32 protein-coding genes, 1 tRNA gene and 3 pseudogenes are annotated in these 45,972 nt (G+C 37.5%); 17 read left to right on the forward strand and 19 right to left on the reverse strand.

Translation table 11 applies throughout. The features are described 5' to 3' along the window. Positions 1–303, reverse strand: a pseudogene (locus Q1W14_RS15015) (hypothetical protein); the annotation flags it as partial. Between the two features lie 431 nt (positions 304–734). Between Q1W14_RS15015 and Q1W14_RS15020 the strand changes: the two are divergent. The 3 genes from Q1W14_RS15020 (at position 735) to Q1W14_RS15030 (ending at position 3,045) form a co-directional block, all read left to right on the forward strand. After that, entirely contained in the window at positions 735–1,376 is a 642-nt protein-coding gene (locus Q1W14_RS15020; RefSeq protein WP_300702815.1) for an HU family DNA-binding protein, read from the forward strand. 27 nt (positions 1,377–1,403) lie between these two features. Then, on the forward strand, positions 1,404–2,120 hold the full coding sequence (locus Q1W14_RS15025; protein ID WP_300702816.1) for an SDR family NAD(P)-dependent oxidoreductase: 717 nt from the start codon (positions 1,404–1,406) through the stop codon (positions 2,118–2,120). 196 nt (positions 2,121–2,316) lie between these two features. Further along, complete coding sequence (locus Q1W14_RS15030) at positions 2,317–3,045, forward strand: nitroreductase family protein (protein ID WP_300702819.1); 729 nt, start codon at positions 2,317–2,319, stop codon at positions 3,043–3,045. Between the two features lie 31 nt (positions 3,046–3,076). Here the strand turns inward: Q1W14_RS15030 and Q1W14_RS15035 are convergent, their stop codons facing one another. The 3 genes and pseudogenes from Q1W14_RS15035 to Q1W14_RS15045 all read right to left on the reverse strand — a co-directional run bounded on the left by Q1W14_RS15035 (position 3,077) and on the right by Q1W14_RS15045 (position 4,700). After that, positions 3,077–3,685, reverse strand: coding sequence for a type 1 glutamine amidotransferase family protein (locus tag Q1W14_RS15035; protein WP_300702821.1), 609 nt, complete (start codon positions 3,683–3,685; stop codon positions 3,077–3,079). 68 nt (positions 3,686–3,753) lie between these two features. Then, positions 3,754–4,074, reverse strand: a pseudogene (locus tag Q1W14_RS15040) (LytTR family DNA-binding domain-containing protein); the annotation flags it as partial. Between the two features lie 11 nt (positions 4,075–4,085). Beyond that, the gene (locus Q1W14_RS15045) at positions 4,086–4,700 is read right to left on the reverse strand and encodes a DUF1062 domain-containing protein (RefSeq protein ID WP_300702824.1); all 615 of its coding nucleotides are present in this window, start codon (positions 4,698–4,700) and stop codon (positions 4,086–4,088) included. Between the two features lie 563 nt (positions 4,701–5,263). Here Q1W14_RS15045 and Q1W14_RS15050 point away from each other — a divergent pair. The 7 genes from Q1W14_RS15050 to Q1W14_RS15080 all read left to right on the forward strand — a co-directional run bounded on the left by Q1W14_RS15050 (position 5,264) and on the right by Q1W14_RS15080 (position 13,725). Then, entirely contained in the window at positions 5,264–5,773 is a 510-nt protein-coding gene (locus Q1W14_RS15050; protein ID WP_300702825.1) for a nitroreductase family protein, read from the forward strand. 12 nt (positions 5,774–5,785) lie between these two features. Further along, a complete protein-coding gene (locus Q1W14_RS15055; protein ID WP_300702827.1) occupies positions 5,786–6,382 on the forward strand; it encodes a sugar O-acetyltransferase in 597 nt (198 codons plus the stop codon). Positions 6,383–6,386: 4 nt separating this feature from the next. Further along, positions 6,387–7,025 (forward strand): HAD family hydrolase, encoded by a 639-nt coding sequence (locus Q1W14_RS15060; RefSeq protein WP_300702829.1) that lies wholly within the window; start codon positions 6,387–6,389, stop codon positions 7,023–7,025. Between the two features lie 174 nt (positions 7,026–7,199). Beyond that, positions 7,200–9,467: a bifunctional alpha,alpha-trehalose-phosphate synthase (UDP-forming)/trehalose-phosphatase gene (locus Q1W14_RS15065; RefSeq protein ID WP_300702832.1), complete on the forward strand. Its 2,268-nt coding sequence runs from the start codon at positions 7,200–7,202 to the stop codon at positions 9,465–9,467. Beyond that, positions 9,464–11,248 (forward strand): glycoside hydrolase family 15 protein, encoded by a 1,785-nt coding sequence (locus Q1W14_RS15070; RefSeq protein WP_300702833.1) that lies wholly within the window; start codon positions 9,464–9,466, stop codon positions 11,246–11,248. Before Q1W14_RS15065 ends, Q1W14_RS15070 begins: the two co-directional genes overlap by 4 nt. Positions 11,249–11,746: 498 nt before the next feature. Then, positions 11,747–12,685, forward strand: a complete 939-nt coding sequence (locus Q1W14_RS15075; protein WP_300702835.1) for a helix-turn-helix domain-containing GNAT family N-acetyltransferase — start codon at positions 11,747–11,749, stop codon at positions 12,683–12,685. Between the two features lie 86 nt (positions 12,686–12,771). Further along, positions 12,772–13,725 (forward strand): GNAT family N-acetyltransferase, encoded by a 954-nt coding sequence (locus Q1W14_RS15080; protein ID WP_300702836.1) that lies wholly within the window; start codon positions 12,772–12,774, stop codon positions 13,723–13,725. Between the two features lie 186 nt (positions 13,726–13,911). On the opposite strand, the gene Q1W14_RS15085 is transcribed toward Q1W14_RS15080, so the two are convergent. The 3 genes from Q1W14_RS15085 to Q1W14_RS15095 form a co-directional block, all read right to left on the reverse strand. Then, positions 13,912–13,984, reverse strand: a tRNA-Lys gene (locus Q1W14_RS15085). 104 nt (positions 13,985–14,088) lie between these two features. Further along, entirely contained in the window at positions 14,089–15,195 is a 1,107-nt protein-coding gene (locus Q1W14_RS15090; RefSeq protein WP_300702837.1) for an AI-2E family transporter, read from the reverse strand. 28 nt (positions 15,196–15,223) lie between these two features. Further along, the gene (locus Q1W14_RS15095; RefSeq protein WP_300702839.1) at positions 15,224–15,826 is read right to left on the reverse strand and encodes a thymidine kinase; all 603 of its coding nucleotides are present in this window, start codon (positions 15,824–15,826) and stop codon (positions 15,224–15,226) included. 109 nt (positions 15,827–15,935) lie between these two features. Between Q1W14_RS15095 and Q1W14_RS15100 the strand changes: the two genes are divergently transcribed. The 5 genes from Q1W14_RS15100 (at position 15,936) to Q1W14_RS15120 (ending at position 19,561) form a co-directional block, all read left to right on the forward strand. Then, positions 15,936–16,451 carry a hypothetical protein gene (locus tag Q1W14_RS15100; protein WP_300702869.1) on the forward strand — a complete coding sequence of 172 codons (516 nt, stop codon included), beginning with the start codon at positions 15,936–15,938 and terminating at the stop codon, positions 16,449–16,451. A 13-nt stretch (positions 16,452–16,464) separates the two neighbouring features. Further along, a complete protein-coding gene (gene rsmI, locus Q1W14_RS15105) occupies positions 16,465–17,139 on the forward strand; it encodes a 16S rRNA (cytidine(1402)-2'-O)-methyltransferase (RefSeq protein WP_300702841.1) in 675 nt (224 codons plus the stop codon). Between the two features lie 34 nt (positions 17,140–17,173). Further along, a complete protein-coding gene (locus Q1W14_RS15110) occupies positions 17,174–18,052 on the forward strand; it encodes a hypothetical protein (protein WP_300702843.1) in 879 nt (292 codons plus the stop codon). A gap of 110 nt (positions 18,053–18,162) precedes the next feature. Next, complete coding sequence (locus Q1W14_RS15115; protein WP_300702845.1) at positions 18,163–18,861, forward strand: YjjG family noncanonical pyrimidine nucleotidase; 699 nt, start codon at positions 18,163–18,165, stop codon at positions 18,859–18,861. Positions 18,862–18,913: 52 nt separating this feature from the next. Further along, entirely contained in the window at positions 18,914–19,561 is a 648-nt protein-coding gene (locus Q1W14_RS15120; RefSeq protein ID WP_300702847.1) for a MarC family protein, read from the forward strand. A gap of 62 nt (positions 19,562–19,623) precedes the next feature. On the opposite strand, the gene Q1W14_RS15125 is transcribed toward Q1W14_RS15120, so the two are convergent. The 4 genes and pseudogenes from Q1W14_RS15125 to Q1W14_RS15140 all read right to left on the reverse strand — a co-directional run. Beyond that, on the reverse strand, positions 19,624–20,127 hold the full coding sequence (locus Q1W14_RS15125; RefSeq protein WP_300702849.1) for a lipid-binding protein: 504 nt from the start codon (positions 20,125–20,127) through the stop codon (positions 19,624–19,626). A gap of 12 nt (positions 20,128–20,139) precedes the next feature. Further along, positions 20,140–20,823, reverse strand: a complete 684-nt coding sequence (locus Q1W14_RS15130) for an immunoglobulin-like domain-containing protein (protein WP_300702850.1) — start codon at positions 20,821–20,823, stop codon at positions 20,140–20,142. Between the two features lie 28 nt (positions 20,824–20,851). Further along, positions 20,852–22,330 (reverse strand): SusD/RagB family nutrient-binding outer membrane lipoprotein, encoded by a 1,479-nt coding sequence (locus Q1W14_RS15135; RefSeq protein ID WP_300702852.1) that lies wholly within the window; start codon positions 22,328–22,330, stop codon positions 20,852–20,854. Positions 22,331–22,343: 13 nt separating this feature from the next. Continuing rightward, positions 22,344–25,352 (reverse strand): annotated as a pseudogene (locus tag Q1W14_RS15140) (SusC/RagA family TonB-linked outer membrane protein); the annotation flags it as partial. Positions 25,353–25,900: 548 nt separating this feature from the next. Between Q1W14_RS15140 and Q1W14_RS15145 the strand changes: the two are divergent. Beyond that, the gene (locus tag Q1W14_RS15145) at positions 25,901–27,028 is read left to right on the forward strand and encodes an ATPase (RefSeq protein WP_300702855.1); all 1,128 of its coding nucleotides are present in this window, start codon (positions 25,901–25,903) and stop codon (positions 27,026–27,028) included. Positions 27,029–27,090: 62 nt separating this feature from the next. On the opposite strand, the gene Q1W14_RS15150 is transcribed toward Q1W14_RS15145, so the two are convergent. The 8 genes from Q1W14_RS15150 to Q1W14_RS15185 form a co-directional block, all read right to left on the reverse strand. Beyond that, on the reverse strand, positions 27,091–28,719 hold the full coding sequence (locus Q1W14_RS15150) for a RagB/SusD family nutrient uptake outer membrane protein (protein ID WP_300702857.1): 1,629 nt from the start codon (positions 28,717–28,719) through the stop codon (positions 27,091–27,093). Positions 28,720–28,750: 31 nt separating this feature from the next. Then, positions 28,751–31,768 carry a SusC/RagA family TonB-linked outer membrane protein gene (locus tag Q1W14_RS15155; RefSeq protein ID WP_300702871.1) on the reverse strand — a complete coding sequence of 1,006 codons (3,018 nt, stop codon included), beginning with the start codon at positions 31,766–31,768 and terminating at the stop codon, positions 28,751–28,753. Between the two features lie 708 nt (positions 31,769–32,476). Further along, positions 32,477–34,063, reverse strand: coding sequence for a SusD/RagB family nutrient-binding outer membrane lipoprotein (locus Q1W14_RS15160; RefSeq protein ID WP_300702859.1), 1,587 nt, complete (start codon positions 34,061–34,063; stop codon positions 32,477–32,479). Between the two features lie 13 nt (positions 34,064–34,076). After that, the gene (locus Q1W14_RS15165) at positions 34,077–37,067 is read right to left on the reverse strand and encodes a SusC/RagA family TonB-linked outer membrane protein (RefSeq protein ID WP_300702873.1); all 2,991 of its coding nucleotides are present in this window, start codon (positions 37,065–37,067) and stop codon (positions 34,077–34,079) included. Between the two features lie 553 nt (positions 37,068–37,620). Beyond that, the gene (locus Q1W14_RS15170; RefSeq protein ID WP_300702861.1) at positions 37,621–38,505 is read right to left on the reverse strand and encodes a hypothetical protein; all 885 of its coding nucleotides are present in this window, start codon (positions 38,503–38,505) and stop codon (positions 37,621–37,623) included. Positions 38,506–38,516: 11 nt separating this feature from the next. Continuing rightward, positions 38,517–40,193, reverse strand: coding sequence for a SusD/RagB family nutrient-binding outer membrane lipoprotein (locus tag Q1W14_RS15175; RefSeq protein WP_300702863.1), 1,677 nt, complete (start codon positions 40,191–40,193; stop codon positions 38,517–38,519). Between the two features lie 11 nt (positions 40,194–40,204). Beyond that, positions 40,205–43,195, reverse strand: coding sequence for a SusC/RagA family TonB-linked outer membrane protein (locus Q1W14_RS15180; RefSeq protein WP_366945767.1), 2,991 nt, complete (start codon positions 43,193–43,195; stop codon positions 40,205–40,207). Between the two features lie 818 nt (positions 43,196–44,013). Beyond that, positions 44,014–45,198 carry a site-specific integrase gene (locus tag Q1W14_RS15185; protein ID WP_300702865.1) on the reverse strand — a complete coding sequence of 395 codons (1,185 nt, stop codon included), beginning with the start codon at positions 45,196–45,198 and terminating at the stop codon, positions 44,014–44,016. A gap of 452 nt (positions 45,199–45,650) precedes the next feature. Here Q1W14_RS15185 and Q1W14_RS15190 point away from each other — a divergent pair. Beyond that, positions 45,651–45,972 (forward strand): carboxypeptidase-like regulatory domain-containing protein (locus tag Q1W14_RS15190; protein ID WP_300702867.1); only part of this gene is annotated, 322 nt, incomplete at its 3' end.

The raw sequence follows: 45,972 nt of genomic DNA on the forward strand, positions 1-45,972 counted from the left end.
TGCATTCTGGAAACCTTGTCCATCATTGCCTACGTAGTTTGCCAGTCCTGCCATTTGGAAACCTTTGGCGTCATTTAAGATTATGTTAGCCAGACCTCCCCAGGTAAACGCTTCTTCATTCTCTGAAATACCTGCTAATAAATTGATGGAAAATGTATTTGTATATTGATTCGAATACATCCCATTAGTACTGAGAGGAGGAAAGAAACTTAATTGAAATACTGATTTTTTCTCTGCGTTTGTTTGAGCTGATAATGTGCTATAAGCTGCTAACCATAGTAGTAATGCTAAAATCTTCTTCATCTTCTTATTTTTTTGTTAGTAATCCTTTTATTCTTATTTATTCTTGGTTATTGTGATTCCGTGCACAAAGATATACCAACTAGTTCTTTTCCTAAGAGTTTGTATACAAACCTACTTGTTTCTTATGACGAAATGGGTAGTTTCAGCGATTTTTCTCTATTCATCAGATATTAATAGATAACTTCCTCAATCCTTATCTAAAACTTGCTTTGCATAGAGATTAAACTTACCTTTGTTATAGAGAAAACTATAACCGAAACCTTTGATTATATAACCGAATCTTTTGGCTATATAATCAAAAGCTCTGATTATAAAATCAAAGCTTCTGATTAAAGTTTATATTATGGGTTAAGTAACTTTGATTCCTATGCAAAGCAACTTTTCTCTTAACGTCAAGCAGATTTTATATTAACATCAAATAAATCAGAAATATGGCATATTATGTAATGGAAGAAATGCCCGACATTCACAAGAAGGGCGAACGAGTGCTTTATCCTCGTTTTGCTATGATAGAGCAAATATCTACCGACCAACTGGCAAAGTTTGTGGCCGAAAGTAGTGGTTTCAATATGGGTGACATTGTAGGGATTGTGAAACAGATTGCTATCGAGATGGCACATCAGATGGCACAGGGACGCTCTGTGAAGCTTGATGATATCGGTACTTTCACACCTGCCCTGGCACTGCGTGACGGTAAAGAACGCGAAAAAGCCGGTGAAGACGCCGAACACCGTAATGCACAAAGCATCGTAGTAGGTAAAGTGAATTTCCGTGTAGATTTGGACATGGTGAGGCGTATCAACAGCCGTTGTCTGCTGGAACGTGCACCTTGGAAGACCCGCCGCTCTTCCCAACATTTCACTCCGGAACAACGACTGGCATTGGCTGTGAAGCATCTGGATACACATCCTTTTCTCACCGTCAGCGAATATCAAAGATTGACAGGGCTGCTTCGTACTACTGCCACCAATGAGTTGCGCCAATGGGCCGGCCAAACCGATTCAGGCATTGAAACTACCGGACGTGGGGTGCACCGGGTATATATCAAGAAGAATACCACTGTTACAGAATAGGAGCTATGGAACATAATTATATAAACTATGAACAAGATAATAATTGTTGGTGCTTCATCGGGGATGGGGAAAGAGTTGGCACGCTTATATGCTGATACGGATGCTAAGATAGGGTTGATAGGACGGAGAGAAGAAAAATTGAAAGAACTATCTCTTTCTAGTCCGGCGAAATATGTCTATAAGGTGTGTGATGTCGCTGATACGGAGCTTACTGCCCTTTGTATGAATGAGCTGGCCGATGAACTTGGCGGGTTAGACCTTGTCATCATCTCGGCAGGTATAGGCGAATTGAACAATGACTTGGATTATCGCCTGGAAGAGAGTACCATGTTGACGAATGTCCTTGGCTGGACACATCTCATGGACTGGGCTTACCTCTATTTTCGAAACCAGGGACATGGGCATCTGGTAAACATCTCTTCCGTTGGAGGAATTAGAGGAGATGGCATTGCACCCGCATACAATGCTTCTAAATCTTATCAGATTAATTATACGGAGGGTATTCGTAAAAAGATGGTAAAGCTTCGGCTTCCTCTGTTCATAACCGATGTTCGTCCCGGATTTGTAGATACTTCTATGGCAAAAGGCGACGGCTTGTTTTGGGTAGCCAGTGTTGAGAAAGCAAGCAAACAAATATTCCGGGCAATTCAGCAGAAAAGAAAGATTGTCTACGTTACTAAAAGGTGGAGGCTGATAGCGGGAGTCTTAAAGCTGTTACCTACTTCGATTTATTGCAAGATTTGAAACATATATTTCTGAATTAACACTAAGGGATATCCTTAAAAACAAAATTGTTGCCTAATAAGAGATTATGTTAAAAGTTAAGTTGATTAAGATACAATCAGCCCGTAGGAATGTTCTAATATTGAAGAATCAGACGTCTGTATCTCCGATGCAGTTCAGAGAATCATTTAAGTAGTTAAATTAAAACATTCAGTATATGAATTTAGAAAAAGTTCTCAATTATCGCCGCTCCGTGCGTGCGTATGATAAGGAAAAAACTATTGACCCGGAATGGGTAAAGCATTGTTTGGAACTGGCGACGTTGGCGCCCAATAGTTCGAATATGCAACTTTGGGAGTTCTATCACATCACCGATCCTCAATTGTTAGCGAAAGTTTCGCATGCTTGTCTCGATCAGAAAGCAACTTCTACAGCTTCGCAAGTGGTCGTTTTCGTAGTGCGGCGGGATGCCTACAGGAAACATGCGAGGTTTGTACTCGACTTTGAACGGGCAAACATTCAGCGCAATAGTCCCAAAGAACGGCAAGCGAAGCGTATCAAAGACCGGGAATTATACTACGGATTCTTGATGCCGTTTGTGTATGCACGGTTCTTGGGGTTGTTAGGACTATTCCGCAAATTGCTGGCAAATGTCATCAGTATTTTCCGACCGATGATGCTCGAAGTTTCCGAGAATGATATGCGTGTGGTTGCCCATAAATCCTGTGCTCTTGCTGCCCAAACGTTTATGATTGCGATGGCAAACGAAGGATATGATACTTGCCCTCTGGAAGGACTGGATAGCCGTCGGCTTAAGAGGGCATTGAAACTGCCTTATGGTGCGGAAATAAACATGGTGATACCTTGTGGAATACGGGATGGAAATAAAGGGATTTGGGGGGAACGGTGCAGGCTGCCGTTTGAGGAGGTCTATCGGACTCTATAAACTTTTGCCTGCCTGCCCGTGTGAATACTATTTATTCTACTTCCGGCGCTTCCCAAACTCCTGATTTATACATCCGGTAGCTTCTCTCTATCTTTTTCGGAGTATCAGCTTCCAAGGCATAGAGTATTTCACGACTGAATTCCAGAGCGGCAAATCCGTTGGCGGTTACTATATTTCCATCTCTTACTGCCGACTCATTGATATAATGGCATTCACCGGTATAATTTGTACCGGCGTATGCTTTCAGATACTCCAGTCCGTTACTGGTATGATTCACTTCATTCAGGAATCCATGTTTTCCGAGAAACACGGATGCGTTACAGATTCCTGCTACCAGTTTCTTGTTCTCGATAGCATCTTTTACCAACGGGACAATAAGTTTGGCTTCGGGGGTAAACCAACTCATACCACCGATTAGTACGATACCTGCATAGTCGGCAGGAATATCATTGATGCCATAGTCGGGCAATAGGTTGAAACCGCCGATAGATTTAACCGGCTTATTGGTTACCGATACTGTTTTCACGACATATTTGCACTCGCTTCCGGGCTCAACTCCGGCTTGCAGGTTTGGAGCAATATAGGCGCCTTCCCAATCGGCAAAATCATTGAGCAGGACAAATAGAATTTCTTTCTTCATAATCTATGGTTTTATCTTTTAAAGCATTTGCGTACAAAAATAGTAGAAAGCGTTTCACATCCATACTTTTACAACAAACTATTTTTCAGAAGTTCTTCAAAAAGGGCATCACGGTATGAATTACCAATTGCTATTTCATAACTTTTAATGAAAACGTCGTTATTGCTGAAAGAGTCGATGTGGTCTTTGTTTACAAGATACGATCTGTTTATCCGCAGAAATGTACTTTTAGGCAGCAAGTCGTGTATGCTTTTTACATTCATACGGGTTATTATATGCTGTCCGTTATCCATTTGGATGATTACATAATCTTTCAGTGCTTCTATAAAAAGAATATCTTTTAGGATTACCTTGAAATACCGTCTTTCGGATTTGACGAAAATATACTCTTCCATACTCTTTAGACTGTTTTATTGTATATGTGTTGTAACTTCTTTTTGTTTATCAGTACAATGTCTCCATTTTTGGCTTTGTGCTTCTTCAGAGGATAATTCTCAGGAGTAAAAATAGCTTCTGCGCTAATTATCTGCTCTAAGAGGTTGGCGGATAATCCTAAGCAAGACCGAATAACTGTGGATAATTTTAGCCCGAATTCATAAGGCATTTGAATTTTGAATGCTATAATTTCATGGTCTGCATCTAAAAGGCTATTTATCGAGATGTTGTCATGCTGTATTTCATATTCTACACTACTCCAATCAATCTCAACACTGTTCTTTCGTCCTATTTCAGCAGAAAAAGCGTATTTGTGGGCTGTGACTTCATCATTTTCGGAAAACTTAGAAAATAATTCTTTCTTCATCAGTTCAGGTTTTGTGCGTGAGAATATGGTTAAGTTATAGGTGCTGTCGCATTCTATACATCTATATATCAACCATACATCAATGTTTCTTTTTTGAGCATTCACTCTGAATTTATCGCTGCAATAAAACTTATTGCAACTACAGTGATTGCATTTTCGTTTTAAGGTCGGAGTATTTTTAACTTCGATTTTCCATATATATTCTGTTCTCATTATCTATACTGTGCTTATTGTTCTTTGAAGGATTTTAATAATATTCACAGCATTACAGTATGTGACAACTCAATAGCCGTCATAAACTACAATAGCAAATGCTTATGTCTCCTTAAGGGGACAATTCTGTGAATGAAAAAAATGTAATAAGAAACCTGTTCAAGTAGGGTTACCTGAACGAAAGAATTATTAACCTGCGGTTTATAAGGTTAATATTATGCCAGTATAAATTTAAGAATTGCTCTCAAAATGTGAATATTATGGTTACAGTGCACAAAGGTATTCTTTTTCTTTATATGCATTTGAAAATGTAGACGGATGATGCTTTTCGAAGGGCTGAATTGAGCTCTTTTGTATACGAACTTGTAATTAGCCTGAATTCGGATTCTTTTGTTTTATTTCTTAAGATACATCCTTCAAACTACTGGTGTAAGTTTTCTCTTTTCATATTTTTCAAGATAATCTTTGTAAAACGCAAATATACCGATAAAACGAAAAATAATACATGGCAATAGAACTGAAAAAGGTATAACTTTGCTCCGAACATTAAAATCAATAACATTATGGACTTTTTAGAACTTACTAAAAGACGTTTTTCAGCAAGGAGTTATAAATCGGATGCAGTAGAGCAAGAGAAACTGAATTATATAATAGAATGTGCCCGCTTTGCCCCTTCTGCTATTAATTATCAGCCGTGGCACTTTTTGATAGTAAAGAGTGAAGATCAGCGACTGAAAGTGCAACAATGCTATAATAGAGAATGGTTTGCCGAAGCTCCGGTTTACATCGTTGTATGTGTAGATAGTTCCGTGGCATGGGTACGTAAGTCTGATAACAAGAATCATGCGGATATTGATGCAGCTATTGCAACAGAGCACATTTGTTTGGCTGCAACTTCTCTTGGATTGGGTACTTGTTGGGTGTGTAATTTTGATTTGGACAGACTTAAGTCTAATTTTCAGTTACCTTCTGAAAAACATCCTGTTGCCATCATTTCATTAGGATATGTAAATGAATTGCCTAAACATTCTTCTACCAGAAAATCAGTGGATGAAATAGCTACAATCTACTAGAATATAGATACCATGAAAACTGAATTGGAAAAGTGCTTGGCTGGCGAATGGTATGATTGCCATGCTCCGGTTTTTCTTGAATTTAAGGAAAAAGCACATCATTTGTTGATGAAATATAATTCTTTGCCATACGAAAGAAAAGAAGATAAATGTGTAATACTTAAAGAACTTTTTGGCAGTATGGGGACCAAGGTATCTGTTGGGCATTCTTTTATTTGTGACTATGGCTGTAATATTCATATTGGTAATAATGTAACTGTAAATGTGCGGTGCACCTTCATTGATTGTAATAAAATTACTATTGGTAATAATGTGCTTATAGCTCCTGATGTGCGTATTTATACGGCTACCCATCCTGTTGATTTGGACGAACGCCTGACTCCTGTTGAAACAGCGGACGGTCTTGAATATATCCGTCATACCTATGCTCTCCCTGTGACAATAGAGGATGGATGTTGGATTGGTGGTGGAGTTGTTATTTTGCCCGGCGTGACTATTGGTAGGGGGAGTGTTATTGGTGCAGGAAGTGTAGTTACCAAGAATATTTCGGCTAATAGTCTGGCTGTTGGAAATCCTTGTAAGGTTGTGCGCAAAATAAATAGGAAGTAAAGCGATGATTAAATTAGTGGGTTTTGATTTGGACGGTACAATAGGAAATACTATCCCTTTGTGTATAAAGGCTATCAAGAGGGCTGTAGAACCATACATTATGGGTGAAGTATCCGATGCTGAAATAGAACAGACTTTTGGTCTGAATGAGGAAGGTATGATAAAACAACTTGTGGGTGATGAAAACTGGAAAGATGCGCTAAAAGACTTTTATGCCGTTTATAGTGAGATGCATGATATGTGTCCACAACCTTTTAGTGGGATTTTAGATTTAATAGAGGAGTTGAAATCAGAAGCTGTTTGCATTGTTCTGATTACGGGTAAAGGAGAACGAAGTTGTGATATAACTTTAAGGCAGTTTGGTTTGGAGAAAAGTTTCGACCGGATAATAACAGGGAATTCCCAAAGAAACACGAAATCTGATGCTATTAAAACTTTGTTACGTACCTATAAATTACAGCCTGGCGAAATGATTTATATAGGTGATACGGTTTCTGATATTGCAGCATGTAAAGAGGCTGGTATCTGTTGCTTATCCGCTGCATGGGCTAATTCTGATGAAATTATTCCTGATTTAGAGGAGATTAATCCAAACAGAGTGTGTTATTCTGTTCATTTATTAAGAGAATTCTTGATACATTGATAAGTGGTTCCAGTAATAGGAGAGTAGTGGAAATATGCGTTAAAATGAGCAAAATGAAAAAGAGTTTTTCATTTTGGAAGGGATGATATATGAATCAGTTTCTATAAATTGTTGATTATGAAAGTATAAACAATGTGTGATAGTCTTTGGTATATCCTTTGTCTTTCTACTAACATGAAACTTTATATTATATCAAACAGGCTACCCGTAAAAGCAGCTAACACTGATGGAACATTTGTTTTCTCACGTAGTGAGGGTGGTGTTGCTACTGGATTGGATTCTCTTCAGACTTCTTATGAGAAGCATTGGATAGGCTGGCCGGGATTATGCGTAAACAAGGACGAAGACAAACAGGAAATTACAGAGAAACTACAGGACATGAACTTTCATCCGGTTTTTCTGTCCGAGATGCATATTCAGAACTATTACGAAGGCTATAGTAACAGCACTATTTGGCCTCTATGTCACTATTTTTATGTATATACATTATATAAGAATAGTTTCTGGCAATCTTACCAACAAGTGAACCGGCTATTCTGTGATGAAATCTGCCGGATTATACGTCCTGGCGATAAAGTATGGATTCAAGATTATCAACTGATGTTACTTCCCGGTATGCTGAGAAAAGTATATCCTGACCTTTGTATAGGCTATTTTCATCACATCCCATTTCCTGACTATGAACTTTTCCGCATACTTCCCGAAGGAGCTGAAATACTGAAAGGTTTGCTAGGAGCGGATTTCATCTCATTTCATACCCACGACTATATGCGCCATTTTGTTGGTACTGTAGAACGAGTACTGCATGTCGAATTCAAACTGGACGAAGTGCAAATGGGAAACAGGGTTGTGAGAGTGGATGCATTGCCGATGGGTGTAAATTACGAACTATATCATAATGCCGCCCTAAAACCGGAAGTACAACAAGCCATCGAGAATACGCGGAAGTTATTCGGCAATCATAAACTGATTCTTTCTGTGGATAGATTGGATTATAGCAAAGGGATTCTTCACCGTTTGTATGGCTTTTCCACCTTTCTTGAGCATCATCCCGAATATCATGGAAAAGTGACCTTAGCAATGATTATTGTTCCTTCGCGTGACCAAGTGGGTAGTTATGCCGACCTCAAAGCAAAGATTGACGAAGAAATAGGTTCCATTAACGGACGATACTCCACTATAAACTGGACTCCGGTCTGTTATTTCTATCATGGCTTTTCACTGGAAGAACTCACCGCCATGTATTTTGTAGCCGATGTAGCATTAGTAACTCCGTTGCGCGACGGAATGAATCTGGTTGCTAAGGAATATATAGCTACCAAACGGGATAATCCCGGTGTACTCATTCTCAGTGAAATGGCTGGTGCAGCAGTCGAACTGACAGATGCCATTCAAATTAATCCGAATGATATCGAACAGATAGAAAAAGCTATCTGTCAAGCGCTTGAAATGCCTGTAGCCGAACAGGAAAACCGTCTACAACGTATGCAAAGTATCTTGTCTAAGCAGACTGTTAACAAATGGGCAGCCGACTTTGTGTGCGGATTGAACGGTACTTATCAAAAGAATGAAGAACTTCGGAAGAAACGCCTCGTAGCTGCTACTATTGCACAAATCAAACAAAAGTATGATCAGGCGAAACAGCGGCTTATACTTTTAGATTACGATGGAACATTGGCTGCCTTCACATCACGCCCGGAAGATGCTAAACCAACTCCTGAACTCCTTGCCCTGTTACAGCACTTGGCCAATGACTCTGCGAACCATGTTGTTATCAATAGTGGTCGGGACCAACTTACTTTGGAACAATGGTTGGGGGCACTTCCTATTTCGATGGCTGCTGAGCATGGGGCTTTTTATAAAGAGACTGGTGTCTGGCACAACAATATAAGGAAGATAGATTGGGGTACGGGTATAATGTCCATTCTACAACTGTTTGTAAGTAAGACCCCACGTTCACATTGGGAAATGAAAGAGACTGCTCTGGTATGGCACTATAGGGAAAGTGATACTTGGTTGGGCACTTTACGTGCACAGCAGTTGGTCAACGCATTGCTGTCTATCTGTACCAGGCAGAAACTGCAAATTATGCAAGGCAATAAGGTGGTTGAAATCAAGTCGCCGGAATACAATAAAGGGTCTGAGATAAACCGGTTGTTATCCGGGAAGTCGTACGATTTTGTAATGGCAATGGGCGACGACGTAACGGACGATGACATGTTTCAGGCATTACCCAAGAATGCTATCACTATAAAAATAGGTAGTGTGTCTGAAGCGGCTAATTATAATTTGCTATTCCAGAAGGATGTACTTCCTTTTTTGCAGTCTCTTATAAACAAACAGGAAAGTGCTTCAGCCCGTGGTGCAAACAAGAATTATCTTGTTTCAGCATTCAATTTTTTGAATGACTTACTGAAGCCTGCTAAAAACAAAAAACAATGAATAATCTGAATTACGGAGTGATAGGCAATTGCCGTACGGCTGCCCTTGTTTCTCAAACAGGAAATATTGAATGGTTATGTTTCCCCGATTTTGATTCTCCTTCTGTTTTCGCTTCTTTGCTTGATAAAGAGAAAGGGGGAGAATTCGGCTTTGAGGTATCGGACAATTATCATATAACTCAAAGCTATGTGCCTCATACGAACATCCTTTCCACGCTATTTTCTTCTGAAGAGGGAGAATTTGTAGTTCTCGACTTTATGCCCTGTTATCCTAATGGTACGGGGGAATATTTGCCGGCAGAAATCTATCGTTATATACGATGGATAAAAGGAAAACCACGCTTCAAAGTAAATTATCATCCGGCTCCGAACTATGCGCGGGGCAAGGTAATTTTCAATATCACTCCAAAGTATATTGAAACTTATGGCTCGGTAGATAATAAAGACAGGCAATATTTATATTCTTCCTTGTCACTTTCGGATATTTCAGAGAAGAAAGAAGTTGTACTCGAAAAAGATGAATTCATGTTGCTCTCTTATAACGAGAAAGTGATTGAAGTTGATATTGAACGAGAAAAAATAGAATATTGCCGTACGTTGGTATTCTGGCTGAACTGGACTAACCGAAGTAAAAAATACCTTCAATACAATGACGTGATTGAACGTAGTTTGTTAGTTTTGAAATTGATGTCTTACTACAACGGTGCAGTGTTGGCAGCGTTAACTACCAGTTTGCCTGAATTGGTGGGGGATGTACGCAATTGGGATTATCGTTTCTGTTGGCTCCGTGATGCTTCCATGTCCATCGAAACCTTGTTCCAAATAGGCTATGCCGATGCAGCTAGGCGTTTCATGAAGTTTATTCAGACAACATTCGTCTCCAAACATGAATATCAGATAATGTATGGAATTCATGGCGAACATAAACTGACGGAAATCATACTCGAACATCTATCCGGTTATAAGAATTCCCAACCGGTGAGGATAGGGAATGATGCTTATCATCAAAAACAGAATGACTCTTATGGGTATCTGATGGATTTGATTTATCAATATTACCAACTCATGCCTGGTTCGCTGGACGAAATAGAAGACATGTGGGAAATGGTGAAAAATATCCTGTTGACAGTGATGGAAGACTGGACAAAGCCCGATAAAGGAATTTGGGAAATCAGAGGAGAAAAGCAGCATTTTGTTTCTTCAAAAGTGATGTGCTGGGTTGCCCTTGACCGCGGAGCGAAAATAGCCCGGATGTTGGAGAAGTATAGCTATAGTGACTATTGGCAGTGTGAAGCGGATAAAATACGGCAGGAAGTGATGGAGCGTGGTTGGAAAGAGCAGATTCAAAGTTTCTCTCAGACGTATGAAAACGTGGTTATGGATTCCTCATTATTATTAATGGAGTCTTACGGATTTATTGATGCCAATGATATTCGGTATCATAAAACAGTAGATGCCGTTAAAAATGCACTTCTTCATGAAGGATTGATGTATCGTTACAATGGTGAAGATGATTTCGGACTACCTGCATCAGCTTTTACTATCTGTACTTTCTGGCTTATACGTGCCATGTTCGTGACCGGACAAAAGAAAGAAGCAAGATGCTTGTTTGATGAAGTCTTGAAATATTCCAATCATCTCGGGCTCTTCAGCGAGGATATTGACTTCAATACAAAAGAATTACTTGGGAATTTTCCACAGGCATATTCCCACTTGGCATTAATAAAAACAGCAATTCTGTTCACGGAAGAGACGAAACGTTTTCCTTTTATACGTCCTTAGCTGTATTAACTTCGAACTATTTAAGAAGAATGGATAAAAATATAATAGGAATAAGTGCAGGAATTATTTGGAAACTTCTGAATGATAACGCTTACTCAGAAGAAGATGATGATGCGTTATACGGTTAGGAGTTGAGTATCATATAATACTTAATAGTGTAGTTTTATTATAAATTTGCAGCAGTAGGTGGTGAGGGGGAAGAAGCTATATTTAGCATTAGTGTCTTCCCTTTTATCCGTATAGGTTACAGACTTTTCTTGAAACGGCTATTTTTTGCCACCTACTAGAAAAAGAAATCCCTGATAATCAAGAATTTTTGGGGATTTGCTTGATTTTTCTTCTCTTCTCAATGATCCGCCTGGTTCATGAATTAGGCGGTATATTTTCTAAAAAACATTCTCTTTGGAATTATAAGCCTTGCAATGAAAAGTTTGAGATAAAAACAATATATCTCCCTGACTAGTTGATAAAGTCAACTAATTATTTTATCTTTGTGCGATGAAACAAGAGCATGTTAATAGTATAAGAGCTTTTAATAGGTACTATACAAAGTTATTAGGCGTACTTAACAAGTATTATTTAGGAAGTGAATTTGGACTTCCTGAGATTCGCATCATTCAGGATGTTTATTTGCACCCTGATAGAAGCTCTAAAGATATATCCAGTGAGTTAAATATGGATAAAGGTTTGTTGTCCCGTTTATTAAAACAACTTGAACAAAAAGGGTATATATTTCGAAAGGGAACAGAAAAAGATAACCGCATGGGATTAATAAATCTAACGGAAAAAGGATGTGAAATTTATCATCACTTAAATGCTGCGGCTAATCAATCTGTGGAAGAAACCTTTATGCACCTGAACGATAACCAGCTACAAGAGTTAATAAATAGTATGAATTTTATCTATAATACCATAAATGAAATGGAAACAAATCTTGTGGTTAAGAATGTTGTACCAATTGTCATACGCCCAATAGAAGAAGAAGATAATACTTCAATTGCCTATATACTCCGTGCTTCGGTTGAAGAACATGATGCTCCTAAGGTGGGTACTTTTTATGACGACCCACACACTGATATTATGTTCCAAACTTTTAATATAAAAGATGCAGAGTATTGGGTGGTGGAATGTAATGGCACAATATTGGGTGGTGGCGGTTTTTATCCAACTAAAGGTTTACCAAAGGGGTATGCTGAATTGTCAAAATTCCATTTTAGCCCGGAGCTTAGAGGGAAAGGCATTGGAAAGCGTCTGCTTCAATTAATAGAACAACGAGCAATAAAAGCTGGATATACACATCTGTATATTGTTTCTTATCATCAGTTTGGAAATGCGGTTGCAATGTATGAAAAATATGGGTATGAATATATAAGCAGTGCATTAGATCAGTCAGGACTTTATCAGGATGCCCCATTTCATATGCTGAAAGAGTTATAAATAACTATGAGGATTTGCACATGTTAGAAAAGTTTTCCACATTTATGTAACTGATTACGTATTTACTTAAATAAAACCGATAGAATATGGATTTTTTTAATCAAACAGGTAAAATGGCAATTGGTAGTAGGTTACGGATGTTAACCGATAGAATAACTAATGATGCCGAACTTATTCACAAAATGTATGGAATAGATATTCGTGCAAAATGGTTTCCTGTCTTTTTCGTATTAGCGCATGGTGAAGCAAAAACAATTACTACTATCGCAAAAGAAATAGGGCATTCACATCCTTCGGTTAGTAACATTGTAAAAGAAATGGTTGCAAGAGGAATTGTAAAGGAGACAAAAGATAAGTCTGACGGAAGAAGAAACTTAATAATGCTATCTTCCCAAGGGAAAAAAATGTCAGAGATACTCACTGAGGAATGCTCTGATATGACTGTTACTATAGAAAATATTTCATCCGAAACGCATAATGATTTATGGCAAGCCATTGAAGAATGGGAATGTTTATTATCAAGTAAATCATTACTGGAACGTGTAAAAGAGGTAAAAAAACAAAGAGAAAGTAAGGATGTTAAAATAACACTTTATGAACCTTGTTATCAAGAAGCTTTCAAATCGCTCAGTGAAGAATGGATAAACAAATACTTCAAAATGGAAGAAACAGATTATGCGGCAGTCAATAATCCCAAAGAGCTTATATTAGACAAAGGAGGAGAAATATTTGTAGCACTTTATAAAAATGAACCTGTTGGTGTTTGTGCTTTGCTTAAAATGAATGATGAACATTATGATTATGAATTGTCTAAACTTGCTGTTAGTCCTAAAGTTCAAGGAAAAGGAATCGGACTTCTTTTAGGGCAGGCAGTTATTAATAGGACCAAAGAATTAGGGGGGAGAAATCTGTATTTAGAGAGTAACACTGTTTTAAAACCGGCAATTCATATCTATGAGAAATTAGGTTTCAAAAAAGTCTTTGGACATAACACATCTTATCAGAGATGTAATATTCAAATGGAATTGGCAATAAAATGAGTTAAATGATATGGTGAGTAAGGAAAGATGCAAATTCGTGGGACTTTTTTTGATTAAATTTTAGTCCCACGATTTATCCACCGATAATATGCTTGAAACGGCTATTTTCTGCTACCTGCTGGAAAAAAGAAACCCCTGATGGCGTTTGATTATCAGGGGTTTGCTTGATTTTTCTTTTGTTTTCAGTGATCCGCTTGGGGCTCGAACCCAAGACCCCAACATTAAAAGTGTTGTGCTCTACCTGCTGAGCTAGCGAATCAATCCTTTATTGCTGTTAAGCGGGTGCAAAGATAGGTACTTTTATTGAAAATGCAAGGGAATAAAAGAAAAAAGTTTGCATTAATTATTCTGTATACCCTTTCTTTATTGATTATCAGTAGGTTCTATGCTGCGAAAATTTTCCTTGTTAATGATGAAACGTTGATAGTATGAAATCATTAGAGTCGTAAGTGGAAGAGCTATGATCATGCCTAACATTCCCATTAGTGAGCCCCAAATTGACAAGGATAATAGGATAATGGCAGGATTCAAACCTGTAATTTTACCCATAACGCGTGGGACAATGATCCCGTCTTGGATAGCTTGTACAACTGCGAATACGGCAGTGGCTGAAGCTATGATGATCCAAAAATTACCTCCTGTATCTGACGCTTTTAGTATAGCAAGTATAATCGTAGGGACAAACCCGATAATTTGTAAATAAGGCACCATGTTTAAAGCACCAATAAAAAGACCTAAACCTATTGCTAGTGGAAAATCAATAATTAGGAACCCAATGCTGAAAAGGATGCCGACACAAAGAGCTACGAATGCCTGTCCTCTAAAATATTTGTTCATGCCATCTTTTACATCGTTTAGTAGTTCTACAACAAAAGGACGGTATTTTTGTGGTATAAGATGAGTCCAACCTTCAGAAATACTTTCATAATCTAATAATATAAAGACTATATATAAAAGTATTATGAAGAATGTAAAGAAGCTGAATAATAAGTTTATTGATTCTGATAATAATGCCCATAACCGAGGAACACCTTCTTTTATTGCATCCAATAAACTCTCTTCTTTGAATAGCCGAGTGATGAAATCAGAATCGATATTTTCCCGGAGAAATTCAGATAATGTTTTAGGAACGTTGCTATTGTAAGATCCACCGGAAAAGTATTCAATCAAAAGGTCTTGTACTCGTCCAAATTCTTGAATCATGGGAGGAACGAGTAAATAGAATGCTGTCCCACAAACTATCAATAGAGTAAACAAGGCACAAAATATGGAAATAATTCGATATTTTAGTTTAAGTTTATATTGGAAAAATGTGACCAAAGGGTATATTAAGTAAGCAATCAGCCATGCTATGAAGAATGGTAACAGTACACTACTTAATCGTTTAAGGAGCATGAGTATACCAATGATGATAAGTCCGAGGATGACACCACGAATAAAACTGTCGAATGTAATCTTTTTACGCTCCATAAGACTCTGATTTTATTAAGTTGGACTATTACTGTATGTTCTTTTGATCTTCTTTGATAGCCTGCTGATAACATTCCCGGCATAACGGTTCGTATTCAGCAGTTTCACCCAGCAAAACTTGTTTATCGTTTTTTACCGTGCGGTGGGAGAAAGATGCCAATTGTCCACATTTTACACAAATAGCATGTACTTTGGAGACTTCATCTGCAATGGCACATAGTCCTGGCATAGGACCGAATGGAACTCCACGGAAATCCATATCCAGCCCGGCGATTATGACACGTATTCCATTGTTTGCAAGTTGATTACATACATCAATTAAACCATTATCAAAAAACTGTGCTTCGTCAATGCCAACAACATCGATTTCAGAAGTAAATAATAAAATACTTGCAGACGAATCTATAGGAGTGGAAGCTATTGAATGACTATCATGGGATACTACGTCTGCGTCAGAATACCGTATATCAATGGCTGGTTTGTATATCTCTACTCGTTGCTTGGCAAATTTTGCACGTTTTAATCGTCGTATTAATTCCTCTGTTTTGCCGGAAAACATGGAGCCACAAATGACTTCAATTCTTCCTCTACGTTTGGTCTCTTGTATGTGATCTTCCGAGAATACTACCATGGTTTTAGGTGTTATATTTAGCGCAAAAGTAATACTTTTGTTGGCTTTCAGAGATTATTTCATTATTTATTTCTACATTTGCGGCATTAACATGGAGTGTGTAGAAAATATGCAAACCTTACTAAACGACATAGAACTGGACATTCAGGAATTGAAATGTTTGATGCAGGCTATTGCAGGTGATACCAATTCGGCGTTGCGAGTAGTAGCAAAACGTAGTATTCAGCAAATGAAAATGCGTTTGGATGAACTACAGAAATTATTAGATGAAATTCCTGAAATTAATCCGATTGTAACTCGTGTTATAAGAGATGAGGAAGAACAATCTGTTGCCAGTGCTGCTGAGCCGATGTTATCTCCCGTAGCTTCATCTTCACCTATTCTAGCAGAATGTATTAAACCCTCCAAAGACCTTCGTCATGCTATTAGTTTGAATGATTCATTTCGATTTACTCGTGAACTGTTTGGCGGTGATGCGTTGCGTATGAATGAAATAGTGCGTTTATTGGGTGAAGCTCCTGATTTGAATAAAGCAATAGTTATTTTCAATTCGGAGGTACAACTTGATGAAGAAAATGAAGCAGTAATTGATTTTATAGAACTTCTTAAAAAATACTTTTGTTAATTCACTGATGGATATGGGAAGACTTTATGTAGTACCTACTCCGGTGGGAAATTTGGAAGATATGACATTCCGTGCTATCCGGATATTGAAGGAGGCAGACTTGATACTTGCTGAAGATACGCGTACATCAGGGATTTTACTAAAACATTTTGAGATAAAGAACTCCATGCAATCCCACCATAAATTTAATGAACATAAAATGGTGGAAAGTGTTGTTAATAGAATAAAGAGTGGTGAAACGGTAGCTCTCATTTCTGACGCAGGTACACCTGGAATATCAGATCCTGGTTTCTTGGTAGTAAGAGAATGTGTTCGTAATGGCATCGAAGTGCAATGCCTGCCGGGGGCAACTGCCTTTGTACCGGCATTGGTTGCGTCTGGTTTGCCAAATGAGAAGTTCTGCTTTGAAGGATTTCTTCCACAAAAAAAAGGACGCATGACACGTTTAAAAACATTGGCGCAAGAATATCGTACGATGGTTTTTTACGAATCACCCCATAGGTTGGTAAAAGCTTTGACGCAATTTGTGGAACATTTTGGTGCAGAACGTCAAGCATCTGTTTCCCGAGAGATTTCTAAAGTACATGAAGAAACTGTTCGTGGAACTCTCACAGAGCTAATTGAGCATTTTACTGCCAATGAGCCTCGTGGTGAAATAGTAATTGTAGTAGCAGGAATAGACGATTAAATAACTTCATTAACAAAACGTAAATTAAAAGCGTATGAAAAAGTTAGCTGTTTTGATTGTATGCGGTGCTGTAATGGCTTCGTGTAATGGTTTTTCAGGTGGTAGTAAAGACCAGTTGAAAGCTGAAAATGATTCTCTTTTGATGGAACTGACACAGCGCAATGCTGAATTGGATGAGATGATGGGAACTTTTAATGATATTTCTGAAGGATTTCGTCAAATCAATGCTGCCGAAAGCCGTGTGGATTTACAACGTGGTGCTGTGTCCGAAGGTTCATTAAGTGCTAAAGAGCAGATCACTTCTGATATTGAATTCATCCGTAAGCAGATGGAAGAAAACAAAGAACAGATTTCCAAACTGCAAGCTATGCTGAAAAGTAGTAAGACTAATTCTACTCAATTGAAGAAAGCTGTTGAATCTTTAACTCAGGAATTAGTTGCTAAGACTCAGCGTATAGAAGAATTGCAAGCAGAATTGGCTTCTAAAAATATTCGTATTCAGGAGTTGGATGCTGCTGTGACAGGATTATCTGCTGATAAAGACATGTTGTCTGCTGAGAATGAAGCGAAATCTAAGACGGTTTCCGAACAAGACAAAGCTCTTAATACTGCTTGGTTCGTTTTTGGAACAAAGAAAGAGTTGAAGGATCAGAAGATTTTGACAAATACAGGACTCTTTAAGAAAGGACAGGTTCTGAAAGATGGAGATATCAACAAGGACTATTTTACACAGGTGGATATTCGTACTACAAAAGAAATTAAGTTATACTCTAAGGATGCTGAGATATTGACAACTCAACCGACGGGATCTTATTCTTTGGAAAAAGACGATAAGGGACAACTTACTTTGAAGATCACCAATCCGAAAGAATTCTGGAGTGTATCTAAGTATTTGGTAATTCAAGTGAAGTAACACTTTATTGTGTATTTTTAATTGAAAATAAGTTGCTGCAGATTTATACAGAGGACACTTTCTCTGTGTAGTTCTGCAGCAATTTATTTTTTTAGTCTTATATATAATTTATGGCTTATTCATATAAAAACTTGTTTTTTGATCTTGATGATACTTTGTGGGCTTTTTCTGAAAATGCACATGATACATTTGAAGAAATGTATTTTAAGTATCGTTACGATCGTTATTTTGACTCTTTCGAACATTATTATAAAATTTATCAAGACCGTAATTTGGAGTTGTGGGCGGAATATGGTGATGGGCATATTACAAAAGAAGACTTGAATCGCCAACGTTTTCTGTATCCATTGGAAGCTGTTGGTGTTGCGGATGCTGCATTAGCAAAAGCTTTTTCTGATGATTTCTTTTCTGTTATTCCAACTAAAAGTAAATTGATGCCGTTTGCAAAAGAATTGCTGGAATATTTATCGGGGAAATATAAGTTATACATCCTTTCTAATGGTTTCCAGGAACTTCAATGTCATAAAATGCGTTCGGCTGGAATTGCTCATTATTTTAAAAAAGTTATTCTGTCGGATGACATCGGAGTACTAAAACCTTGGCCTGAAATTTTTCATTTTGCACTTTCAGCCACTCAATCAGAATTGAAGGATTCACTAATGATAGGTGACAGTTGGGACAATGATATAACCGGAGCAAAAAATGTGGGTATGCATCAGGCATTCTATAATGTGAATGGTAGAACAGAGTTTCCTTTCCGACCCACTTATCATGTAACTAGCTTAAAAGATTTAGTGCAAATTTTGTGACATTGTAAGATTTAGTTGTATTTTTGTCAGTAGAAACGTATAATATATGACTATGGAAACGATCTTACCTTTCGCTTTGCTTTGTTTTACATCATTTTTCACATTAACGAACCCTCTCGGAACTATGCCGGTTTTCTTGACCATGACGCATGGCATGTCGGATAAGGAACGGCAAGCGGTCGTTTCACGTGCTACGTTGGTTGCTTTTGTTACAATTATGGTTTTTGCTTTTGCTGGGCAATTTCTGTTCAAATTCTTTGGTATTTCTACGAATGGTTTCCGTATTGCTGGGGGGGTAATTATCTTCAAGATAGGTTACGACATGCTACAAGCCCGCTATACCCCTATGAAACTTAAAGATGAAGAAATTAAAACTTATGCAGATGATATTTCTATCACTCCTCTTGGTATACCGATGTTGTGTGGTCCGGGTGCTATCGCAAATGCAATTGTTCTGATGCAGGATGCCAACTCTTTTGAAATGAAAGGAGTCCTGATAGGTATGATTGCTTTTATCTATTTGATCACTTTCTTTATATTACGCGCTTCAACCCGATTGGTGAAAGTTTTGGGCGAAACAGGAAATAACGTAATGATGCGATTGATGGGACTTATCTTGATGGTTATTGCAGTCGAATGTTTTGTTAGTGGAGCAAAGCCTATATTATTAGATATATTGAAAGAAGGAATATCTTCATAGAGAGATGAAGAAAGGAGGATAATGCAGCGCATTGCCCTCCTTTTTTACTTCTGTTGTAATCATTAGAAGTCATCAGCTGGGAAACCTGTACGGCGGAATCCTGCTACTTCATAAGATATAGATGGATCATCATCGTCAAACTGTATTGTGTATACAATACTGTCTGCTGGCATACCGCTGGGTGTAGTGGCTGCGTCTTTTAGAATTTTTCCATCAATTATTTTCACCTTACATTCGTAAGAAACATTATTTATGAATTCTTTAGTAGAGAATGTTCGTGCTGTATAGTCCACATCTACTTTCAATTTGTAATTCCAAAAATTCCCCATGTCTTCGATCCACATTTCTGTTGCTTTATTGGCTGCAGTATTGTAAGTACTCATTTGGAAATGTCCAACTCCATAAATGTCACCTTGTTTTTGTCCGTCGACAATTGCATTAATGGTTACCCACCAAGTACCTGCCATTTTTTCAACGGCAGTTCCACCCGGTTCCGTTTCGTCATCACACGCTGTAAACGCAAATGAAACCGTTATAAATAAAAGTAATGCTATATATTTTTTCATATTTCAAATTATTTATTTGGTTAATGTTACCAAGAGTTCACTGGTATTGTATTTAAGACTTAAGTTTATTGCGCCTGTAGCCGGATCATAGCTGCCGCTATTAAGGGCAAGAACTGTGACGCCTACCTCCGGAGCCCAAGTACCTAATTTTACCATTGAAATGGTATTGTTAGCTTCTAGTTTGATGATAGCTTCTGCTTTAAGATCATAAGCGTCTGCAAAACTTGGATTCAGACCATAGAACTGAAAGCCACCCATGATGTCATTTATCTCATAAGTGCCATCTCCTTTATCTGTAATCTGGATCGGGGCATTTACGTAATGACGGGTTCCTGCCTTTGTTTCTCCAAAGTAAGCGCTGGCAAATGTTGAGGCTGCTACCAATACTCTACGGGATTGTGAAACCGAGAAGCCATCTACATTAGCTACAGAGTATACCAAAGTATAAATATCACTCTTCGTGTTGTCTACAGCTCCTGTTATTTTTACATTGTCGGTTATGTCTTCATTGCCTTCCGATGCCGTATAGCCTGGCTCGGTATATACTTCGTTCAACTTTATTTTCATAACATCATCGCCCTTCAATTCTAAAGACGCGAAATGTGTCACTTTTGAAATGTCATCTGAAGTCTTTTCGCATGAAGTAAATGTTATTACTCCAAGACATATCAGCAAACTATATATCAATCTTTTCATATTCATTTTATATATTACAATTTACTTTTTATTTCACATCCCACCAGATAGGAGTACTTGCTGGTACTATTGCCGGAGTATTGGTATTGTATTGACGAGCGGACAACGGATAGAACATACGCTTGATTAATCCACCCGTTTCCAGACCGTTTGTCCAAGGAGCTATCAACTCACCGGGAGTATAAATCAAGCTGTTCTCATAAACTTCCTTGGCTGTATAGGAAGAGAGTTTCGGACAATCTGTACGACGGATTTCACTCCATGCTTCCATGTGATCCATATAGAAGAGCGCTACCCATTTTTGCATATAGATTAATTCCAGTTTTTCGTTGTTGGAATTTGCGTTAGACCATGCCACTGCACCATTTGTGCCATAAATACTATTACCTTGACCGGACATACCGCGAGCTAGAAAGTCTGCATTTATTCCGGCTTCGTAAGCGTTTTTCGCTGCACTATCGTTGTTCAAGAAACGTACATTCACTTCAGCAATCAAGAATTGCAGTTCACTTTGAGTGAAAAAATAAACCGGTTTAGTCTTTGCGATACCCACATTGATCGCGCTGACATCTTTGTTTTTCTGTTCTTTCAATACATCATGTCCGCCTGGAACTGCTCCTACGAAATCTTTTGTGGCAGTAGCTTGATTCATTCCATAAGCAATGCGTGGATCGGCAGTAGCTTTCAAATAGCTGACAATCGGATAAGCCGCACAATGGTTTCCTGTATTAGAGGTGCTGGTTGTATACCAAGGATTACGGAAATTCACTTCATCCTTAAACACATCGAACATGATATCACCGCTGAAGAAATTATTAGCTTGTACCAATGCTTTTACTTTATCTGTATATGCAGAAGCATCTATGTTAGCATCAATGAAACGCAAATACATACGCAGGCGCAAAGCATTAGCGAAACCGATCCATTGTTTCATATCTTGTTTGCATACTAAATCAGGTGAATCCATTGTAGAGCCATCCAAAGCTTGTTCTGCAACGTCAAGCTCTGCCAAGACACCTTTATAAACAGTCTCACCATCATCCCATTTAGGAGTTGGATTAGAGTTCCCTTGCAATGCCTCTGTATATGGACATGCTCCCATATTATCCACTAATACTTGGAAGATGTAAGCACGTAATACGGTAGTAGCAAAACGATCGGCGGGATTCACACTTTTGTCCAGCACTTGCTGGGCGTCTTCCAAAGCACCTGCGTATATTATGCGGTAAGAATAATCCATCTCTTGTGAACTTTCCATAAAAGAATAAGTAGCCAGAGCATTGTATTGGTTTGCTTCGGGCATCTGTTCAAAGTATTGCGAGAAGAAACCTGCATAATTATAGATTTCTCCGCCTACAGTCGATGCAATTTCACCAGCTATAGCCGGAAAGATCAAATCCGAAGTTACTTGGTCATTTTGGGGATAGTTCGGATCATCATTTATATTCAAATCGCAACTAGCGAATATCAATGCTGCGATGGAGGTAGTTAATAGTATTTTTTTCATTTTCATTACTCAATTAAAATTTAACCATTACGTTGAAACCAAATCGACGAGAACTTGGGTTGGCTGTATATTCACCATATTGTCCGTCCAAATCGTTACCAAATGAAGACATTTCGGGGTCAACGAATGTATTGTCCGAAGGAGTCCATAAGAATAAATTGTTTCCGAATGCAGATAATCTTACTGCTTTGAACGGAGTTTTTGCCAGCCATACAGTTGGTAATTCCCAACTCAAGGCAACAGAACGCAATTTGATGTAAGACTTGTCAATCAAGCTATAGCTACCCATATCGAAACCGCCATTTCCCCAAAATGTACCACCATTACCAGCCTGCATGTTGGCACCTGAAATAGGAGTGGTGTTTTCTACATAGCTCACGCTGCCGTCTGCACCGATAATTTCATTGACTGAATTTGGAACAATCATAGTGTTACGATCATTGTATGTCGTTTGGATGGCATTACCTGTAAAGTAGTTGATATCTTTAGTACGAGAGTACATCACACCACCTTGACGGATGTCCAAATCGGCACTCAAACTTACTCCTTTATATTTTAGGGTAGTAGATACGCCCATTTGGTAATCATAGTTCATCGTACCACAAATTTTGGTTTCTGTGTCTGCTACAGGAAGACCGTTGCTGGCATTTACTATGATATTTCCATTCGGGTCACGTTTGGGTACTTCTGCTTTGAATACACCTACCGGTTCACCTGTAATGGCGTACATTGTTGTACCACCATTTAAACCGTAGATAACAGTTTGTCCTCCCAACTCTTCCGGCAGGCTGATAACCTTACTCCAGTTTTTGGTAAAGTTCCAACTTACTGTCCAAGAGAAGTCCCGAGTTTGGATAGGGGTTCCACTAACTAATAATTCCACACCGTTGTTTCTTACCTTACCCAAATTCATGTTTTGTGCTGTAAAACCGGAAGACGGGTCCATTGATAATGAGAAGATTTGCTTATCCGTGTTTCTGTTGTAATAAGCGGCATCAAAAGAAAAGCGATTATTGAAGAAGGCCATATTCAAACCAACTTCAAATTCAGTTGTCATTTCGGGACTCAGAGTGTTGCTGCCCAATACGTTTCCTGCAGAGAATGCATTCACGCCTCCCAATGGGAAATTTAAATATCCGAATGGAATACGGTTGGATGATTGTGCATAAACCGGATTCGTCATATAAACATTGGCATCATTACCTGTTTTACCCCAGGCCATGCGGAACTTTCCGAAAGTAAAAATGTCTTTTATATCATCGTTCAACAATTCACTGAAGACAAAACTACCGGTCACACCCGGATAGAAGAAACTGCGGTTTTCTTTTGGAAGTGTAGAAGACCAGTCATTACGTGCTGTTAATGTTACATACAACATATTTTTCCAAGAAAGGTCCACTTGTCCGAATGCACCCATCAGACGTCTTAAAGAAAGATATTGATCTACAGTGGGAGTAGCAGCAGAGTTACTGAGGTTGAACCAAGTAGGAATAGTCAGTTTGCTAACTTTGGAATACAGGTAGCTGTATTTTCTTTCGTTGCCGTTGAAACCGGCTAAAGCGTCAATTTGAAAATCATTCACCGGCATGCTGAAGCTCAGCAATATATCTTGATTAATTTCGCGACGACGAGTTACCTGTTGGCTATAACTACCTTCTTCACTATAGAACGGGCTGTTATTGCCCATGCCTTCACCATTAGGAGTTCCTGTATAGTAAAGTGCGTGCAAGTTTGGCGTACCTTTATTACTTTGTCCCGTAGTAGTGTCTAATCCCATACGATAAGTGAACTTGAAGTACTTCAAGAAATCATAATCTACCTGAAACTTGCCGTAAAAACGTTCCGCATCATAATTATTCAGATAGTTGTTCAATATATAATAGGGGTTCATTACGCCGTAAGGAGTATAGAAATATCCTGGTGTGTTGAAGATATCGTTCTGGTCTTCTAAACCGATAATACTAATATCACGTGGAGATTGGTATAAAGAGTTAAGCATTGTCAATCCCTGTCCGGTAGTTGCAAACTTATTTTCCTGATATGAGTAATTAAGTGAAGAAGAAAAAGTTAACGCTCCCATTTTATGGCTGCCGCGGGCAGAGAATGTGTATTTATCATAACTGTCTGCATCGGTCGGGATCATACCGTTATCACTGATTTGCGAGAAAGATACGAAATATTCGCTCTTGTCAGTAGCACCGTTAAACGATACACTATTATTGTAACGAAAGCCTGTATCGAAGAAATCTTTGATATTATCTTCCATTGCAACGTATGGTTTCAACTTCTGTGAATTGTTGTATTTATTTCCCCAAAGTTGCATTGAACCATTGAAACGAGGTCCCCATGAACCATTTTCTAATTCTGTATGATCACCATTCCATCCCATACCGAATTCGTTCTGGAATTCCGGTAAACGGAGAACTGTAGACCATTGTAATCCACCATTATATTCAATGCCTAGACCTTTACTCTTCTTTCCGCCCTTTGTAGTAATCATAACGACGCCACTTGCAGCACGACTACCGTAAAGAGCCGTCGCAGCAGCACCTTTCAAGATGGTCATACTTTCTACGTCATCTGGATTCACTGCGTTTGCGCCGTTACCAAAGTCGTAACCACTATTCAAACCATCTGTAGAATATACAGAGGAGTTATTCAAAGGTACTCCATCTACTACATATAACGGTTGGTTAGAACCTGATAAAGAGCTGACACCACGAATAATAACAGAGTTAGAGGCTCCTGGGTCAGAAGAAGTATTAGAGATCTGTACACCGGCAATCTTACCGGATAAGCCGGACATTACATCTGAGGTGCGTGTCTCAGTAATGCGCTCATTATTAACGGAAGTAGCTGAATACCCTAATGCTTTTTCTGAACGTTTGATACCCATTGCTGTAACCACGACTTCGTCAAGTAACTCACTATCAGATTTTAGCATTATCTTGACTATCGGTTTGATGATCACCTCTTGTGACTGCATACCAACGAATGAAACCTGCAAAGTCTTCGCAGAACTATAATATATATAATTAATTGATAAATAGCTATTTATGAATTTGGAGGTACTTGTTCATCTCTGTGATACCTCTTCTACAGCACTCTGAGAAAGGTATTGTGGGCAAATCTAAACATCTGTTTTCTACTAATTGCATATGATAATACACTGTTTAGTAGTTAAATAATAAAAGCATTTTGTTGTGGTTGAGATACTAATGTTATTATGAGTTTGTAGTTTCAATTATGGAATTCATAAAAATACTACTTAAACACAAACGATAAGTATTGACATTGAACATCTTTGATTAATACTTGCAGTATGGATGTAATTCAATATATTTCATTACTTGTAATCGTATTTTAGTACATTCACCCTTTAACCTGTAAATTGTTAAAAAGTATTCATGGTTGACATTTTAATTGTAATCAGAAGTTTGGTTCCTTTTGTGTTTTTTTAATGGTTAGAACAATTGTATCTCAAAAATCCACGAAGATATAACGAATAAAGAAGGTAGCAAACGTGTTTTATAATAAGATAATAATTATCTTTGCATAAAACGTTTGTGTATGTCAAAGATAAACCCATTTATTACCAGTGGCTATGTGTCTGCTGAATACTTTTGTGATCGTGTCGTTGAAACAGGAATGCTGACGAACTATCTTACGAATGGCAATAATATTGCATTAATTTCTCCTCGCCGTCTAGGTAAGACCGGTTTGATAGAGCATTGTTTCCAGCAGAAAAAGATTAAGGATAAGTATTATACTTTTCTCATAGATATATATGCTACTAAAAACCTTCAAGAATTTGTTTTTGAATTGGGTAAGGGAATCTTAAATGGTTTGAAACCTCGTGGAAGAAAAGTGTGGGAGATATTTCTGAACTACTTGTCTTCACTTCGTACCAGTATTTCCTTTGATTTTTCGGGTAATCCTAGTTGGAATTTAGATATAGGTGATATAAAATCACCTGCTATAACATTGGATGAAATATTCCTCTATTTGGAAAAAGCAGATAAACCCTGTTTGATTTCCATTGATGAGTTTCAGGTTATTGCCAAATATCCGGAAAATAATATTGAGGCTGTATTACGTACACACATCCAACATTGTACTAATGCAAGATTTATTTATGCAGGATCGCAACGACATATGATGGGAGAGATATTCACTAGTCCGGCACGTCCATTCTATCAGAGTACGGCAATTATGGATTTGCGCCCTATTGACGTCATGGTATATGCTGAATTTATAAAAAAGCATTTTGAAGCTAGTGGTAGGGAAATAACGGAGGAGACAATTCAGAAAGTATATAATCGTTTCGAAGGTATCACATGGTATATTCAGTTTGCAACTAATGTGTTATATACTATAACAGGTGCAGGCGAAATCTGTACTATTGATAAAGTGGACCTTGCTATTGATAACATTTTGTCGCAATTGAATTTTACTTATTCCTCACTCTTGTTTCAACTTCCTCCCAAGCAAAAGGAGGTACTGATAGCAATATGTAAAGAGGGAAAAGCAAAAGAAATTACTTCCTCCAAGTTTCTTAGAACATACAAACTAACTGCAAGTTCCGTGCAAGGTGCCATTAAGGGATTGCTGGACAAAGACTTTGTTACCTGCGAACTTGGGGAATATAAAGTATATGATAAATTTTTTGAAGGTTGGCTAAGGAACTATATTAAATAAGAAAGGAGATGTGTATTTTGACACATCTCCCTGTTTAATTAGAAAAATTGTTTAGGTTCTTTTTATTTACCTCCTAATTTGAGTTCATCATTATAGTCTGTTTCGTTCAAAGGAACATCCCAAGTCCATTTATTGGCGCCATCTGCAGGAATAGTAATTGCAACTGAAGGGTATGCATTACCGCCTTGTGCAATAGTTGTACGTACTACAGGACGATTCCAGCGCTTGTAATCACTCCATGCAGCTCCTTCACCCCAAAGTTCTACCTCACGGTAATCCATAATCTCGTTCCAAAGATCTACACCTGTCTTTGTGCAAGTATATTCAGGGTTACGACCAGAAGTAGCATTCAATTCTACCAAAGCAGCTTGTGCGGCAGGTGTATCGTTCAAGAAGTAGTTAGCTTCTGCCTCTACCAATGCCATTTCTGAAGAACGAATGAATGGTAAATAAGATACACCCGGGGTATCAAATACATAGAATTTTAATTGAGCACCAAGGTAATAATAGCCGGCTTGATAAGGAGCATCTAAGCCGGAAACTGCATTTTTCTTAATATAAGCAGCTGCATCATTAATCAAGTTGTCATCGTAAAATATAGCATAATCAGGATCTATGACATCCTCGTTGTTCCAGTCGTAACCTGGGAATTTGTCTTCTGATAAAAACAATGCTTTACGCGTGTCTTGATTGGGGATACGGTTAATCAATTCACGTCCAATGGAACCAGCACCATTTGGAGAACCTTCTGCATTAGCGTAATAACCATTGCAAGCATATTGAGTACCATAGCTCCAGTACCAGTTATTTTCTTGTGCACTACCAAAACTACCGAATAACCATTCGCTTGTAGGATTGCAGAAACCCGCTTTATAATCGGCGTTGCTCATCAAAGGATATCCTTTACGAGCCAGTTTGGCCTCAGAAAGAGCCTTGCTGTAATCTTGCTTGGTCAAAGCGGCACGAGCATACACGGCATGTGCTACATTTATATTCGGAATCCATACTTCTCCATCTTTACGATCCATTCCGCTATTTTCAAAAAGAGAAATTGCGTTGTCTAAATCATTGTAGATTTGGGCATAAGTTTGTGCTAATGTAGAGTAGGGCATACCTCCTGTAGATTCATCTAATCGAAGTACCAGTCCTTGAGAAGCTCCATTATTAGAGTCTTGCCAACGATAACAGTAATAATGTATCAGCTTTTCAAAGGCATAAGCGCGGAATGTTAAAGCAGAAGCTTTGATAAACTGCTTTTCACTATCAAGACCTTCGGCAGCATCAATATTGCCAATAATTGTATTAGCATTGCCAATAAGCGTATAATAATAGTACCATGCATAAGCATCATAGATACTATTTGTACGAGTATGGAATTGCTGATTGAAGATCGGTGCCCATCCATTTGCATAATAATTATAATTATAGTTTTGGCTCGGATAAGCTTCATACTGAATCATAATATTGTTTTCTCCTGCAAAACCACCACCAAAATAATATTGTTGGGTAGTCATAATTTTGGCAATACCATTCAATGCTTTCATTGCATTAGCTGTTGTTCCCACAGCATCGGTTGCTCCGGTAGAGTCTGTCGGAGCAGTATCAAGATAGTCGCTGCTACAAGATGGTGTCAAGAACGACATACTTGTAACCAAAGCGCCCATAAATAATCTATTGATATATTTTTTCATACTTTTCTTATTCTTTTAAATGTTCTATTCTTTAGAATTTGACTGTAAGTCCAAAGTTATAAACTCGTGCAGTGACATAAGTATCATCTGAGTCACCTTTAAATGAATATTGAGGATTCATGCCCTTACGCGCAGTTACCGTAAAGAGGTTTTCAATACCGGCAGTTAGCATCAGTCCACTGATGCCCCATTGGTTCATCCACTTTTTGGGTAAGTTATAGGAGAAATTCAAGTTTTTGAGTACCAGATAAGATGCACTGGTCAACCACCGGTCACTTGTTGCATTGTTATCTGTACTACGATTAAAGTCAAGAGCTGGTAAACCATTGGGATCAATACGGTTAGCTGAAGTCTCAGTCATACCTTCTGGTATTCCATTCCACGATTGCAATACATCTTTGTGTAGCGCAGTACCTGATGACATTACTGATGTACCCATTAATGAATGGTAGCTGCCATCATATACTTTGCCACCTAGACCGTATGTGAATAACACGTTTAAGCTCAAGTCTTTCCATGATAAAGCAGAATTTACTGAGCCATATACTTTCGGTAATGCAGACCCTGCCCAATCGCGTTTAGCATAAGAAGTAATTGTAGTATAATCTGTACCATTAATAGTGGTCAATGCTCCATCAGCAGCAGCTGTTTCTTTCTTTTCGGGATCAATGGTATATAATGACTGTCCGGTCATTTGGTCAATTCCCTCAAAGTGGTATGTATAGAATTCATAGATAGAGTGACCTTCTGAATAATTCTGCATGCCATGCAAGATATCTTTTCCATCAGGCAGTTTAACAACTTTGTTTTTCAAGAAAGTAGCATCTAAACCGATATTCCATCTCCAATCTTTATTATTAACAGCATCTACATCCAAAGCTATTTCGACACCGCGGTTAGAAACTGTACCGATGTTCTTGTACTGTGTCAAGTTCATTGGCGCTCCATTATCTGCGTCTACCCAAGGATACGAACCTGCAGAAAGCGGTAAGCGTACTTCAAACAATAAGTCTTTTGAACGTTTGTCAAAATAGCCAATCTGGAAGTTCAGACGATCGAACAGACGACCTTCCAAAGCAAAATCAAGGGTTTGAGTTGTTTCCCATTTAATATCCGGCGCAGAAAGAGACTTTTTCAACAAAGCCGCATTGCCACCGTTCTTATCTATGGTATAAAGTGCCATGTAGCCATAGTAATTCACACCGGCATCGTTACCTACTTCACCATAAGAAGCACGTAATTTCAGATTGTTAATCCAGTTGATATCTTCCATAAAAGCTTCGCGCTTTATGTTCCAGCTAGCACCTAATGAGAAGAAGTTACCCCAACGGTTGTCCGGATGAAAACGAGACGAACCATCGCGACGGAAAGATCCTTCTACAAAATAACGTTCATCGTAGTTATAACGGGCACGTGCCAGGTAAGATTCTGTTTTGTATTCATCATCCGAACCACTAAAATAAGAGTTCGTTAGGAAGTTACCTATAGTCAGATTACCATCAACGGCCATTCCTGTATTCATTCCGGCAGTGTATTTGCGCTCCCAACTATAGTTTTCATGTCCAAGCATTACATCTATATTATGAATATTCTTATAAGTATGCTTCCAGTTTATCAATTGTTGCATCGTGTAATTGGTGTATTGATAAGCATAGCTTGTCAAACGGCCGTTGTTTGTTGCACCATCACCAATTTTGGGGTTGTCATACTTTTTGTTGTTGGAGGTACTGTTACTCATATCTCCTTTCACTGTTACAGAAAAGTCATAAGGCAAGTTGATAGTAGCAAAAGCTTGTCCGCCCAATACATTACGACGGCTTTCTTGCTTGTCGTTTCTCAACTCAAAAGCAATATTACGATTGCTTAAGTAAGATGATGTAACATCATACTGCTTCCCTCCAAGCTCATCTAATGCATATGAACCGTCAGCATTATGCATATACATCGGATAAACTGGTGCCATATAACGAGTAATATAGAACGGATTGGCGTATAATTCTCCTGTGGCATTATCATTGTAATCTCTTTTGGTGACAGAACCATTTAAGTTCAAACCAGCTTTTAACCATTTATTGGGAGTATAAATAGAATTTATACGACCGGAGAAACGTTCATAACCTGAAGCAATGATATATCCTTTTTCATTCAGATAACCTACGGAAGAATAAACGCTAAGCTTATCACCGGATGAACTTGCCGATAAGTTATATTCCTGACGATGACCATTGCGCTCAATACCTTTATTCCAATCAAGATCATCATATCCGGATAATCTTTTTGCGGTTAGTTTACCGTTCGAATCAAATAATGCATCATTTGCGCCATCGTATATATTGCGACGTGCATAACCGGTTATTATATTCTTAGTAGCATAAGCGCCAGCATCTGTATCACTAAGTCCCAAGCTACCGGTCATGGCATAATTCTTCATAGCTATCCATGAAGCTTCCATCCATTGGTCAGCGCCTAAACGTTCGTATTCTGGTAAACCACGGTTATAAATACCTTGGTTTATTTGCAGTGTAATAGATGGTTTATCTGAGCCGCGACCACTTTTAGTGGTGATTAGTACGACACCATTAGCGGCACGGTTACCATACAAAGCAGCAGAGGCGGCATCTTTCAAGATAGACATGCTTTCGATGTCATTAGAATTTATTTCTGCAATATTACCGTCAAAAGGTACGCCATCTACAACGAATAATGGATCGGAAGCTCCAGAAACCAATGTACCGAAACCACGAATACGAATGGAAGGCGCTTTACCAGGTTCACCATAGGTGTTGTTTACCTGTACACCGGGGGCAGATCCTTCAAGTGCTCCAGTAACACTGGTTGTGATACGCTTTTCGATTTTCTTGGAATCAACAACTGAAATAGAACCTGTTAATGATTCCTTTTTAGCCGTTCCGTAAGCTACTACCACTACCTCGTCAAGTACCTCACTATCAGCTTTTAATATTACTTTTACAGTTGGTCTGATTGCTACTTCTTGGGTTAGCATACCAACGAATGAAACCTGCAAAGTCTTCGCAGAACTACAATTAATATATTGCTTTGATAAATAAGTAGTTATAAAATAGGTAGAACTTATGCAATTCCTTAATACCCCTTTTCGATTAGTTTTAAAAGAGGGTAAGCTACAAATAGCTATATCTTGTTTCTACTATTAATATAAGGTTAGATATTGATTAATAATAATATAGCATATTTCAATTTGTAATGTCTGAGTACTGATAGTTTATAAACTTATAAATTTCATAAGGAAGTATACAAAAAAACGTAACTAATATATTTGATAAATGTATTTACATCATATATTTTTGATCCAAATAGTATGCTATATATATTGCTCAATATTTTCATGTAATAACATTACTTGCTATCATATTACAATTATGGTTAACTCTCTATTTGCAAATTATGAAAAAGTGACTATTACAAGAATTTTAATTGCAAATTGAAGCTTCTATTTTTTTTATTTCTTAATATTATAAATGAATACATCTAAGAAATAAGCAAAAGCGAATTAAATCAAAATATAACCAACCGTCTTTTATTGATTGCCTGAAAACTCCATTCGATGGTTTTATAACATCGGGTAGCTATCTCTTTACTGTGTCAAGATAGAGAAACGGTATAAATTCCATCAAATATGGAATTTATACCGTCACTTATTTAAGAGGAGGAGAGTAGGAAGAACTTTTGTTCCCTCCTAATGAATGCTGTTCTCCTCTATATAATTTAAAGTAGCTTTTTAACGACTACCACCTGCCCACCAAACAGGATCAGAGTATACATATTGTCCGTTCCCATAAGCACTCTCTATTTTTGGATTGGCACTTACTGAGTCGCCTCCATAAGGAGCACGAAGTGGGAATTTATAAGGATTGTCCAATTTGATATAGTCTTCACCCATACCTTTCAGGCGGCGAACGTCATTGTAACATTCGGTTGACTCACCGAAAGCACCCAAGAATGATATATACTTCTGTATCATCACTTCTTTCACTGGATTGGCTTCGAACAATGGCTTCACCGATTTGTCAAAGTAAGCACTAGCTTCTTCGGCAGTAATAGCTTTGGTTGTTTCTACTACGCCACCATAAGCCATTACTGTTGGTGCCTTAAATGCAGCTTGAATGCCAGTTTCGGCATTAGCAATAGCAGCAATGACCGCATCTTTTAACGTTTTTGCTGCATCATCTTTAAGATTCAAACGAGCTTGTGCTTCTGCCTTCAAGAATAATAATTCGTGGTAGCTCATCAGCAAGGTAGGACAAGTTTGGGAATATACAAATATAGGAGTATTATATTTATATTTCACAGGCTCACCTGTACCATTAGGCGATACATCAAATTTAGCATCATCTGCCCCGGTAATCTGATCGGAAACACCTAATTCAGAGAAATTTTGCCCTGTGGAGAATACACGACGTAGTCTAGGGTCATTACGTTCAATCAATTTGTCAGCATAGCTCTTGCTGGCTGCCAATCCGTCACGACTCCATTGGAAATCGAAGAAAGGATTGATATTAGTCTCATCATAAATGGCAAAAGCTGCTTGTTCATCAATAGAAGTAAAAGAATTGTCTACATATTCAATGATCTTTCTTAAGTCATCGTCTTTTGAAGCCGAACGTCCTATTAAGCGCATTGTATAACGAGCTTTTAAGCCATAAGCCAATTTCAGCCAAGCAGCTTTGTCACCTTTGTATAACAAATCGTAGCTTCCTATTGGATTTGTCTTATCTCCCTTTGGCAGATCAACAATAGCATCATCTAGATACTTCATGATTGCTACATAAATCTGCTCTTGTTTATCCAAATCTGGATTCAAGTATTGGGGTTTACCATTATCCAACTCACTGAGGGCTGCTTGACTATATGGGGTATCACCAAATGCATCCGCAATTAATGCACTATTAATGGCAGCTAATACTCCAGCAATACCTTTAGTTGTATAATCGGCAGTTACTTCATCCGATGCTATTCTGTAAGCGATACGTGCATTCTTTAAATTTGAATACAAGTTACTCCACACGTTATTGAAGGTAGAAGATGCAGCCGGCTCACCGTTACGTGTTTCTGCATTAGCCAATTGATTATCTACTCCTACCGTGTGTTCTACATAAATTGAGAAGTACGTATTGAAATCACCTCCTATATTACTAAAAGCGGTAGCGGTAATAACATCTGCCAACATATATTTGGCAGGTACAGATGTTGTATGGTCTTTGTCTTTGTTGATACGATCCATTACATCTTCCGAGCAGGAAGCAAGTGCAACGGAAATCAACGCCACTGACAAGATTCCTTTTGATATATTCAATATTGATTTCATTTTTCGTCCTTTTTTAGAATTTAACTGTTAAACCAAAACCATAGCTGGATGTTCCCGGAAGAGAGAAACGTTCGAAGGCTCCTGCCATGTTGTTATTTCCCTGTGATGATTCTGGGTCGATACCGTTGTCCATTTCAGACCACAACAGGAGATTACGAGCAAACACATTCACAGTTACACTTAAATAAGATTTATTCAAAACCGGATAGCTCAATGCAATCTCACGTAACTTCAAGAATGAGGAATTATAAACTCCAGCCTCAGAAATAGTACTTAAACGGTCAAAGTACCCATAAGCATTTGATCCACTAATCTTGATATCATTCGGAGCAAATGTACCATCAGCCAATTCTTTTACAGCAGGTTTGTCGAAGTAAAAGAAGTCTTTTTTGCGATAATCGGCACTTTTTTGAGTAACACCATAATAATCCAGTGTACTAGTGGAACCTGCATACATGCATCCACCTTGCTTCCAGTCAAGTACAGCCGATAAACGGAATTTATAGAACTCGAAAGTGGTATTGAAGCCCAAACGGAAGTCGGGAGACACGGTACCTAATACTCTATTCTCACCTGCTATAGGCAATCCTTTTTCATCCACCATGATGTCGCCATTTTCATTACGCATGTAACTTGTTCCATAGATTACAGGGAACTTATCACCTTCGCTCAAACGAACCTGAGGATCAACAAAACCTCCTAACATAATACTACTTACCCCCGGAGCCAGTTTGTCAACGTAATTATCAATCTTCGAGAAGTTTACACCAAATTCCCAGTTGAAATTCTTTGTTTTGATCGGATTAACAGTCAAAGTGATTTCATGAGCATCAGTATGTACCGAACCACCATTCGTTACCATCGCGCTATATCCGGTAGAAGTGTCCAAAGGAACTTCGAATATTTGGTCTTTTACATTCTGACGAGAATAAGTATAGTTTAAAGAAACCAGACCATTCCAAAAAGCTAAGTCAAGACCAACCTCATAAGATTTTGTATTTTGAGGTCTCAATTCCGGGTCATAAATTCTGAAATAAGGGATGTAAGCTTTGATAGAGCCAATTGGATATTGGATCGGTGTGCCTGAGGAGAAACCTCCACCATAAGCTGGAGTGTAATAGTATGAGTCATAATATGTACCGGCCTGACCTACTTCAGCATAAGAACCACGTATTTTACCATAAGTCAATACATCATTCTTCAATGCTTCTAACTCAGTAAAGATGAAGCCGAGTGAAACAGAAGGATAAGTAAATGAACGATTATCACGTGGCATAGAAGATACAATGTCGTTACGAACCGTTGCATTAAAATACAACATGTTGCGATAAGATAATGACAAATTGGCGAAATTACCGATTGTACGAGTACGGTGATAAGATGCTGAACCTAAATAGCTCGATGCATTCTGGATGTGATTCCAACCCGGGAAGTTAAGGTTGCTACCCGAAGCATATGTGTATTTATTAGCACCATTAACAAACTCATTACCATACAAAACATTTAAATCTAATTCTGAGTTGATTTTCCAGTCATAATTTGCAGTAAACAGTGAATTCATTTCTGTATTAGAAACGATTTGTTCTTCTACACTACCAAAACCGTTAGAATGACCATAACCCCATGTATCAATATAGTTAGTAGAATAAGAGTCTACGCCTAATTGATATTTCACATCTAACTTATGGTTTTCAGTACCAAAGTCAGTAGAGTATTGTGCAAAAGCATTTCCAAAGAAACGTTGTGTACGTTCAATGAACGAGTTGTTATCTACAGCCCAATTAGCAGCATCGAAACCACCGGTGGTACGATATGTGTTTTGTTTGGTAGGAGCTCCTGCATAATACGAAGGAATACCATTCAAGTCATAACTTGAAGGTGCACCATAAACTGTAGCCATAATACCATTGTTTGCACCAGTCTGTTTCTTAATCTTGGAGAAAACGAAGTTTCCATTAAATCCTGTAGACCAATTCTTGTTTAACTGAGCCTGACCAGTCATTTTTGCATTGTAACGATCCATACCAGTAGAAGGTACAATACCGTTAGCTGTTGTATTACCTAAAGATACCGAATAACTTCCTTTATCCATACTTTGTGCAACATTCACACTATTGTTCCATGTAACACCTGTATTGAAGAAACCATCCGCATTGTCATAAGTGCGTGGAGTAGCCCAAGGATCTAAACCGGCATTAGCACGTTGAGGTACATAATATTGTCCTTGCTTCTTTCCAAATTTCTTTGTATAATCATTATCTGTGTTACCACCATATACTTTATCGTTAGCTAATTCTGCTATTTCCGGACCCCAAGAACGAGAATCCATCGGGCTATAAACGCCATTATATCCTTGCGCAAATTCTTTTTGGAATTCGGGCATAGTAGAAACTTTATCGAACGAAAGACCTGTATTGATAGTGACTTCAGGTTTACCTTTACGTGCACCCTTTCCACTCTTAGTTGTGATAACGATTACACCATTTGAAGCCCGCATACCATATAGCGCGGATGCAGCTTGACCTTTTAGAATGTTAATACTCTCAATGTCGTTCGGATCAATGTCCACAGCACGGTTGGCATAATCCGAACCAGTAACAGAATTATAAGTATCCAAATCAGTTGATGAAGAGATTGGCATTCCATCCACAACATACAAAGGAGTATTGTCACCAGTAAACGAACGAGATCCACGGATAGTCATTTTAGAAGAAGCTCCTGGCATACCAGAAGATGGAGAAATTTCTACCCCAGAAACTTTGCCTTGCAATGCACTAGAAAGGTTACTATTGGCAGCCTGTACTAACTTATCTCCTTTTACATCTTGTACAGCATATCCCAGCGCTTTCTTTGCTTTTGAAATACCCATAGCCGTAACTACAACCTCGTCAAGTAATTCGCTATCAGACTTAAGCACTACCTTTAAAACCGGTTTAATTGCCACCTCTTGTGACTGCATACCAACGAATGAAACTAACAAAGTCTTCGCAGAACTACACGTTATATAATGTATTGATAATTAAGAGAATAAAATTTGTCTGAATCTTATGGTAATATATAAGATATCAGCCATAGGCTATTGTGTAGGGGGAACAATAAACTATATTTCAACTATAATTCTACCGTCATCATGATTAAACATATGATATTAAGCATATTATCGCAATTTGTTCATCAAATAATAGCTTAGAGAAACATACTTGGCGTTTAATAGAAAATGTAATTGTTCACAAAAATTAATAAGTAATTTCAGGACTAAAAAGAATTTTAAATGCCAAAGTAAGAATTGAAAACTTCTGAATTTGTCAAATTGGATTACAATATTTTTAAGCAGCAAAAATAAGAGAAGAGGTTATTTCAAAATGAATTTTGAAAATCTTATAGATTGAATTGTTTTCATGATAATCTTGCTTTAGATTATCTTTTTTAGAGCTAAAATAAGGGAATTATTATACAACAACTTAAAGATTATAAATAAGGCTGTCTCATTTTGTATTTTGAGACAGCCTTTTCTTAGAACTATATATAATTCAGATCCTCAATTTCTTTTTTAAGGATTATCTAATGACAACTTTAGCACTACCAAAACTACCTTGATCTACTGTAAATGTTCCAGTGAAAGTAATACTACCATTACATGCATCAATAGTACCGCTAGCTTCAACAGATAAGTTCGTGTAAGGCGAAAAGATCGGTGTTATCACTTGCTTCTTAACTGAAACAGAATGATCGGTGGGATCAACTGTAATTACAATAGGATTAGTATCAGGATCACCAAGTATTCCTTGTAATTCAAGCTCTGTATCAGATTTTTTCACAAGCTTAGCATCATAAACATCTTCCCAGAAGCCATCTTCTACGGAAACTGTTCTTTCAAATTCATCCAGAATTAATTGACAAGCAACAGAATATCTTACGTTATAAGAATAAGCCCTTCCATCAACTTCCCAACCGGTAAATGCTTTGTTGTTAAAACCTGAAATTGCATTCCAACCAGCTACTATGTAACCATCTTTCAATACAGCATTGGTCGTAAAATACAATGTTTCACCCAAAGCAGGTTTGGTTAATCCAAACTGCTGATAAACATTTGCAATGTCAAGATCAATATCCTTCGGAAAGTCTTTAATATTATCAACTACTACCTTAGAAGTTGTTTTACCGGAAACATCCGTAAACACACATAATAACTGTGCATAATCTAATGCTGAATAATCTCCTTGCTGCTTAGGTATAGTTAATTTGACTTTGTAATTACCTTCCGTTATGCCAACAGCAAGAACGCCGTCTGTGCCTGCTACGCGAGCTATGTCGATAACAACCCCGTCCTTCACATCATCCAGTGGATAAGGAAGATCTTGATCACAGCTAACAGTCAGCAATGCCATAAGGACAGTTGCCATGAATAATTGTATATATCTCATATTATTATAAAATTTCATAGTTAAACATTTTATTTATCCCAAAAAACGAGTGGGGTACTAAGATTTCTTCCACTGTTTGTTACATTCGGATTACGAGTAATTTCACTTGTAGGATACCACATTGCTCTTGGATATGCATTAATACCCTTCAAAGGAATGTCAATCGGACCAAGTTCGGGAGCTTTGCTACTCTTATAAGGTGATTTAGCGTAATCAGTGCTTGGGCTCAATAGTGTAGGATAACCTGTACGACGGATATCATTATATGCTTCAACCGGATTAAAGAAGTTAGCAATCCATTTCTGAGTCATTACAATGCGAAGTTTTTCTTCGTTATTTGCTGCTGCATCAAATTTAGCTAAAACTTTTCCGACAAAAGCAGTAATTGCATCTGCTGCAATTGTGGGTACAGCAACACCATCAGCTTTTGCAGCTTGAGATACTGTATTTACGTGTGTTATAGAACGTTTGATACCAGCTTCTAAAGCAGCTTTTGCATCTCCAGTTACTTCTCCTGTTAAATAGAGTTCTGCCAATAAGAAAGGAACTGAATAAGCTTGTAGCATTTTCTCGGGTGCAATACCAGTACCTACGCTCTTATCACATTTACCACCTTTGCCATCATCATATTTTCCACCACATGGATAAATTCCAATAAAGGAAGAAGTGGAACGTTGGTCATTACCCGATGATGAAGAGTTTGATGCAAAAAATATAGAAACAAATGCTCCACTACGATAATCGGTTGTATTTTGCGCTTCACCGTCGGCTTTGATTTGATTAACCCAATAATATGGAATACGTGGGTCAGTAATACCAGCAAGTGGATTGTCTTTCACATTCAAGTCTAAACCAGACATTGTTTCAAAGAGCCACGGGCTGATATAATAAGTACTTTGACCACCAAGATATTCGTCAACATAGGCAGGATTACGTTCATCCGGATTATCTTTTGCTGTGTGCTTAAATTCAAAATCTTCTCCATCCTTTATGAAGTTGTTTTCAGCAAGCAAAGCTGTAAGTTTCTCATTCCAACCTGTGATTTCACCTTTTGCTTTTCTTGATTGTACCAGTAATTTAAGTTTCAGTGTATTACCCATTCTAATCCACTTATTTTTGTCACCATTGTAAATCAAGTCATCACTAGCAGGCTTCAATAAATTAGGTGCATCTGTATTATTCAAATTACCAATAGCCTCATCTACCAAAGCGAGTAAAGAGTTATAAACAGCTTGGCTTTTATCCAAAGCCGGAGCATAATTTCCTTCCACATTGAATTCTGTGAAAGGTACATCTCCCCATAAATCTACAACACTTGTAAATGCATAAGCTTTCAACAGTTTACCTATACCAGCGTAGATTAAGTTTCCTCCCTCTTCAGCAGCGGAAATTACAGCATCTGTGTTTTTTAAACCATAAGCATAAGCTTGCAACCATGAATTTCCGAGAGCTGCACTAGAAGCTGTTATACCAAAGTTATCAACTTCACGAGAAGATAAATGAAATACATAAGAAGGTAATGATGAACCTATATAATTGCCAGAAGCAAATGACATTGCAATGTCATATTCAGCTCCGGTCAATACTTTGTTTAATTCAGCTTTAGTCGGTTTATTGGGGTCATCATTGATGTCAAGGTATTGAGAACAACTAGTGTTGACAAACAAGACTGATGCCAATATAAATATATATTTTTTAATTTTCATACGTTCGGTTTTTAGAATGTGAGTTTAAGATTGAATCCATAACGTCTTGTATTAGGTGCAGAAGTATAGTCAATACCCTGTACATTGCCACCACCATAACTGCTGGCTGTAGGATCGTAATTACTATGCTTAGGAACATTTGGTGCCCAGAACCATAAGTTACGAGCTACAAATGAAATATTAGCTGAACCAATAAATGTCTTAGCCAACCAAGATTTGGGAAGTTGGTAACCAAGGCTTATTTCACGCAGACGGATTGTAGTAGCATCATAAACAGCTGCTTCGTCTACACCATTTATAGCGAATGAAGATACTGTAGAACTTCCACTAAACCATAAGTCATTCTCACGTAATTGGACATTATTAGGAATCTTATTTCCACTAGCATCCAACAATGGCTTCTTGGTAGAAGGATCAGCTAAGTAACCCGGCATGATACGAGAACCGTAACGGTTTTCTGTGTCTTGTGTAACACCGCGTCCCAACAAGTCTGTAATATAAGATGTCCAAACACATCCGCCAACTTGAGCATCTACCAAGAATGACAATGTTATACCTTTATAAGTAAATGTATTGTTCAAGCTTAGCTTATAATCAGGGGCAGGGTTACCCAAATATCCTTGTTCATCATCTACCAAATAGAAACCTGAATTAGGATCAACTAAAAGATTTCCTTCTTCATCACGTGCAAACTTATCTCCAACTAGCATACCATAAGGTTGACCAACTTCCAATACAGCTCCTGGAGTAGAGAAACCAGTATTCAAAGATACGCGGTCAACACCTTCTGCCAGCTCTTTTACTTCACTATCATTCTTCGTATAAGTGAAATACATATCCCATTTGAAGTTATTGTTCATAATGGGTACTAAATTCAAACCAACTTCGATACCACGATTGTTCATTTTACCAAAGTTTGTATAGTAGCTACCATAACCAGTGGAGTAAGGAAGGCTCAAAGGAGCAATCTGATTTGTTGAGTTACGATTGTACCATGTGAAATCCAAGTTTACTCTACTCTTCAAGAATTGCAATTCTGCACCAAATTCAACTTCAGAAGTAAACTCCGGTTTTAACTCAGGATCGAACATAGAACTTGGCAATGACAAGATTGGTCGTCCATTGAAAGGTTGTCCCAAACTAAATGTTCCGTTTTTGTAATAAGCACCAGCATCATTACCAACCTTAGCCCAGCTCAAACGTACTTTACCGAACTTGATAATATCTTCATTGATATTGAAAGCATCTGTGAATACAAATGAACCAGCAATAGAAGGATAGAAGAAACTACGATTGCCACTTGGCAAAGTAGAAGAGAAGTCATTACGTCCTGTAACACTCAAGAAAGCGAAATTCTTATAATCAAGAGTTGCTTCTGCAAAAATAGCCCACAAACGAGTTCTTGTATAATACTCTTCAGAAGTTTGTGATTCAGTATTGTTGATATTATAAACCCCAGGAGACATTATATTCAAACCTGTTGTTTGAGTATTAGTTGATGTAAACTGGTTCACATTGTGCCCCAAAGAACCTTTCAATCCCCAATCTTTATGAAGAGGAACATCGAAGCGGAGTAATAAAGTTGACTCAATTTCTTGTGTGTCATAAGATTCTACACGAATACGGCCTTTACCACCTACAGCTCTTGAACCGATGTTCAGTACTTCCTTACGATCCATTTTGAAATCATTGATACCTAGACGGTAATCAACAGAAAGCCATTTAGTGATATCGTAACCAACATTGAAATTGGCAACGGTTCTATCCATTGTTGTTCTAATCTTATTATATTTCCATGACCACAGCGGGTTATCTGCCTGATCACCAACAAAGAATAATGATTTATGGTCAGGAGTTTCATAAGGAAGAGACATGTCCCAGTTACGACCAAGGATTAGTGCACGGGCAAATGAAGACGCACCAATGTTACTAGATTGGTTATTACCAAACATAGGACCATTCTGCTGAGTTCTTGAGAAAGAAACATTTCCACCAACACGAACACCGTTAGTTAATGTTTGATTTCCACCTACGCTGATAGAATAACGACCAAAGTCTGCATCAGGAATATAACTATCTTGGTCCATCTTCGAAACAGTTGCAGTAAAATTACCGCTTTCTGTATAACGGTTGATATTCAACGACAAATCGTAAATACCTCCCATTTCAAACAAATCCTTTACGTTATTTTCGTAAGCTTTATAAGGAATCATTTTAGGTAGATCAGGATAAGCATTTCCATAAATATTGGCAGAGAACATGCTCAGAGGAACTTCAGTTACGTCAGTAAACGCAGCACCCCAAGAACCATTTACACCTTGAGCCATAAAGTTATCACCTGTACCGAATTTATTTTGGTAATCAGGCAAACCTGCAATTTGCTCCATAGTATAAGATGCGTTCAAAGTAATTTCCATACCTTTACCAGCTTTATTTTTGCTTTTTGAGCCACTCTTGGTTGTTATAAGAACAACACCATTTGCGGCACGAGATCCATACAATGCAGCAGCTGCCGCACCTTTCAAGACATTCATTGATTCGATATCATTCGGGTCAAGAGTAGAAATACCGCTACCATAAGCACCACCAGCTTCAGTTGCCTGATTTGAAGATGCAACTTCCGTATTACTATAAGGTACACCATCCACTACATAAAGAGGTTGATTGCTTCCAAGGAATGATGAGTTACCACGAATAGTCATACGTGTAGCAGAACCTGCCGCACCTGAAGGTGAGTTAATCACAACACCGGGAATTTTACCTTCCAAAGAACGTATCAAGTCCGGTTCAGCCTTTTGGATAGCTTCATCTGCATCCACTTTTGATACGGCGTAGCCTAATGAACGTTCTGCACGTTGAATACCGACAGCAGTTACTACAACCTCATCTAATAGTTTAGCATCGGACTTCAAGATAACTTTTAAGTTAGCTTTTATAGCCACTTCTTGGGTCTGCATACCAATGTAAGAAATTACCAAAGTCTTCGCAGAACTAATGCTTATAGATGTATCTAATAATCAGTGGATTATATTTAGAGGATAAGTTTATGCAACTTCGTCCAACCGCATTCTGAATATTTCAATAGAGGGATTACTATATTTAAGTTTATTCAATGTGATACCACTATTATTTATTAATGGCTGATATACTGTAAATTAGAGAATGTAATTACATATAGTGTTTTAATAAGAATATACTTCTTATTTTGAAAATGGAATTTTTCTCTAATATAATTACTTAATTTATATTCTTGTAATTCAATAGTTGAATTATATATAAAACGCCTACAGTAATTAATTTATTCCGGCCTCAAGTACTAATTAAGATTCAGTATTGTGGCATATTAATTGAAAATTTCTTCTATCCTTATTTTAAATATGCTATGTGCAAAGATAAAAGTTCCCTTCTCTAAAAAGAAATCTATAACCAAAGCTTTTGATTATAAAACCAAAGCCTTCGGTTATATAATCAAAGGCTCTGATTACATAATCAAAGGTTTTGATTTAAGTTCATCTTATTGATAAAGCATCTTTTATCTTAATGCGAATCAAGTTTCCTTTTTAACAGTAAGTAGTTTTTTATATTGATAATGTGAATCAGGAGTTGAATTAAATATATAATTGATTTTATAATGAATATAAATTGTAGATAATCACACCTCATTTTAATTTTTTTAGGTCTGAATTTGACCAAAACCGTATCAATTCCATATCTTCTGTGTTTAAAGAGATCCTTAAACATAGAAAATACAGACTTGGTACGGAAATATAATGGAGAAGGTAGTCTTTATTTTGATAAGACCATCGTTTGAGCGAAAATTTTATTTGTCTTTAGAATTGAATAATAAAGAATGGTTTTTCTGCAAATCATGTACAATAGTCATATCCATCACATTTGTGTATACTTGTGTTGTTTTAACGCTTTTATGGCCTAATAGTTTTTGAACAGTTGTAATATTTACTCCATTATAAATTAGTAAAGTAGCATTAGTATGTCGTGCCGTGTGAAAAGATATTTTCTTTGCTAACCCTGCTAAACGAGCAATTATGATTAACTCCTTATTTACATTTGAGTTATCTCTTAATCGAAAGAATTCTTGCAGATTATTTTGATACTTGCCAAGTGTAATTAGCCCTTTCCCGTCAAAAAGTAGATATAGAGGTAACCTGACCTCTGTATTTGTTTTAACGGACTTATAAATAAGCCAAATTTCTTGGCGAATCTCTACTATATTATCTGATGATAAATTCACAAAATCAGAGTACCTCATACCTGCATAACAGCAAAATAGAAATGCGTCTAATGTCTTTTGGTACTTAGAATATCTACCAGCTAAACTCAATTGTTCCAGTTTTTCAAGTTCTTCAGGGTTTAAATGTGTATGCTTATTCTCAATAGTTTTAATTTTATATTTTCGGAAAGCATATTTTTGTATTTCCATATAATCTTTATTTATAGCAACATTTATATGTCGCTTTAGGTGTTTCATGTGCTTGGCTATTGTATTGGTATGATAGCCTTTTGATTGCAAGAAATACTCGAAAGATGATATGAATTCAAATGTCAAGTCGGAAAAGGAAACGTCTCTTTTAAACTCTTGCAATAGAGAAAGAGTTGATAGATGATTTCGTTTAGAACTCTCCTTCATTGCAGAGTTTGTAACTTCTTGCCTGAAGAAAGGTATAAAAGATGTATTGTTTTCACTCGTACTCAAAACATCTTTCAGTAATTCTAAAGATATACGTCTGCCTTGTTGCCATAACTCAAGCTCTTTCTTTTCAATCATAGACATATACTCGTATATCAATCGATTTAATGCATCCGCATTAGGATGGTTTCTAACAATGAGCTTTTTAGCATCCCATTGTTCTGGCTTTAAATAGACTTTAGTGGAAAAATACTTTTTCTTTCTGTCTAAGTAGGCCTCTACTTGTACTAATGCCATTCCCTTTTTGTTCAGGCATTTTTTTCTGTTGTACACCAAATTGTAAATAATCTTACTCATTCCTCGCAATTTTAATTAATACTATGAACAAATAAGACGATATTCTGAGCTTTACGAGAACTGAATAAGAATTAATATCTGCAAAAAGAGACATTTTATAACGTTTCCTTTTGAGTTTTTGATATCTAAAAATTCTCAAAATGTCTCTTAGTAGAGCTTTATTATGCTTCTATTCGTTGATTTTTTAACCATTTTGTTTTAAAAAGTATGCTCCTTGAGAAGCCTATTGCAAAAATATCCGAAACAGAGTGATAGATAAACCTGCCCCATTTAGGTTTTTTAAGTACGAAAAAGCTGCTATTAAGCATAAAAAAAGGCAAAGAATTAACAGATTGATAGATTTACAAGGTTTTTTCAATAAAACAATTGTCTGTTTCATATTTATTAATATATTTGCATTTTGTTAGAGTAAAGAAACAATTAATGTAAAGTTAAACTTTAAGAGAGAATTTATGAAAAGAAAATTAATGCTGTTATTGGCCTGTCTTTTTGTCGGAATAGGCCTAGTAACTGCCCAAACTCAGAAGGTTACAGGTGTTGTAATTTCTGAAGAAGACGGGCAGCCAGTTATTGGAGCCTCTGTATTAGTAAAAGGTACACAAATTGGTACTATTACTGGTGTAGATGGTGATTTTACATTACCAAACGTACCAAGTTCTGCGAAGACTTTGCAGGTTTCATTCGTTGGTATGCAGACGCAAGAAGTATCTATTAAGCCTAATCTTAAGGTAGTTATGAAATCTGATTCAGAGGTACTTGACGAAGTTATGGTTG

The sequence above is a fragment of the Bacteroides sp. genome, assembly GCF_030151085.1.
Lineage (GTDB): Bacteria > Bacteroidota > Bacteroidia > Bacteroidales > Bacteroidaceae > Bacteroides.

Coding starts and splice junctions, on each gene's coding strand:
- Q1W14_RS15020 (WP_300702815.1), top strand. CDS start 735: ATGGCATATTATGTAATGGAAGAAATGCCCGACATTCACAAGAAGGGC.
- Q1W14_RS15025 (WP_300702816.1), top strand. CDS start 1,404: ATGAACAAGATAATAATTGTTGGTGCTTCATCGGGGATGGGGAAAGAG.
- Q1W14_RS15030 (WP_300702819.1), top strand. CDS start 2,317: ATGAATTTAGAAAAAGTTCTCAATTATCGCCGCTCCGTGCGTGCGTAT.
- Q1W14_RS15035 (WP_300702821.1), bottom strand. CDS start 3,685: ATGAAGAAAGAAATTCTATTTGTCCTGCTCAATGATTTTGCCGATTGG.
- Q1W14_RS15045 (WP_300702824.1), bottom strand. CDS start 4,700: ATGAGAACAGAATATATATGGAAAATCGAAGTTAAAAATACTCCGACC.
- Q1W14_RS15050 (WP_300702825.1), top strand. CDS start 5,264: ATGGACTTTTTAGAACTTACTAAAAGACGTTTTTCAGCAAGGAGTTAT.
- Q1W14_RS15055 (WP_300702827.1), top strand. CDS start 5,786: ATGAAAACTGAATTGGAAAAGTGCTTGGCTGGCGAATGGTATGATTGC.
- Q1W14_RS15060 (WP_300702829.1), top strand. CDS start 6,387: ATGATTAAATTAGTGGGTTTTGATTTGGACGGTACAATAGGAAATACT.
- Q1W14_RS15065 (WP_300702832.1), top strand. CDS start 7,200: ATGAAACTTTATATTATATCAAACAGGCTACCCGTAAAAGCAGCTAAC.
- Q1W14_RS15070 (WP_300702833.1), top strand. CDS start 9,464: ATGAATAATCTGAATTACGGAGTGATAGGCAATTGCCGTACGGCTGCC.
- Q1W14_RS15075 (WP_300702835.1), top strand. CDS start 11,747: ATGAAACAAGAGCATGTTAATAGTATAAGAGCTTTTAATAGGTACTAT.
- Q1W14_RS15080 (WP_300702836.1), top strand. CDS start 12,772: ATGGATTTTTTTAATCAAACAGGTAAAATGGCAATTGGTAGTAGGTTA.
- Q1W14_RS15090 (WP_300702837.1), bottom strand. CDS start 15,195: ATGGAGCGTAAAAAGATTACATTCGACAGTTTTATTCGTGGTGTCATC.
- Q1W14_RS15095 (WP_300702839.1), bottom strand. CDS start 15,826: ATGGTAGTATTCTCGGAAGATCACATACAAGAGACCAAACGTAGAGGA.
- Q1W14_RS15100 (WP_300702869.1), top strand. CDS start 15,936: ATGCAAACCTTACTAAACGACATAGAACTGGACATTCAGGAATTGAAA.
- rsmI (WP_300702841.1), top strand. CDS start 16,465: ATGGGAAGACTTTATGTAGTACCTACTCCGGTGGGAAATTTGGAAGAT.
- Q1W14_RS15110 (WP_300702843.1), top strand. CDS start 17,174: ATGAAAAAGTTAGCTGTTTTGATTGTATGCGGTGCTGTAATGGCTTCG.
- Q1W14_RS15115 (WP_300702845.1), top strand. CDS start 18,163: ATGGCTTATTCATATAAAAACTTGTTTTTTGATCTTGATGATACTTTG.
- Q1W14_RS15120 (WP_300702847.1), top strand. CDS start 18,914: ATGGAAACGATCTTACCTTTCGCTTTGCTTTGTTTTACATCATTTTTC.
- Q1W14_RS15125 (WP_300702849.1), bottom strand. CDS start 20,127: ATGAAAAAATATATAGCATTACTTTTATTTATAACGGTTTCATTTGCG.
- Q1W14_RS15130 (WP_300702850.1), bottom strand. CDS start 20,823: ATGAAAAGATTGATATATAGTTTGCTGATATGTCTTGGAGTAATAACA.
- Q1W14_RS15135 (WP_300702852.1), bottom strand. CDS start 22,330: ATGAAAAAAATACTATTAACTACCTCCATCGCAGCATTGATATTCGCT.
- Q1W14_RS15145 (WP_300702855.1), top strand. CDS start 25,901: ATGTCAAAGATAAACCCATTTATTACCAGTGGCTATGTGTCTGCTGAA.
- Q1W14_RS15150 (WP_300702857.1), bottom strand. CDS start 28,719: ATGAAAAAATATATCAATAGATTATTTATGGGCGCTTTGGTTACAAGT.
- Q1W14_RS15160 (WP_300702859.1), bottom strand. CDS start 34,063: ATGAAATCAATATTGAATATATCAAAAGGAATCTTGTCAGTGGCGTTG.
- Q1W14_RS15170 (WP_300702861.1), bottom strand. CDS start 38,505: ATGAAATTTTATAATAATATGAGATATATACAATTATTCATGGCAACT.
- Q1W14_RS15175 (WP_300702863.1), bottom strand. CDS start 40,193: ATGAAAATTAAAAAATATATATTTATATTGGCATCAGTCTTGTTTGTC.
- Q1W14_RS15185 (WP_300702865.1), bottom strand. CDS start 45,198: ATGAGTAAGATTATTTACAATTTGGTGTACAACAGAAAAAAATGCCTG.